The following is a 41109-nucleotide window of genomic DNA, read 5'->3' on the forward strand; positions in this document are numbered from 1 at the left end:
ACACCGAACCAGCCCACATAGAGGCGGTTGTTGGTGGAGGTGACCCAGTCGCAAAACTGGTTCCACGCAGAAGCGCCTTGGCGCTGCTGAATAGTGGTTGTCATGAGAACGAGAAGAGGGTGTTCCAGAGGAACGGGTATGGAAGGTGGCAAGCCACCAGACGGAATCCCGTCGAGCGCAAAAACTTGCGTAACAGGACTGTAACGGAAGATTGCGGGATTAGTGAGAAGGCTGACCGGGAGGCGCCAAAGCCCTGCTGATGAATCCCATAAGTAACGCTTATGTTGGGGTGCGGCGGATCACCTGGAGCCCCAGCGTCACCCTCGTACCCACCCGCTTCTGTTTCAACTCCTGCGGCTACTGCACCTTTCGGCGCCCCCCAGATGGCCTAGATCCCTTAGCAGATGGGCTCAGTGATGCCCAGGCGCAAGCGGTATTGAGGCTGCGCCCTTGGGCTGCGGAGGTGCTGTTGCTAAGCGGCGAGGTGCCGCCCGGCTCCCCCCAGCGCCGCGCCTGGTTCAGTCGTTTGCTGGCTCTTAGTCGTCTGGCCTGGATAGAAGGCCGGCTGCCGCACACAAACGCGGGCCCCCTCTCCATCGCTGAGATGGCCTCCCTAGGCCGGCTTAATGGCTCCATGGGGTTGATGCTGGAAGGGCTCGGCCCGGCCTACGACGCCCTGCATCGCCTGTCTCCGAGCAAGAGCTTGGCGGTGCGATTCGGCCAGTTGGAGCAGGCTGGTCGTTTAGGGATCCCCTTCACCACGGGGCTTTTGCTGGGCGTGGGGGAGTCCGAGGCCGACAGGCTCGCGGCCCTGGAGTTGCTGGCCCAGCTGCAGCGCCGCTGGGGTCACTTGCAGGAGGTGATCCTCCAGCCCTTTCGCCCCGATGCCACTTCTGCACTGTTGCTCAATGCCACTGAGCAGGTCGACCTGCTTGGCACCATTGCCGCTGCCCGGTCAATCCTGCCGCAGGAAGTTCATCTGCAGTTGCCACCAAATCTTTGGCCCTTGCAAGAGCTACCTGCTGCCCTGGCGGCGGGCATCGATGATCTCGGCGGCATCGATAGCAGTGACGTGATCAACCGCGCCTATCCCCAGCCCACGCCAAGCCAGTTAGCAGAAGTGCTTGCCCAGGCTGGCTACGAGCTGACTCCCCGGCTGTGCGTGCATCAAGCCTGGCGGCGCTGTTTGCCTCTGGCGATGCGGCACCAGGCTCTCCGCGCCGAATCAAGGTTGTTAGCGTCAAAATCTTCCGGACTCAGGAGTCCATGGCCGTGAGCGCCGCGAGCGACCAACGGGTGCTGCTGGTGCGGCTTCCCTGCAATCCAATTTTTCCGATCGGCCCGATCTACCTGGCTGATCACCTCCATAAGCAGTTCCCGCAGCTGCCTCAGCAGATTCTTGATCTGGCGGCAGTGCCCCTGCTTGATGTGGAGCAGGTGCTGCTGCGGGCAGTTGAGGCATTTAGGCCCACCCTGCTTGTGTTCTCCTGGCGCGACATCCAGATTTATGCGCCCGTGGATGGGCGTGGCGGCAATCCCCTGCAGAACTCCTTTGAGGTCTTTTATGCCCGCAATCCGCTGCGGCGCCTGCGCGGTGCCTTGGGTGGCCTGGGGTTGATGGCTTCCTTTTACGGTGAGTTATGGCGCAATCTGCGGCTGGTGCGTCGCGGCCTGGGCCGGGCCCGCCGCTTTGAGCCCGAGGCCACCGCTGTGCTGGGAGGGGGTGCGGTGAGTGTGTTTTATGAGCAGCTGGGCCGCAAGCTGCCCAAGGGCACCGTGGTGTCGGTGGGAGAAGGGGAGCCCCTGCTGGAGAAGCTGATCCGCGGTGAATCCCTGGCTGAGGAGCGCTGCTTTTTGGCGGGTGAGGCACCCCGGCTCGGGCTGATCCACGAGCAGCCGGCTGGCATGGATAAAACCGCCTGCAACTACGCCTACATCGCCGAGATTTGGCCCCAGCTCGACTGGTATCTCGACGGCGGTGACTTCTACGTGGGCGTCCAGACCAAGCGCGGCTGCCCCCACAACTGCTGCTACTGCGTTTACACCGTGGTGGAGGGCAAGGCGGTGCGCGTCAATCCTGTGGAGGAGGTGATCGCTGAGATGGGCCAGCTCTACGCCAAGGGCGTGCGAGGTTTTTGGTTCACCGATGCCCAGTTCATCCCGGCCCGGCGCTACATCGACGACGCCAAGCAGTTGTTGCGGGCGATTCAGGCCCAGGGTTGGAGCGATATCCGCTGGGCCGCCTACATCCGCGCCGACAACCTCGACGCCGAGCTGGCTGAGCTGATGGTGGCCACCGGCATGGATTACTTCGAGATCGGCATCACCTCGGGCTCCCAGGAGCTCGTGCGCAAGATGCGCATGGGTTACAACCTGCGCACCGTGCTCGAGAACTGCCGCCTGCTGGCTCGGGCCGGCTTCCGCGAGCACGTGTCGGTGAATTACTCGTTCAACGTGATCGACGAGCGGCCAGAGACGATCCGCCAGACCGTGGCCTATCACCGCGAGCTGGAGCGCATCTTCGGTGCCGACAAAGTCGAGCCGGCGATCTTTTTCATCGGCCTGCAGCCCCACACCCACCTGGAGCAATACGGCTTTGATCAGGGTCTGATCAAGCCTGGCTACAACCCGATGAGCATGCTGCCTTGGACTGCTCGCCAGCTGCTCTGGAACCCTGAGCCGATGGGCAGTACCTTCGGCCGCATCTGCCTCGAGGCCTTCGAGCGCAACCCCGGTGACTTCGGCCGCACCGTGATGGACCTGCTTGAGCGTGATTACGGCCTCGCCCCACTGGAAGAAGCCCTACACGCCCCAGTGGAGGGGCGCAAAGCCCTGGCTACGGCGACCCGCTAGCCCCGTCTTTGCTCCACCAGCGGCGGCGAATCCAGAGCAGGGCGCCTAGGCCTATCCAGCCAATCAGTCCGCCGATCGGGTTGATGTCGGCGCCACCGGGCCCCACCAGCCAGCCAGGAGCTGCTGGGGAAATCTGCAGCAGGCCCTTCTGCACTAGAAACCAACCCCCCACCAGGCCGCCATGCAGGCCAATTGCTCCCCATAGGGAGCCTGCGTCGGCTCGCCGCTGCAGAGCCAGCACCAGACCCAACAGAATTAGACCCCCCAGCAGCCCCAAGGCCTCGAGCCCAGGGGCCCGATACCAGGGGTGCAGCAGGGCAAAGATCAGCGCCTGCACCACCAGCGCCCGGCGTGCCCCCAGCTGGAGCTCCAGTTCACCCCATAGCCAGCCGCGAAATAGCAGCTCTTCTGCAAATCCCACCCCCGCCAGCAGCAGCAGGCCGTTGAGCAGCAGGGCTCCATTGAGCTCCCCAAGCCATTGGGCTTGGCCCGCGATCACTAACCCCGCGGCAACTAGGGCGAGTAAGAGCAGTGCCTTCAGCAGCCCCCGCACACCGCTGCGTAGGGCAAGGGCACCTGGCACAGCCAATCCCAGGCGCAGCCAGGGATTGGGCTCCTGCCAAACCCGCCTCAGCCTCAAAGGCAGGCTGGCCAGCAACAAAAGCAGGGCCACCACCAGTCCCGCCAGATCCACCTGGTCGGAGCGCCAGTTGGGGGCTAGGAGGGCAAGAGGCCGGGCCACCAGCCAACCCATTAGGTAGAGCAAGGGCACGTACAACAAGGTGCCCCACCAGTGCGGTCGCACTGCCGCGTTAGCTGCCGCAGCAGGCGGCTCCATCAGCTTTCGGGCTCGAGGCTGCTGCTCAGGCCCTTGCCCTTAAGGGTTTCGCAATAAAACTCAGCGGGCTCTAGATCGCAGACGATCACCAGTCCTACGCCGGTGTTGTGGGCCTCCAGCATTACGGCAATCGCGTCCTGCTCACTGAGCGATGGCACCACTTGGCGCAGGGTGGTCACCACGTATTCCATCGAGTTGACGGGATCGTTGTGCAGCAGCACCTTGTAGCGGGGCGATGGCTTGCGCACCCGCTCCGGGGCCTTCTCCATCACGGCTGCCCCGCCGCTCTCGCGGCTGGGACTCTGGGTGGCGATTGGCATAGGAGTCATGGCAACAGACATGACGTTTCGCCCTATTAAAGGGCCCGGATGCGCCCCATGGCTTCCTGCACGTTCTCCCGGCTGTTGAAGGCCGAAAGGCGGAAGTAGCCCTCTCCTGCGGCGCCGAAGCCGCTGCCGGGGGTGCCCACTACGTGGGCTTTGCCGAGCAGGTGGTCGAAGAAGCCCCAGGAATCCATGTTTTCGGGGGTTTTCAGCCACACGTAGGGGGCCTGCTCGCCGCCATACACCTGGATACCGGCGGCCGTTAGCTCGCGGCGGATGATCGCCGCGTTTTGCATGTAAAAGGCAACCAGAGCCTGAACTTGGGCTTGCCCCTCGACCGAATACACCGCCTCGGCGCCGCGCTGCACGATGTAGCTGACGCCGTTGAATTTGGTGCACTGGCGCCTGTTCCACAGGGCCCAAAGCTCCACCCGTTCGCCATTGGCGGCAGTGCCCATCAGGCCGCGGGGCACCACGGTGAGAGCGCAGCGGGTGCCGGTGAAGCCGGCGTTCTTGGAAAAGGAGCGAAACTCAATGGCGCACTCGCGGGCGCCTTCGATCTCGTAGATCGAGTGGGGTAGTTCGGGGTCCTGGATGAAGGCCTCGTAGGCGGCGTCAAACAGGATCAGGGCATCGTTGGCGCGGGCGTAATCGACCCAGGCCTGCAGCTGCGCCTTGGTGGCCACAGCGCCAGTGGGGTTATTGGGAAAGCACAGGTAAATCAGATCCACCTTTTCAGTGGGGATCTCGGCGGTGAAGCCGTTGGCAGCGGTGATCGGCAGGTAGGTGAGGCCGCCATAGCGCCCCGCATCGTCGGCGTCGCCGGTGCGCCCTGCCATCACATTGCTGTCCACATAAACCGGGTAAACCGGGTCTGTCACGGCGATGCGGTTGCCCTCGCCGAGGATGTCGAGGATGTTGCTGCTGTCGCATTTCGAGCCGTCGGAGACGAAGATCTCCTCGGCGCTCACCTGGCAGCCGCGGGCCTGGAAATCGCTGGCGGCGATTTTTTCCCGCAGCCATAGGTAGCCCTGCTCAGGGCCGTAGCCATGGAAGCCCTCACGGCTGCCCATCTCGTCGATGGCGCCCTTCATGGCGGTGCGGCAGGCCTCAGGGAGCGGCTCGGTGACGTCGCCGATGCCTAGGCGGATGATCGGCGCCTCGGGATTGGCCTCACTGAAGGCCTTCACCCGCCGTCCGATCTCAGGGAAGAGGTAGCCCGCCTTGAGCTTGAGATAATTGCCGTTGACCTGAGCCATGGTGCGCGGGGTGGGCCGCCGCCGGGCCCGGTGAGTGATGGGGGGATTGTCCTATGCGGCAGATTTGGCTTACGCTGGTAAGCAGGCCTGTGGATGCTCGGATGGATGCTCTGCTCACCCTCTCCTCCAAGGGCCAGCTGGTGATTCCAGCCCGGCTGCGCCAGTTGCTCGGGCTACGCGCCGGCGATCGCCTGGCTCTGAACCTTGAGCCCGATGGCCTGCATCTGGCCCCCCAGGGGGCGGCCAATGCGGCCAGTGCTCATGCACTGATTGGTGCGGCTCACTATGAGGGTGAGCCTGTGCCGCTTGAGCGGATGGACCCGGCGCTCTATGTCTCCAAGGGAACGCCATGACCTTGCCGGTGGCCCTTGACACCAACCTGCTGGTGCGCTTACTCACCAATGACGACCCGGAGCAGGCCCGCCGCGTGGCCGATCTGATCGACGACAGCTCAGCCTGTTTCGTGCCGATCACCGTGGTGCTGGAGCTGGAATGGGTCCTGCGCGGCGCTTATCAATTGCCCCGGGAGGCGATCATTCGGGCCTTCCGAGCCTTGAACGCGATCCGCCAACTGCATCTGGAGCAGGAGGAGCAGGTGTTGCAGGCCCTCGAGGCCTATGCCAAGGGCCTGGATTTCGCCGATGCCCTGCATCTGCTGCGCAGTGAGGGCTGCGCGGCTCTGGTCAGCCTCGATAGAGCTTTCGTGCGCAAGGCTGGCGAGCTGGCGCTCACGCCGGCGGTGCAGCAGCTCTGAGCCCGGTGCTGCATACGATCAACTCAGCTTCCAGCCGCCGTGCCCGTGACCGTTGCCAACCCGGTCGACTTTGACGCCCTGATTGATCTGGGCATCAGCAAGCCCGCCCGCTACCTGGGCAATGAGCTGGGGGTGAAGCCGCGCGACTGGGAGGCCGATTGGCAGGCGGTAGGGGTGCGTTGGGCGCTCACCTACCCCGAGGTCTACGAGGTGGGGGCAAGCAACAGCGGCCACATCATTCTCTATTCAATCCTCAACGCCGTTCCCGGCCAGCTGTGCGATCGCAGCTACCTGCCTGCGCCTGATCTGGCGGCACGCCTGCGCGAGCGCGGTGCCCCCCTCTTTGCAGTGGAGAGCCGGCGGCCCCTAGCCGCCTTCGACATCCTGGGCTTCTCGCTCAGCTACGAGCTGGGCGGTACCAACATCCTCGAGATGCTGGAGCTGGCTGGCATTCCGATCCGGGCGGCTGAGCGGGGCGACCTACCCCTGGATCACCCGGATGCGCCACCGCTGATCTTTGCCGGCGGCCCCACCGCCACCAGCAACCCGGAGCCCTTTGCTGCCTTCTTCGACTTCGTGGCCCTCGGCGATGGCGAGGAGCTGCTGCCTGAGATCGGCCTGGTGGTGGCTGAGGCTCGCGCCGCCGGCCATACGCGCCGGCAGCTGCTGCGCGATCTGGCTCAGGTGCCTGGCGTGTACGTGCCCTCGTTATATGGCCCCGGCGTCGATGGGGTGAGCATCGAGCCGCTCGAACCAGGCGTTCCTGCTCGGGTTCAGCGGCGAACGGCCACGCCGATGCCCCACTACGCCATGGGGTTGGTGCCCCATATCGAAACCGTGCACGACAGGCTCACGGTGGAAATTCGCCGCGGCTGCACCCGCGGTTGCCGCTTCTGTCAGCCGGGGATGCTGACTCGGCCTGCCCGCGATGTGGAGCCAGAAGCGGTCATTGAAGCCGTTGAGGAGGGCATGGGCCGCACCGGCTACAGCGATTTCTCGCTGCTTTCGCTGAGCTGCTCGGATTATCTGGCTCTGCCTGCGGTGGGGGTGGAGCTGCGCAATCGCCTGGCTGACAAAAACGTCAGCCTCACCCTGCCTAGCCAGCGAGTGGATCGTTTTGATCAAAACATCGCCCACATCCTGGGCGGTACCCGCAAGGCAGGCCTCACCTTTGCGCCGGAGGCTGGCAGCCAGCGTCTGCGCGACATCGTCAATAAGGGGCTCACCGACGCAGAGCTGCTGGCCGGCGTGCGTACGGCGATGGAGAACGGCTATCGCAAGTTGAAGCTCTATTTCATGATCGGTCTGCCGGGTGAAACTGACGCCGACGTGCTCGGCATCGCCGATACCTGCCAGGCCCTGCAAGGGCAGTGCTCCGATCTCGGCCGGCTGGAGCTCAACCTCACGATCAGTAATTTCACGCCCAAGCCCCACACGCCATTCCAGTGGCACAGCGTCAGCACCGATGAATTTCGGCGGCGTCAGGAGCTGTTGCGCCGAGCCCTGCGCCAGTTGCGGGGCCTCAAAACTAATTTCAGTGATGTGCGCCTTTCCGCGGTGGAGGACTTTGTCGGCCGCGGCGACCGTCGCCTCTCAGCGGTGATTGAGGCGGCCTGGCGTGCCGGGGCGGGATTGGATGCCTGGTTTGAGTCGGCCGAGCGCAGCTACGCCGCCTGGACCGGCGCGATCGAGGCGGCGGGACTGGGTGGCCGCTACCGTCAGCTGGAGCTAGGCGCCTGGAGTGCGGCTGAGGCTATGGAGACTGCGGATTTGGAGGCCTTCTGCCGCCAGAGCCTGCCTTGGGACCATATCGATTCTGGCCTAGATAAGCGCTGGCTGGCCGAGGACCTGCAGCGCGCCTTGGCCGCCACTGTGGTGCCCGATTGCTCCTTTGAAGGCTGCAGTAGCTGTGGCGTGTGCGGCCCGGAGCTTGGCCACAACGTGGTGATTCCGCCGCCTGCCATTCCGGCGGCTCTTCCCCAGCGGGCCCCTGCCAGCGACCGGGTCGACCGGCTCCGCATTGGCTTTGCCAAAACTGGCTCCCTGGCTTTGATTAGCCATCTAGACACCTTGCGGATGCTGGAGCGGGCCCTGCGCCGCTCCGGCTTGCCGGTGAGTTTCACCGGTGGCTTCCATCCTCTGCCTCGCCTGCAGCTAGCCCTGCCGCTGCCATTAGGGGTAGAGGGCAGCGGCGAGTGGCTGGATTTGGAGTTCACCGAACAGGTGGATCCAGGCCTGGTGCGCTCTCGGTTGCAGCGTGAGCTTCCACCTGGCTTCCAGCTGCTCTCGGCTATTCGGGTTGAGGTGTTTGGCGTCAGCCTTTCCCAAGAGCTGGCCTCAGCCCATTGGCAGTTTGTTTTGCAGCCCCAAGCCGGGGCACCGCCTACCTCGGAGCAATGGCAGCAGGCCCGCGCCAGCCTGCTCGCCGCCGACACGCTGATGTGGAACGACACAGATAAAAAGGGTCGCCCCCGCAGCCGGGATTGCCGGCCGTTTCTGCTCGATTTGCAATGGGCGGAGCCGCAGTCGGATGGTTCCTTGCTGTGCACCCTTTGGGCTGCGATCGATGCTGCTGGCCGCAGTCTCCGCCCTGAGCAGGTGCAGCACTGGCTCGCTGAACGGCTCGGTCAATCCCTTGCCCTGAGTGACTTGCGGCGGAAGGATTTGGTGCTCAAGCCGTGCTAATTTTCCACGAAGGCGAATAGCCGATTGGACCCGGTTTATTGATCGAGTTCCAGCGGTTGCCGGTAGCTAGATTCGCTGGTCTAACCGCCCCAGGACACCTCTGTCCCAGTCTTCGCCCCACCGCTTTCAGGAAGCTCGATTCTTGAAGGCTGTTTCGCGGCACTCGATGCGCGAAAGATTCAGAACAGCATTTTTTGCAGTATTGCCGCTAGAGCGATCCGGATTTACCGGCGCTCCGAACGTTTTTTGGGCTTCCGATAGTCCAACTTTTTTGGCTTGTTGATGTTTTTCTGGCCTGGCCCCGTAGGGCTTGAACCAGGTTTCAGCCTTCAAGTCCGCCCATATCCGTCGTTTTATCCCTGGCCGGGCCCGTCGGGCCCATCTCATTCCCCATGCCCCAGCAGATCGTCATAGCCGAGCAACTGCGAATCGCCGCAGTTCTCAACGACGAACGTGTTGATGAATTGGTTGTGGCTCAAGGCCGCTATCAGATCGGAGACGTCTATCTAGGCACCGTTGAAAATGTGCTGCCTGGCATCGACGCCGCTTTTGTAAATATCGGCGAAAGCGAAAAGAACGGCTTTATTCACGTCACTGATCTGGGCCCCTTGCGGCTGCGCAAGGGAGCTGCCGGCATTACCGAGCTACTGGAGCCGCGCCAAAAGGTGTTGGTGCAGGTGATGAAGGAGCCCACCGGTACCAAGGGCCCCCGCCTCACCGGCAACCTCGCCTTGCCAGGGCGGTTTTTGGTGCTGCAGCCCCACGGCCAGGGAGTGAACATCTCCCGCCGCATCAACGGTGAGAACGAGCGCAACCGGCTGCGGGCCCTCGGTGTGCTGATCAAGCCACCAGGCGCAGGCCTGTTGATCCGCACCGAGGCAGAAGCTGTTAGCGAAGAGCTGCTAATCGACGACCTTGAAGCCCTGCTGCGCCAGTGGGAGGGCATCCAAACCGCCGCCGAAACCGCCAGCCCACCGGTGCTGCTCAACCGCGACGAAGACTTTGTGCATCGCGTGTTGCGCGATCTCTACAGCCCAGAGCTAGTGCGGGTGGTGGTTGATACCCCGGAGGCTGTTGCCCGGGCCAATGCCTTTCTGGGCTCTGATCACACCACGGTGCTGGTGGAAGCCCACACCGAATCGGCGGAGATTCTTGAGCACTTCAAGGTCAATGCCGCCATTCGCGATGCCTTGAAGCCGCGAGTTGATCTGCCTTCCGGCGGCTACGTGATTATCGAGCCCACCGAGGCGCTCACTGTCATTGATGTCAACTCCGGCTCCTTCACCCGCTCGGCCAACTCTCGCGAGACGGTGCTCTGGACCAACTGCGAAGCGGCGGTGGAGATCGGCCGCCAGCTGAAGCTGCGCAACATCGGTGGCGTCGTGATCATCGACTTCATTGATATGGAGTCCCGTCGTGATCAGCTGCAGCTGCTCGAACATTTCACCCAGGCGGTGCGCGACGATGCCGCCCGTCCTCAAATAGCCCAGCTCACCGAGCTCGGCCTAGTGGAGCTCACCCGCAAGCGCCAGGGGCAGAACATCTACGAACTGTTTGGACGAGCTTGTCCCAGCTGTGGGGGCTTGGGTCATGTGGCCGTGCTGCCAGGCAAAGACACGCTTCAGCCCCTGGCAACCCTCACCGGCCTGGTGCGCTCCGCCGCATCGGCTCGCGCTGAGGTGCTCAGCCCCGGCATCCCCGAGGCCGCTACCGGTCGCCGCCGCCGAGGTGGGCGAGGCGGGCGTAATGGCAGTGAGTTCCTCGATGCGCCTGGCACGCAGGCCGCTGATGGGGTCGAGATCGTCCCGATCGAGGCACCTGTCTCAGGCAGTGGCGCCAGCATGGAGCTGGCCCCCCGCCGCTTTGATCAGGAGCTGGTGGCCGTGCCGATGGATGCGGACCAGGAGTTGGTGTTTGGTTGGATGGGCCTCAATCCAGCCCTGCTGCTCGAGCAGCCCCCCAGCAACGACAACGTCGTGGTCAGGGTGGTTCGCCCCGGCATGGAGGCGGAAGAAGTGCTGGAGCAAGCCAAGCAGCAGCTGGCAGTTGCTGGTTCCCGTCGCCGCCGCGGACGAGGTGGTCGCGGCGGTAATGGGGCCGCCGCTGACGGTCAGTACGGCGCTGGAGAGATGCCGGCCTCAGGCGTAGAGACTCTGGTTATGCCGGCCCCGGTGGAAATTACGCCCCTGCCAGAGCTCAGCGAGCCCGAGACAGTGGTCACGGTGTCGGTGCCGACCACTGCCAGCATCGCTCCTCCTGAAGTCGAGATTCCAGCTCGCCGCGGTCGCACCCGCAGTTCTGCCGCCAAAACCCCAGCAGCGAAAACCCAAACCTCCCAAGCCGGCACCGCCCAAGTAGACACCGCGTTGGCAGTCGCTGAGCCGGAGCTTGATGAGTCAGGCGAACCACGTCGCCGCCGCCGGCGCTCCTCTGCCTCTAGCTGAGTGGGCCCGCCGGAGTCGGATCCCTGGCAGGGCCGGGATCCGGGCGACTGCGCCGGCGTTGATGAGGTCGGTCGCGGTTGTCTGTTCGGCCCTGTTTTTGCTGCTGCGGTAGTGCTGCCGGCCGCAGCGCTAAAGCCCTTGGCTGGTCTGGGGCTCACCGACAGCAAAAAGCTCACCGCCCGGCGGCGAGCTGCCCTGGTGCCCGTTATCCAGCGCCTGGCGGCTTCCTGGGCCCTCGGCCAGGCCTCGGCGGCAGAAATCGATCGCGGGGGCATCCGGCTAGCAACAGAGCTGGCCATGGCCCGCGCCCTGCAAAAACTGTCGTGTCCGTTTGAGCTGCTGCTGGTGGATGGGGTGCTGCCCCTGCGGGGCTGGCACGGCGACCAGCGCACCATGGTGCGAGGCGATAGCCACTGCCTGGCGATTGCGGCCGCCAGCGTGCTGGCCAAGGAGGCCCGGGACGCCTTGATCACCGCCCTGGCGGAGCGCTATCCAGGCTATGGGCTGGAGCGTCATGCCGGGTATGGCACCGCCTTGCATCGCGCCGCCCTCCAAAACCTCGGCACAACGCCGCTGCATCGTCATAGTTTTTTGGGGCGGCTGGAGCTCAGTGCTCCTGGCACCAGAGGCGATAGTCGCTGAGTAGCTGCTGCCCCACCCGGCCCTTGATGCCCAGCAGGATGCCTGCCAGCAGAGAGCGGCCGGTGGCTTCCAGCACCTTGGCGGGAATCAGTTTGAGCAGCGAGGGCTGGCTCACCGTCACGGCCAAGCTGGCTTCCCCTTCCAGCCCGTTGGCACCCGCTGCCAACCAGGATCCCAGGGTGAGCTGGAAATCATCCACTAGCCCCAAACCCTCCAGTTCACACTCGGTGGCTTCCAGCACCAGTCGGTCTTGGGCCAGATGGATGCGCAGATCCACCACTGGCTGAATCTGCAGTTGAAATACCTGCAGATGGGTCACCGCGTAGCGATAGCGACCTGGGCCGAGGGGCTCGAGCTGGTTGGGATCCAGCAGGGCTTTGACCACCCGATCCTGATCGCTCAAGTAGGCGGCCAGCCTTTCGGGCTGGTGGCTCACGTCAAGTTGCAGTTGCTGACTGGCGCTGAAGGCCAGGGGCATGGCCTGCGGGCCGGCGCGGCATGATCCTATCGGTCACCACACGATGGCCTCTCCTCGGTTTCGGAAACGATGCGTTTTGCCTTCCTCGGGCCGGCCGGCACCTACGGCGAGCAGGCAACCCGGCAACTGGCCGAGTTGGAAGGCGTCGCCAACCCTGAATTGGTGCCTCAGCTAGGTATCCGGGCCGTTGTTCAGGCCCTAGCCCAGGGCACCTGTGATGCGGCAGTCGTGCCTGTCGAGAATTCAGTGGAGGGGGGGGTGACGGCCTGCCTGGACGCGCTCTGGGAGCATCCGGATCTCAGCGTCGCGCGGGCCCTGGTGCTGCCGATCCGCCATGCCCTGCTTGGCAGCGGCCCGATTACGGGCGTGAGTGAGGTGTTGTCCCATCCCCAGGCCCTGGCCCAGTGCAGCCAGTGGCTGTCGGAACACCTACCCCAGGCCCTGCAGTTGCCCACCAGCTCCACGGCGGAGGCGGCCCGCATGGTGGCGGGCAGTCGCTTCCGTGCGGCGATCGCCTCCCAGCAGGCCGGCACGGAGCATGGCCTGCTGGAGCTGGCCTACCCGATCAATGATGTGGCGGGCAACTGCACCCGCTTCCTGTTGCTGCGGCGGGGACCCCGCTCCTCGCAGGGCCCGATGGCAAGCCTCGCCTTCTCCCTGCACTCCAACCAGCCAGGGGCCCTGCTAGAAGCCCTGGGCTGCTTTGCCCAGCGCGGGCTCAACATGGGCCGGATCGAGTCGCGCCCATCAAAGCGGGAGATGGGTGAGTACATATTTTTCGTTGATCTGGAGCTTCCCAATGGATCGACCCCTCTGGAGGCAGCCCTTGCTGAGCTAGCGCCCCTTTGCGAGCACCTAGCCCTATTTGGGGCCTACCCAGTCACCAACCTCGCTTAGGCCTGGCTGGGCTTGCGACCGCGAAAGACGCCAAATTGCATCAGTCCGGTGGCGAAGGCCCAACGCATCAGCAGGATCGTGGGGGTTTCGCGCAGGCCTTGCAAAACTGCGGCGGGACCCAGGCCCAGGATGGCGCCTGGCCGGCGTACGCCCTCAAAGATCGATTCGATCCAGGAGGGCAGGGTGGCGCTTGTCCAGTCGCCGGTTTCGATTGTTATGCCACCAGCCTGCTGACTTTGCTCGAGGTGCTTTTGCAGTCCGCGGATACTGGCGAATTCAGGGTGGGCCCACTGTTCAAGCAACTGACGCATCACCCAGCGCTCTCGCCGATCCATGACGCCATCGGCCGGATCGCGCCGGTTCCAGTCAGCTACAGCCAGCAGGCCGCCAGGTTTGAGCACCCGCAACAGCTCATCGGCGTAGCGCTGCTTGTCGGGCATGTGGGGACAGGCCTCCACACTCCAGACGGCATCAACGCTGGCGTCGGCAATTTCCAGGGCCAGGGCATCCATCACCGCAAAGCGGCAGCTGAGGCCGGCTGGAGTTAGGGCTGTGGCCCGGGCGATCTGGGCCGGGCTGATGCTGATACCCAGGACGTTCAGTCCATAGTCCCTCGCCAGGATGCGGGCGCTGCCGCCAATGCCGCAGCCCACATCCAGCACGGTGGAGCCGCGGGGCAGTTGGTCGAGGCCGCTCCAGCGCGCCAGTTCATGGACGAAGGTTTCTTTGGCAACTCGGAAATCCTGGTGGCGCGACCTGCCGCTACCACTTTGGCGGTAGTAGCCCAGGTGGATATGGTCCCCCCAGAGCCGCTCCAGCAGCTGGTCATTGGTCCAGCGGTCGTAGGCGTCTGCCACGCTTGCAGATGATTCATAACGCCGCCGGCGTTTCAACCAGAGGCGCGCTGCTAGGGCAACGGCAAGGCAGCCAAGGGCTCCTGCCCCGATGGAGGCGGCCAGGGGCCAGCTCAGGACGGTCATGGCAGGAGTTATTGGGGCTGGAAGGTGTCTTTGAGCACGGTGCGTGCCGCCAACTGCCTCCTGGTCTGGTCCAGCAGTTCGTATTCCTGGCGCAGGCGCTCGCTGGTGTCAGTGATCTCCAGCAGGGCCTGCTGGTGGTCGGCCACGGGGCCGCCTAGGTGGGCTCCGATCCAGAACGACAGCTCCCGGGGCAGGTCGGGCAGGTCGTTGGGCAGGCTGGCCGGTTTGCCAATCAGCTTGCCGGTGAGTTCCACCACATCCCGCAAGGCCTGGCCGACATCGCCCGCTAACGCAGCTAGCTCCGCATGGCTCGTCTCTGGTTCATCCTCAATCCAGCTAACCATTCCCACCCGAAAGGGCGCCTCACGCACGATGTCGAGTACGCGAAAACGCTGTTGCCCCATGGTCACAATGTTGCTGTGGTCGTCGTCCTGGGTCTGGCAGTGCAGGATCTCGGCGCAGCAGCCCACATCGGCCATGGTCTGGTTTTGGGGGTCCCAACGCACAACTCCGAAGCGCTGGTCTCCGGCCATCACGGTGCGCAGCAGCATCCGGTAACGGGGCTCAAAAATATGAAGTGGCAGTACTTCCTGGGGGAAGAGCACCACGTCAGGCAAGGGAAACAGCGGCAGCTCCCTTACGGCCAGCTCGCCCATGGCTTTAACAGGAGATACAGGAGCATCCTAGAAAAAATGCCCCTGCCACGCGTTGGCGTGACAGGGGGCGGCTGCAGTCAGCGACTGCTCAGGCAGGATTACCCGAGATTGGGCTCAGAGCTTGACTTCAATATCAACGCCGCTGGGCAGGTCAAGCTTCATCAGGGCGTCGATGGTCTTTGCCGAAGGGCTGTAGATATCGATGATGCGCCGATGGGTGCGGGTTTCGAAGTGCTCGCGGGAGTCTTTGTCGACGTGGGGCGAGCGCAGCACGCAGTAGATCTTGCGCTTGGTTGGCAGCGGAATGGGGCCGATCGCCGTTGCGGCGGTGTGGTCGGCAGTTTCGATGATTTTTTCGCAGGAGAGATCAAGCATCCGGCGATCAAACGCCTTGAGGCGAATGCGGATCTTCTGCTGGGCAATGGCTGTGGACATGTCAGATCAGGCGTCAGGAAGCTCCTAGGCGGAACGCCCGGGTGGTTGGTGGAGCTGGATTGTCGAGGAGCGGCAGGTGGGGTGGAGACCCATAGAAGTCCCACCCCAAAAACCTACCTCAGGATCAGGCGATGATCTTGGAAACCACGCCTGCACCGATGGTGCGGCCGCCTTCGCGGATGGCGAAGCGCATGCCTTGCTCGATGGCAACGGGGCAGATGAGCTCGCCGGTCATCTTGATGCGGTCACCGGGCATCACCATTTCGACGTTGGCGCCGTCGTCAGAGGTGAAGGCCGTGATCTGGCCTGTCACGTCAGTTGTACGGATGTAGAACTGAGGGCGATAGCCAGCAAAGAAGGGGGTGTGGCGGCCGCCTTCTTCCTTCTTCAGCACGTAGACCTCACCTTCGAATTTGGTGTGGGGCTTGATGGAGTTGGGCTTCACCAGCACCATGCCGCGCTCGATGTCCTCTTTCTGGATGCCGCGCAGGAGTAGTCCACAGTTGTCGCCAGCCAAACCCTCTTCGAGCAGCTTGCGGAACATTTCCACACCCGTGACAGTGGTCTCACGGGTGTCGCGGATGCCGACGATTTGAACGGTTTCGCCAACCTTGACCTTGCCGCGTTCGATACGTCCAGTTGCCACGGTGCCACGACCGGTGATCGAGAAAACGTCCTCGATTGCCATCAGGAAGGGCTTGTCGACTTCGCGCTCGGGCTCGGGAATCGACTCGTCGACGGCGTCCATTAGGTCGAGAATCTTGTCAACCCACTCATTCGCACCGCGCTCGGCCTTGTTGCCAGCTTGGATAAATTCGAGGGCCTTCAGGGCTGAACCTGCCACCACTGGGATGTCATCGCCTGGGAAGTCGTAGCTGCTGAGCAGCTCGCGCATTTCCAGTTCGACAAGCTCGAGGATTTCCTCGTCGTCGACCATGTCCTTCTTGTTGAGGAACACCACTAGGGCGGGAACGCCCACCTGCTTGGCAAGCAGGATGTGTTCTTTGGTCTGGGCCATCGGCCCGTCGGTCGCGGCTACAACCAGGATCGCGCCGTCCATCTGGGCGGCACCGGTGATCATGTTCTTGACGTAGTCCGCGTGGCCGGGGCAGTCCACGTGAGCGTAGTGACGATTTGTGGTCTCGTACTCGACGTGCGCAGTGTTGATAGTGATGCCCCGCTCTTTCTCCTCAGGAGCACCGTCGATCTCGTCGTAGGCCTGGGCCTTGGCCATGCCCTGGGACGCCAACACGTTGGTGATGGCAGCCGTGAGGGTGGTTTTGCCGTGGTCAACGTGGCCGATGGTGCCAATGTTGACGTGGGGTTTGTTCCTTTCGAACTTCTCGCGTGCCATGAGTAGAAAGAATCGGGGGGGTTAGTGGGTAAAGGAGAGATCAGGAATTGCCCTGATTCTTGGAGATGATGGCCTCAGCCACATTGCGAGGAACTTCCTCGTAATGGCTGAACTCCATCGAGAAAATACCCCGACCCTGGGTCATGGATCGGAGCTGGGTGGCGTAGCCGAACATTTCGGCCAGAGGCACTTTTGTTTGGACCTTGGACTGCCCATTATCAATGGACTGTCCTTCGACCTGGCCTCGACGGGATGAGAGGTCGCCGATGACCGACCCAAGGAAATCCTCGGGGATCTCGACTTCCACCTTCATCATTGGCTCAAGGAGTACGGGGTTGCACTTCTTGACTGCGTCTTTGAAGGCCATGGATCCGGCGATTTTAAACGCCATCTCCGAGGAGTCGACGTCGTGGTAAGAGCCGTCAACCATGGTTGCCCTGACGTCGATCATGGGGAAACCAGCAATCACACCGGATTGGCAGGTCTCCTTCATGCCGGCTTCTGCGGGACCGATGTACTCCTTGGGAACGATGCCGCCAATAATTTTGTTGACGAATTCGAATCCTGTGCCTGGTTCGCCGGGCTCCATTTCGATCACTACGTGACCGTATTGACCTTTGCCACCGGTCTGACGGGCAAATTTGCCTTCGCCCTTGGAGCTGCTGCGAATGGTTTCGCGATACGACACTTGGGGAGCGCCGATGTTCGCTTCAACCTTGAACTCGCGCAGCATCCGATCCACCAGGATTTCAAGGTGGAGTTCTCCCATGCCAGCAATAACTGTCTGGCTGGTTTCAGGATCGGTGGAGACCCGGAAAGTGGGGTCTTCTTCAGCAAGTGACTGAAGAGCTTTGGAAAGCTTCTCCATGTCACCCTTGGTTTTTGGCTCAACAGCCACCGAGATCACGGGCTCGGGGATGAAGAGCGATTCCAGAATGATCGGGTCAGAATCGACGCAAAGCGTGTCACCCGTGGTGGTGTCCTTGAGGCCCAAGACTGCCCCAAGATCACCGGCACGCAGCTCATCGACCTCTTCACGGTCAATGGCTTTGAGGAGGATTAAGCGAGAAATGCGCTCCTTCTTATCTTTGGTGGAGTTGAGTACATAGCTGCCTTTGTTGAGTACCCCGGAGTAGATGCGTACAAAAGTAAGCTTCCCGTAGGGGTCAGCCATTACTTTGAAGGCCAAGGCGCTGAAGGGCGCGCTGTCGTCGCAAGGGCGGGTTGCCTCGCTGCCGTCAGCCAGTAGGCCAGTGATGGGAGGTAGATCAACTGGTGCTGGTAGGTAGTCAACCACTGCATCTAGCACCAGTTGGACGCCCTTATTTTTAAAGGCTGAGCCACAAACAATTGGCACTAAGCCATGATGGATGGTGGCCTTGCGGATGCCTTTGATCAACTGCTCTTCGGTGAGCTCGCCATTTTCCAGGAAGGGATCGATTAAGTCTTCGTCGGACTCAGCCACCGTTTCCATCAACTTGAGGCGCCACTTTTTGGCCTCTTCAATCATGTCTTCAGGGATTTCACCTTCAATGATGTCAGTGCCGAGATCATTGGTGTAAATAATCGCCTTGTTGCGCACAAGGTCAATAATTCCCTTCAGATCGCCCTCGGCTCCGATCGGCAGCTGGATCGGCGCGGCATTGGCTTTGAGCCGATCCTTGATTTGGTCGTAGACCTTCAGGAAGTCGGCACCCGTCCGGTCCATCTTGTTGACGAACACGAGCCGAGGCACGTTGTAGCGGTCAGCCTGACGCCAGACGGTCTCTGACTGGGGCTGTACGCCACCAACGGCGCAGAAGACAGCGACCACGCCGTCCAGGACCCGCATCGAACGTTCCACCTCGATGGTGAAGTCGACGTGCCCGGGGGTGTCGATGATGTTGATGCGGTTGTCTTTCCAAGTGGTGGAAATGGCAGCTGCGGTGATCGTGATACCACGTTCACGCTCCTGATCCATCCAGTCGGTCACAGCCGCACCGTCGTGCACCTCGCCCATCTTGTGGACGACGCCTGAATAGAACAGAATCCGTTCAGTCGTCGTGGTCTTGCCCGCATCGATGTGGGCGGCAATACCAATATTTCTAACGCGTTCCAGTGGAAAGGCGCGGGCCACGGGGGAGGTCTCCGAAAGGTCAACAAAACGTGGGCGTAACTCTACAGACCGGGTCTGTTGAGGCTGAAGTCGCCCTGGACTTCAGCTGTTCAGGCGGGATCAGTAGCGGTAGTGGGCGAAAGCCTTGTTGGCTTCAGCCATCTTGTGGGTCTCTTCCCGCTTGCGAACCGCGCTACCGGCTTCGTTGGCTGCATCCATTAGCTCACCAGCCAATTTCTGGGCCATGCTGCGACCGTTGCGGGCGCGGGAGAAATTCACCAGCCAGCGCAGAGCCATGGCTGTACCGCGCTCCTGGCGAACTTCCATCGGCACCTGGTAAGTGGCACCGCCAACCCGGCGGGCACGAACCTCAACCAGAGGGGTGGCATTGCGTACAGCTGTCTCAAACAGCTCAAGGGGATCAGTACCGGTGCGGTCGTTGATCAGGGAGAAGGCATCCGAAAGGATGCGCTGCGCCGTGGACTTTTTGCCGTGCTTCATGAGCCGGGCCACGATCATGGAGGCCAGGCGGCTGTTGAATTGGGGGTCGGGAAGCACTGGGCGCTTCTCGGCGGCATTGCGGCGAGACATGGTCGACCGGAGCGGGGAGAACTAGGGGAAGGGAATGGAGCGGGCATCGGTGACGCCCTTTGCTGAAGTTGCTGCTCAGCGGCTGGTCACGCTGAGCTAGGCGGTTTCAGCTCTTTGGCGTCTTGGCGCCGTACTTGGAACGGGACTGGCGACGGTCCTTGACGCCCGCGGTGTCCAAGGTGCCGCGGATGATGTGATAGCGGACGCCAGGCAGATCCTTGACGCGTCCACCCCGGATCAGAACCACAGAGTGCTCCTGAAGGTTGTGTCCAATGCCGGGGATGTAGGCGGTCACCTCAAAGCCAGAGGTGAGACGCACCCGAGCGACCTTGCGCAGGGCCGAATTCGGCTTCTTGGGGGTGGAGGTGTACACGCGTGTGCACACACCGCGGCGCTCGGGACAAGCGCGCAAGGCGGGCGACTTGGTCTTCCGAGAAAGACTCTGGCGCTCAGTACGGATTAGCTGCTGGATGGTGGGCATCGAGGACCGGGGTCTGGTCGGAGAATATTGGTCGGACGTCCGACCGATTTCGACAATCCGCCACCTTACTGGGTCGCCTGTCGCCCTCCTCCTAAGCGGCTGAATGCAGTGCCGCAGGCGCAACTCACCGTGCCTTCGCCTGGACGTACCAAAAAGCCGCCGCCGCTGATGTCACCCCGGTAGTCCAGGCTCAGGCCGCTCAGCAGGTTCAGTTGCTCTGCTGGCGCATAAAGAGTGATGCCATCGGCACGAGCAACCGGCGTGCCCGCCAGGTGGCCGGGGCGCAATCGAATCGCCCAGCGCTCACAGCGCCCATCAACTAAATCCAGATGCATCATCCCGGGGGTGCCCGCCACAGCCGCGTGGCGGCCCAGCTCGGCGGCGGCGGCGGCGGTCACGCGCAGGCTGTGCGCCTTGGCCATGGGGGTCTGCATATCTGAACTCATTTTGGCAGCCTTCTCACGGCACTAGGCCGACACCGTTGTGAACTGATCCGGCCACACCCCGACCTTTCACCTGCAGGGAACCCCCCAGCACCAGCCCGGTGGAGCTGCCGCCATCGAGATTTAGGGCATCTTGCAGGCCTAGCTGTTGCAGCAGCGCGGCGGTTTCCCCCAGGGAGGGGCCGCTGTCCTGGATCCCCTCCAGGGTGATCAGCCAAATCTGGCGGTCGTCTCTGGCCAGCACGGTGCGGGGTGCTCCTTGGCTGAGGAAGGCGGAACTGAAGTTTTCGGCGGCGCCATTGAGCACGATGCGGCCTGCCTGCAACAGCAATGGCCCCCCGCCAATCACGTGTGTTGCGAGGCCGAGGTTGCTGCTGGGGCGGCTTTCGATCTGGAGCCGATCGTCTAAGCCCCAGGGCAGCTCCGCTCCGCCCCTTCCCACCAGCAGCAGGTCATCGCCCCGTAGCGCCACACCCGCATCCAATTCGGAGGGGCCAAGCTGCTGTCGCACCAGGCCCCCTTGGATTAACAAGCCAGTCTCAGAGCCACTCAGGGCTCGGTAGTTGGGCCCCCAGTCGGCGGTATAGCGGCTGATACCTCGCTGCACGTAGCCACTGTTGACAACGGCGACCGGTAGACGCAGAGCTCCGGGGCCCACAACCCACTCTGAAAGCTGTAGCCGGCCAAAGCGGGGCATGGTTCGCCCGTCCCAGGCGGCGACTCCCCGGTTCAAAATTGGCCCGGAAAGCCAGCGGCCGTCTTGTTTTAGAGCCCCCAAGGGCAGGCGCCTTACCCGGTTGAAGTAACCCCCATTGATCGCTACCCAGGCCTGCTGCTGGTTGGCGAGCTGCACCAGGGAGCTGAGGCCCTCCATGCCTCCAGGTCTGGCCAGGGGCCGCAGCTGCAGTGAGGCCTTAAGTGGATCAATGCGGATCGCATTGATGCGCACCCCCTGGCGCACCAGGCGATCCCACTGAAGTTCTTTGCCAAGTAGGGCCTGCAGGCGCGGATCGATCGGGGCTGGACTGTCAGTGCGGCTAGCGGCCCCCTGATCCGGCCACTCGATCACCACCCGGTTGGGTTCGCCCAGGCTGAATACCCGCGTCAATTTGGCTGCGGAGGGTTTGAGCCTCAGCCCAGCGCTGTCCTGCCGGGCCTGGAGGCCCAGGCTCCCCAGCAGGGTTTGTTGGTCACTGCGGCTGAGCAGGTCAACCACCAGTCCGGCGTCGTCTCTACCAATGGCGGCCGGGCCGCCCAGGTCGAGCACGATGCGCTTGACGGGGCCAGGGTTTGAGCTGCGCACCTGGAGCAGCTGGGGCCTGGCCAGCTCCAGGCTGAGCAGGCTGCCCTCGTGGCGTAGGCCCACGCCGACGCGGCCAAACAGGCTGCTCACGTCTACCGCTACTTCGTCTTCGAGGCTGCGCTGGGCGCTGGCGGGCACCTTGAGTTCCTGGCCAAACCACTCCAGCTCCAGCGCGCCATCGCTGCGGCTGCGGCTGGTGACTCCGAGCTGGTTCTCGAGCACCTCTAGGGGGATCCACAGTTGTTGGGGCGTGTCGCCTAATCCCCTAACCCAGATCCAGCGGGCGCTCTGGAGCCGGCCGTTAATGCGGATACTGCTGCCCTGGCGCTCAGTTGCGGCGGCCGCACCGATTGGAACAAGAGGCGGCGGAGGTGGCGGCGTAATCGGCATGGCCTGGCCAACCCCTGGCAGGCACAGAACCAGGAGCCAGCCAGCCAGGAATGCAGTAGAGGCCATGGGCCAGCCTGGCCGACAGCCTTGAAAGCTAGCCCTCTTTAAGGGTTTGGGTGCCAGGGTTTGGGCGCCATGGTTTGGGGATGTGCATCCCTAGGATCAGCTGCTCTGCTGCTGCCAGCACCTATGGGTGTTAGCGGCGCTGCCCTGACAGATCACCTGCCGGACCGTCTCGGGTTATGCCTCACTTCTCTCGCCCTGTTTGGCCCCATTGCGATAGCGCTGCGCCTGCCGCTGTCGCTGGCGAAAAGGACGCCTGTGGTGTGGGCTTTTTGGCCAATCTTCAGGGCGAAGCCAGCCACTGGGTGCTGCAGCAGGCCCTGCGCGGCCTCGACTGCATGGAGCACCGCGGCGGTTGCGGTGGCGATGGTGATTCCGGCGATGGGGCAGGGGTGCTCTGCGGCATCCCCTGGAGCTATCTAGAAGATGTATGGCCTGAGGCGGCGGCAGCAAAGGGAGCGGCTCGCGGGCTGGGCATGGTTTTCCTGCCAGCCGATGCTGCAAAGCGCGAGCAGGCAAAACTTTTCTGTGAAGATGAGGCCGCCAAGCTGGGCTTAGGCAGCCTGGGTTGGCGTGCAGTCCCTCTGGATGCATCTGTTCTCGGCTCCCTGGCCCGCCAGACCGCTCCTGCAATTGAGCAGTGGCTAATTGCCGCAGACCAAGCCGGTGATGATCTGGAAGCGTTGCTATTCAGGCTGCGCCGCCGTTGCGGTGATCGGGCCCGCGCCGTTTGGGGGCCAGGGCCTGGTGAGCTCTATTTCGCTTCCCTGAGCAGCCGAACTGTTGTGTACAAGGGCATGGTGCGTTCGGCGGTGCTGTCCGCTTTCTATGGCGACCTGCGCGATGCACGCTTTGCCGTGAGCTTTGCGGTGTACCACCGCCGTTTCAGCACCAACACCCTGCCCCGCTGGCCCCTAGCCCAGCCCATGCGGCTGCTGGGTCACAACGGCGAGATCAATACTTTGTTGGGCAACCTCAACTGGGCAAGGGCTTCGGAAGCAAATCTCGATGCGGTCTGGGGGGAGGCGGCTGCAGAACTGAAGCCAGTGGTGAACCCCGCCTTCAGCGATTCCGCCAACCTCGACGCCACCCTTGAGCTGCTGGTGCGCAGCGGCCGGCCGATCACCGAGAGCCTGCTCACCCTGGTGCCAGAAGCTTTCCGCGACCAGCCCGAGCTGGCAGATAAGCCCGATATCCAGTCGTTTTACGAGTATTCCGCCTGCACCCAGGAGCCCTGGGATGGTCCGGCCCTGCTGGTGTTCGCCGATGGCCGCTGCGTGGGAGCCACCCTCGATCGCAACGGCCTGCGCCCCGCCCGCTACTGCATCACCAGCGACGGTTTTGTGGTGATGGGCTCAGAAACCGGTGTGGTCGAGCTTGAGGAGAGCCGGATCATCGAAAAGGGTCGCCTCGGCCCTGGCCAGATGCTGGCAGTGGACCTGGAGCAGGGCCGCCTGCTGCGCAATTGGGAGGTGAAGGCAGAGGTTGCCGCCCGCCATCCCTACGGTGACTGGTTGGCGCAGCATCGTCGCAACCTCGTTCCCCAGCCCTGGACCAAGGAGCGTCAGCTGGGAGATCTGGAGCTGCTGCAACAGCAAACGGCCTTTGGCTTCACCGCCGAAGACTTCGAGCTGGTGATCGAGGACATGGCCGGCGCGGCTAAAGAGCCCACCTATTGCATGGGCGACGACATTCCCTTGGCGGTGCTTTCAGGCAAGCCCCACCTCCTCTACGACTACTTCAAGCAGCGCTTCGCCCAGGTCACCAACCCGCCGATCGATCCCCTGCGGGAAAAGCTGGTGATGAGCCTGGAGATGCATCTGGGCAGGCGGGGCTCGCCGCTGCGCCCCGAAGCTGCCTCGGCGGCGGTGCTGCACCTGGCCAGTCCGATCCTCAATGAGGCGGAGCTTGTGGAGGTTGGCCGGCAGGGCCTGCCCACCTCCACCCTTTCCACGCTGATGGCCGTCACCGACGGCCCCGGAGGTCTCGAGCTTGCGGTGCAGCGCCTGCGCAGCTCTGCCGAGGCGGCCGTGCGCGCCGGCAGCCAGATCCTGGTGCTGAGCGATCGGGGCGGCGAGGCTGGTGGGATCAATGCCACCACGGCCACCATTCCACCGCTGCTGGCTGTGGGCGCGGTGCATCACCACCTGCTCAACCTGGGCTTGCGCCTGCAGGCTTCCCTGGTGGTGGAAACGGCCCAGTGCTGGAGCACTCACCACCTGGCCTGCCTGATCGGTTATGGCGCCAGTGCCGTTTGCCCCTGGCTTACCTGGGAAACCAGCCGCCACTGGCTAGCCCACCCCCGGGTGCAGAAGCTGATCGAAACCGGCAAGTTGCCGGCGCTCAGCCCCGATCAGGTGCAGGCAAATGTGCGCAAGGCCCTAGAAGACGGCCTGCGCAAGATTCTCTCCAAGATCGGCATTTCCCTGCTGGCCAGCTATCACGGCGCCCAGATCTTCGAAGCCATCGGCCTTGGCGCCGATCTGATCCAGCTTGCCTTCAGTGGCACTACCAGCCGGGTGGCTGGCCTCAGCTTGGGCGAGCTGGCCAGCGAAACCCTCAGCTTCCATGCCAAGGCCTTCCCCGAGCTCAACCGCACCAAGCTCGAGTTCATGGGCTTCGTGCAGTACCGCACTGGCGGCGAGTATCACCTCAATAGCCCGGAGATGGCCAAAGCCCTGCATGCGGCGGTGAAGGCGGGCCCCGGCTACGACCACTTCTCCACCTACAAAACCCTGCTGGAGCACCGGCCAGTCACGGCCCTGCGGGACCTGCTGGAACTCAAGCCCGCTATCGCCCCGCTGCCGATCGAGCAGGTGGAGAGCTTGGAGAGCATCTGCAGTCGCTTTTGCACCGGCGGCATGAGCTTGGGGGCCCTCTCGCGCGAGGCCCACGAGGTGTTAGCCATCGCCATGAACCGCATCGGCGGCAAGAGCAACAGCGGTGAGGGCGGCGAGGATCCGGCCCGCTTCGGGTTGCTCAGCGATGTGGACGGCGACGGTCATTCGCCGACCTTGCCCAGCATCAATGGCCTGCGCAACGGTGATACCGCCTGCTCCGCCATTAAGCAGATCGCCTCAGGGCGCTTCGGTGTGACCCCCGAATATCTGCGCAGTGGCCGCCAGCTGGAGATCAAGGTGGCCCAGGGGGCCAAGCCGGGTGAGGGCGGCCAGCTGCCTGGTCCGAAGGTTGATCCCTACATCGCCTGGCTGCGCAACAGCAAGGCCGGTGTGGCCCTGATTTCGCCGCCTCCCCATCACGACATCTATTCAATCGAGGATCTGGCCCAGCTGATCCACGACCTGCACCAGGTGCACCCTGCAGCCAAGGTGAGCGTGAAGCTGGTGGCCGAGATCGGCATCGGCACCATCGCTGCTGGTGTGGCCAAGGCCAACGCCGATGTGATTCAGATCTCCGGCCACGACGGTGGCACGGGCGCTTCACCGCTCAGCTCGATCAAACATGCCGGCAGCCCCTGGGAGCTAGGCCTCACTGAGGTGCACCGGTCGCTGCTGGAGAATGGCTTGCGCGATCGGGTGCTGCTGCGGGCCGATGGCGGCCTCAAAACCGGCTGGGACGTGATCATCGCGGCCCTGCTGGGCGCTGAGGAATACGGCTTCGGCTCGGTGGCGATGATTGCCGAAGGCTGCATCATGGCCCGCGTTTGCCACACCAATAACTGCCCGGTGGGCGTGGCTACCCAGAAAGAAAACCTGCGCAAGCGCTTCCCCGGCGTGCCCGAGCACGTGGTGAATTTCTTCCTGTTTGTGGCTGAAGAGGTGCGTCAGCTGCTGAGCGTGCTTGGCGTGGCCCGGCTCGAAGAGCTGATCGGCCGCAGTGAATTGCTGCAGCCCCGGGCCGTGGCTCTCGCCAAAACCAGCGCCCTTGATCTCTCTTGCCTGATTGACCCGATCCCCGCCGCTGCTGATCGCAGCTGGCTTAAGCACGACGCCCAGGCCCATGGCAATGGACAAATCCTGGAAGATCAGCTGCTGGCCGATGCCGAGGTGCTGGCGGCTATCGAGGGCCACGGCCGCGTGGCCCGCACCCTGGCGATCGTGAACACAGATCGCAGCGTGGGCGCCCGCCTATCCGGCGAGATCGCCGCCCGCCATGGCAATACCGGCTTCCAAGGCCAGCTCGATCTCACTTATGAAGGTGCCGCGGGTCAGAGCTTCGGGGCCTTCGTGCTACAGGGCATGAACGTGCGCCTGGTGGGTGAAGCCAACGACTATGTGGGCAAGGGCCTCAATGGCGGACGCCTCACCGTGGTGCCCCCTGCCGGCGTCAACGACCCTGGTAACCAGGTGATCCTGGGCAACACCTGTCTCTATGGCGCCACAGGTGGAGAGCTCTTCGCCCTAGGCCGCGCCGGTGAGCGCTTTGGCGTGCGCAACAGCGGGGCGAAAACCGTGGTCGAGGGCGCCGGCGATCACTGCTGCGAATACATGACCGGTGGGGTGGTGGTGGTGCTGGGCAGCACCGGTCGCAATGTGGCCGCCGGCATGACCGGTGGTGTGGCCTTCATCCTTGATGAGAGCGGTGGTTTGGCGGAGCGGGTGAACCCGGAGATCGTGGCTATCGCTGAGCTCACCACCCCCGAGCAGGAGGTCCTGCTCAAGCCCCTGCTGCAGGCCCATCTCGAAGCCACCGGCAGCGCCAAGGCAGCTGAGATCTTGGCGGATTGGTCCACCTGGAAGGCCCAGTTCAAGCTGCTGGTTCCCCCCAGCGAGAAGGCCACCGTGGGCCTGGCGGAGCGGGAGGCTGTGGTGGCTTAGCGCGGATACTCCCGCATCAGCCGCTGCACCTCGCCGGCGTGATAGCTGCTGCGGGTGAGCGGGCTGCTCACCACCTGCAGGAAGCCGAGCTCCTGCTCACCGTGCTGCTTGAACGCCGCAAATTGCTCTGGGGTCACGAAGCGATCCACCGGCAGATGTTTGGGGCCCGGCGAGAGGTACTGGCCGATGGTGACGATGTCCACCTGGTGGCGGCGTAGATCGGCCATCACCTCTTTCACCTCAACGTCGCTCTCACCCAGGCCAGTCATCAGGCCTGATTTGGTGTAAGTGCGCGGCCAGCCCTGGCGCACCCGCTGCAGCAGCTCCAGGGAGCGCTCGTAGATGCCTTGGGGCCTGGCTTTTTTGTAGAGCCTTGGCACCGTTTCAATGTTGTGATTGAGCACCTCAGGGGAGCCTTCCATCACTGCGGCCAGAGCGTTCCAGTTGCCGCAGAAATCGGGGATCAGTAGCTCGATCGTGGTGAGTGGTGAGCGCTGGCGCACCTGCGCGATGCAGGCCACAAACTGGCTGGCGCCGCCATCGGCCAGATCATCGCGGTTCACCGAGGTGATCACCACGTGGCTCAGGCCCAGGCGTGCCACCGCTTCGCCGAGTCGTTCAGGTTCGCTGGGATCGAGCTCCCGCACGCTCTTGTCGAAGTCGATGTCGCAGTAGGGGCAGGCCCGGGTGCAGCCGGGCCCCATGATCAAAAAGGTGGCCGTGCCGCCGGAGAAGCACTCGCCGATGTTGGGGCAGCTGGCCTCCTGGCAGACGGTGTTGAGCTTGAGATCTTGCAGCAGGTCAGCCACCTCGCCGATGCGCTCCCGCTGGGGGGCCTTGACGCGCAGCCAGTCGGGTTTGAGCAAGGCGCCAGTAGGGCCACGGAGGCCAGAAGAAGGGCTGATCCCAATTTTAGGAAGCCACCGGCAGGCCAAGGTCTACAGCCGAGTTGATCCCCTAAACTCGCCTCATCGGGATGTGGCGCAGCTTGGTAGCGCACTTCGTTCGGGACGAAGGGGCCGCAGGTTCGAATCCTGTCATCCCGATTTTTTCAGCTGAGCTCGGCTCCTGGGTAACCCCTTGGGGTCACCATGCGTCCGTCTTTGGCGTAGCTGCTGCTGTTGCCAATCAGCACCAGAGTCAGCATGTCCACTTGCTCCACCGGTAATTCGCCCAGGCTGTACAGGCTGACGGCCTCATCGGCTCGCCCCAGTTGGCGGGCCAGGGCTACTGGTGTTGAGGCCGGCCGGCCCTCCAGCAGCAGCTCCCTGGCTCGGGCTAGTTGCCAGTCGCGGCCCAGGGAGCGGGGGTTGTAGAGGGCTACTACAAAGTCCCCCGCAGCCGCTGCTTGCAGCCGCTTTTCGATCACTTGCCAAGGGGTGAGTCGGTCGCTGAGGCTGATGGTGCAGAAATCGTGCATCAAGGGAGCTCCGGCCCTGGCCGCGGCGAGTTGCAGAGCCGAGATGCCCGGATGCACGCTGAAGCTGGGCCGGCCATCGGCTGGGCTGGCCAGCCAAAGCTCCAGGGCCAGGCCGGCCATGGCGTAGATGCCGCTGTCGCCAGAGGAGACCAGGGCCACATTCAGCCCCTGGCTCGCTAGCTCCAGAGCCAGGGCGCAGCGGGCCCGCTCCTCCGTGAGTTGGCCGTTCCAGCGCAGCTGATCAGGTCGCCGCAGCGGTTCAAGCAGGTCGAGGTAGAGGCCGTAGCCCACCCACACCGTGGCTTCCGCCAGGGCGCGGCGCGCATCCGCAGTGAGCAGCTCCAGGCTGCCCGGGCCACTGCCCACCAGGTGCAGCTGGCCCTGCTCGGGAGCCCATTGACTCTCGGCCAGAGCCACCGCCAGGGTGGCTGCCCCGAGCTCGCCTGGGTTGGCATGCTCGATGAGCTTGGTTTGCAGCAATTGGGCGGCGGGGCCAGCTGCCAGCAGGGCTGCGGCCTCGGCCACGCTGGCGGTGCCCATCTCCCGGGCCACGGCCGCCGATGGGGTGGGCACCGGCACTGCCGCTAGGGAATCGGCCCCAAACCAACGCACTGGCCAGCCTCGTTTAGCCGCTAGAGCAAGCAGGGCCGGTTCATCGGCCTTGCGGTCGATGCTCGCTAAACCAGCTACGGATTCAGGTGCCAATTGCTGGTCGCCCAGGGTCTGTTCCAGCAAGCGCTCCAGCAGGCTCAGGCTGGTGTTGCGTTCACAGCCCATACCTAGCCACAGGCTCGGCGGATGCCAGCGGCAGCCAGCGCCGGTGTGGATATCTACGACCAGATCTGCCTCTGGGTTCTCTCCAGAGCCACCAGCTCGCTCCAGTAGGCAGGTGGCGGCCTCGAGCTCTAGCCAGCGGCGGCTGCCGTGGTGAGCTTCCAGCCGCAGCGGTTGATCCAGATGGGCTGCCTTACGCATCAGGGCGCTCCAATCGCCCTGCCCCCGCTGCCAACCCCAGTCTTTGCCGAAGCTGTCGAGGCTCAGTAAGCCTGCTGCAGCCGTTGCCCCGGTGAGCACAGCCTGGCCGCCTAGGCAGGCGGCAATCTGGTGGCTCAGTCGCTCGGCCCCGGCCGCGTGCCCCCCCAGCAGGGGAATGGCGAACCGACCCTGGGGATCCACCACCACCACTGCGGGATCGCGCTCTTTATTCACGAGCAGCGGCGCAATCAGCCTGGTCACCAGGCCACAGGCACCAACGATCACAAAGCCGCTGGCCGTTGACCACTGTTCAACTAAGCAGTCCCCAGCGGCGGGCTGGTCGTCAGTCCCCACCTGGGAGTCGATCAGGCCGGCCTGAAGGAGCTGGTCCAGCACGGGGGCGCTGGCAGGGCTGAAGCCCAGGCCCCAGCGGCGGGCGCGCGGCGCGGCCTGCTCGGGGCGGTTGTTTGGTGAATTCACGTACCTAGCTTCTGACGCAGCCCGGCCATGGGACCCGGCGCCTTGGGCTTGAGCAGGGAACCATCTGGATTCAGCTGGCTGCGGGCCGATCCCCCCAGGTTGGTGGAGGCGCTGAGCCGATCAGTGGGGGCCCTAGTGGTGGGGGCCGGAGTAGGGGCGGGGATCGCTTGTGGGGCATCTTGCTTCGAAGATTCGGTTAACTCAGCTTCAACAGTGGGCTCCAGCTCAAGCAGTTGTTCTGGGTCAAGTTGTCCTGGTTCCGGCAGGGGTTCCGTTTCCGGCGAAGCCTCGGGCTCAAGTGGGGATTGGGGCTCAGTTGCGGGCAACGGTTCAGCCACGGTTTGGGGCTCGCTGGCCGTCGGCGGATTGATTTCTATGGCTGCTGCTGGTTCTTCTGGGACTGGTTTAGGTTCTGGTTCTGGAGCCGCCGGGGTTGCAGGCTCCTCTCCCAGTAGCTGGGCTAACTCGCTGGCATCCAGGCGCCCCCGCTGCCAACTGGGCGTGGGCGAGGAACCATTAATTGTCACCTCGCTCACCAAGGTGTTGAAAGGGGGGTTGAGGGGAGCGCCGCGGCCATCAACCAGCTCCATCAGCACACTGTTGCTGCCGCTGTGCCAGCCCTTGAGCCACAGAGGCGAGTTCTGATCTACCAAAAAACTGTCCCCGTTGACCGTCACCCGCAGGCGCCAGCTGCCGTCGTTGTCGCGCAGGCCCTGGAGGGGAGCATCTAGTAACAGCCAGTCGAGCAGCACCGGTTCGCGACCGGCCAGATCTGCTGTGCTGACGCCGATCAACTGGGGTGTGCCCAGCTGGGGAGTGGCCAGGGGATTGGCGGCCACCCGGTTCACCCGCACCTGGTCCCAGGCGCCTGGACTTTTCACCACTTCCCCCCAGGGTTTGGCCGCATAGGCGGTAAGGCGATGGCTGCCCGGGCCCAGGGGCGGTAGTTCGGCGTCCAGGCGAGTTGGGAATTGCCCAGATAGTGAGGTGGTGAGGCGTTGGGGCGGTAGGTCATCAACTTGCACCACGAGGTGAGGCCCCAACCCGAGCACTCCCGCATCAACTAACGGCCAATCACGAACCTGCACTTGCAACTTGACCGGCCCGCCTGGCAGGTCGCTTCCATCTAGCGGGATCTGGATCGATACCTGGGGCTGGCGTTCGGCCAGGGCCGCTTGAACTTGTTGTACGGCGGCAGGTGGCGCGACTTCCTGCAAGCGGCCACTTGGCCCCTGGACTGGAAGAGGCGCTGGGGCTGGGCCGCTGCTGCGGCTAGCGGCTACTCGATTGCAGCCAGCCAACAACATCAACGCTGCCAATAGCAGGACCGCTAGCAGTCGCTGCCGCCATCGCACGGGGCGAGACGGGAGAGCCGGATGGGTTGCGCTGCCTGCGCCCACGCTGGGTTGCTCAGCTTGTAGTGGAAGCATTCTGCTGGCCGGTGCCACCCTAGGGGAAACGGATGCGGCAGACGGCTGTTTTTGATGCGCTCTAAGTAATAAAAAACTGCCCGCAAGATGGTTGAAGTTGATGATTCTTTCTGTTCTGTAAAGCCCTGTGCTGGCCTGGGAAGCGCCGGGATTGAACCTTTGTAACTGCAAGCCAAAACCTCTCGGAAACGACCCCTATACTTCGGCGAGCGGTCCCCTAATTGGGGCCCAAAGCTCCAGTTGTGGCAAGTGGTTTCGCGTTTTCGCGGACCCCCTTCCCGGCTGGTGCCCATGAACGCTTGGAGGCCTCGGTCGCCGGTCGTTCATGGGGCCCAACTGCAGGCTCTCCGGCCTGCTGCAGGGGTGGACCCACCACCTCGATCCCGTCCCTCGAGGAACGTCTCGATGACCATCAGCCCACCAGAGCGTGGGGAAAAGGCGAAGGCCATGGTCGACCGGAACCCAGTTCCGGCCACCTTCGAACTGTTCGGCAAGCCCGGCCATTTCGATCGCAGCCTTGCCAAAGGTCCCAAAACCACCACCTGGGTTTGGAACCTCCACGCCAATGCTCACGATTTCGACAGTCACACGAGTGACCTTGAAGAGGTCTCTCGCAAGATCTTTTCAGCTCACTTCGGCCATTTGGCCGTCATCTTTATCTGGCTGAGTGGCGCCTTCTTCCATGGAGCGCGCTTCTCCAACTACACCGGTTGGTTGACCGATCCCCTGCACGTCAAGCCTTCGGCGCAGGTGGTGTGGCCCATTTTCGGCCAGGAAATTCTCAATGGAGACATGGGTGCCGGCTTCCACGGCATTCAGATCACCTCCGGCCTCTTCCATGTGTGGAGGGCCTGGGGCATCACCAATGAAACCCAGCTGATGGCCCTGGCCATCGGTGCGTTGGTGATGGCCGGCTTGATGCTCAATGCCGGCGTCTTCCATTACCACAAGGCGGCTCCCAAGCTCGAGTGGTTCCAGAACGTTGAGTCGATGCTCAACCACCATCTGGCCGGCCTGCTCGGTCTGGGATCTCTCTCCTGGACAGGACACCTGCTGCATGTGTCCCTGCCCACCACCGCGCTGATGGACGCCATCGACGCCGGCCAGCCGCTGGCGCTCAATGGCAAAACCATCGCCACCTACGCCGACATTCCCCTGCCCCACGAGTTCCTGAACCAGGACGTGATCGCCCAGATATTCCCCGGTTTCGGGGCTGGCGTTTCAGCCTTCTTCACGGGCAATTGGGCCGCTTACAGCGATTTCCTCACCTTTAAAGGTGGGTTGAATCCTGTGACCGGCAGCCTCTGGATGACCGACATCGCCCATCACCACTTGGCGATCGCCGTGTTGTTCATCGTGGCTGGCCACATGTATCGCACCAACTGGGGCATTGGTCACAGCATCAAGGAGATTCTCCAGGGCCAGAAGGGCGATCCCCTGCTGTTCCCCGCTCCCAATGGTCATGACGGACTCTTCGAGTTCATGACCACCAGCTGGCACGCCCAACTGGCTGTGAACCTGGCGATGCTCGGCTCGCTGAGCATCATCGTGGCCCAGCACATGTATGCGATGCCTCCTTATCCCTACATCGGGATTGATTACCCCACCCAACTGTCGATCTTCACCCATCACATGTGGATCGGTGGTTTCTTAGTTGTGGGTGCTGGTGCGCACGCCGCTATCGCGATGATTCGCGATTACGACCCCGCCAAGCACGTCGATAACGTGCTGGACCGGGTGCTCAAAGCTCGTGATGCCCTGATCAGCCACCTCAACTGGGTGTGCATCTGGCTTGGCTTCCACAGCTTTGGCCTTTATATCCACAACGACACCATGCGTGCCTTGGGGCGTCCCCAAGACATGTTCAGCGACTCCGCCATTGCCTTGAAGCCTGTCTTCGCGCAGTGGATTCAGGGTCTTCACGCTGCCGCTGCAGGTAGCACTGCGCCCAACGCCCTCGCGGGTGTGAGCGAAGTGTTCAACGGCACCGTTGTAGCGGTGGGCGGCAAGGTGGCCGCCGGTCCGATTCCTTTGGGAACGGCCGACTTCATGGTCCACCACATTCACGCCTTCACGATCCACGTCACCGTGCTGATCCTGTTGAAGGGTGTGTTGTATGCGCGTAGCTCCCGCCTAGTCCCTGATAAGGCGAATCTGGGCTTCCGCTTCCCCTGCGACGGCCCTGGCCGTGGCGGTACCTGCCAGGTGTCGGCTTGGGACCATGTGTTCCTTGGCCTGTTCTGGATGTACAACTCCCTGTCGATCGTCATTTTCCACTTCTCCTGGAAGATGCAGAGCGACGTGTGGGGCACCGTCAACGCTGATGGCAGCGTCCAGCACATCACCAACGGCAACTTTGCCCAAAGCGCCATCACCATTAATGGTTGGCTGCGGGACTTCCTCTGGGCCCAAGCTGCACAGGTGATCAACAGCTACGGCTCGAGTTCCAGTGCCTACGGCTTGATGTTCCTAGGAGCCCACTTCATCTGGGCCTTCAGCCTGATGTTCCTGTTCAGTGGCCGTGGCTACTGGCAAGAGCTAATCGAGTCCATCGTCTGGGCTCACAACAAGCTGAGGGTTGCACCCGCCATCCAACCGCGGGCGCTTTCCATTACCCAGGGCCGTGCTGTCGGTGTCGCTCACTATTTGCTGGGCGGTATTGCAACAACCTGGGCATTCTTCCTGGCCCGCATCGTCGCGGTCGGCTGACCTTTTCTGACCTCTCCCAATGGCAACGAAATTTCCTTCGTTCAGCCAGGGTCTGGCTCAGGACCCGACAACCCGCCGGATTTGGTACGGCATCGCCACGGCTCACGATTTCGAGAGCCACGACGGCATGACCGAGGAGCGGCTTTACCAAAAGCTGTTCTCCACCCATTTCGGACACCTGGCCATCATTGGCCTCTGGGTTTCGGGCAACCTGTTCCATATCGCCTGGCAGGGCAACTTTGAGCAGTGGGTCGCCGATCCTCTGCATGTACGTCCCATCGCTCACGCGATCTGGGATCCCCACTTCGGCCAGGGAGCTATCGCCGCCTTTACCCAGGCTGGTGCTACCTCCCCTGTGAACATTGCTTATTCCGGCCTGTACCACTGGTGGTACACGATCGGGATGAAAACCAACGCTGAGCTTTATCAGGGTTCCATCTTCATGATGATCCTGTCGGCTTGGGCCCTGTTCGCAGGCTGGCTCCACCTTCAGCCCAAGTTCCGGCCTTCCCTGGCCTGGTTCAAGAACGCTGAATCCCGCCTAAACCACCACTTGGCGGTTCTGTTTGGTTTCAGCTCGATCGCTTGGACCGGTCACCTGGTTCACGTGGCTATCCCTGAGGCCCGTGGTCAGCACGTTGGGTGGGACAACTTCCTCTCAGTGCTGCCTCACCCCGCTGGTTTGGCTCCGTTCTTCACCGGCAACTGGGGTGTTTATGCCCAGAACCCAGACACCGTCTATCAGCAGTTCGGAACTGCTGAGGGTTCTGGCACCGCGATCCTTACCTTCCTGGGTGGCTTCCACCCCCAAACGGAAGCCCTTTGGCTCACGGACATTGCCCACCACCACCTGGCGATCGGTTGCATCTTTGTGATCGCTGGCCACATGTACCGGACAAACTTCGGTATCGGCCACTCGATTCGCGAGATTCTTGAAGCCCACAACCCACCCAAGGGCACCCCTGGTGACCTCGGTGCTGGCCACAAGGGCCTCTACGACACGATCAACAACTCGCTCCACTTCCAGCTTGGTCTGGCTTTGGCATCTCTGGGTGTGGTCACCAGCCTGGTGGCCCAGCACATGTATGCGATGCCGTCCTACGCGTTTATCGCTAAGGACTACACAACGCAGGCTGCGCTGTATACCCACCACCAATACATCGCCATCTTCCTGATGTGCGGTGCGTTCGCCCACGGTGCGATCTTCTTCATCCGCGATTACGACCCGGAAGCCAACAAAGACAACGTGTTGGCCCGGATGCTCGAGCACAAGGAAGCCATAATCAGCCACCTGAGCTGGGTCTCCCTGTTCCTCGGCTTCCACACCCTGGGTCTCTACGTCCACAACGACGTGGTCGTGGCCTTTGGTACTCCTGAGAAGCAGATCTTGGTGGAGCCCGTCTTTGCCCAATTCGTCCAGGCTGCTTCCGGCAAGGCGATGTATGGCATGGATGTGCTGCTATCCAATTCCGCATCCGCAGCTAGCAATGCCAGTGCGGTTTATCTGCCCGGTTGGATCGACGCCATCAATGGTGGCAACGACCTCTTCCTGCAGATCGGTCCTGGTGATTTCCTTGTTCACCACGCCATTGCGCTTGGTCTGCACACCACGACTCTGATCCTGGTGAAGGGTGCTCTGGATGCCCGGGGTTCCAAGCTGATGCCTGACAAAAAGGACTTCGGCTATTCCTTCCCCTGCGACGGCCCGGGCCGTGGTGGTACCTGCGACATCAGTGCCTGGGACTCTTTCTATCTGAGCGTCTTCTGGGCCCTGAATACCGTCGGTTGGGTCACCTTCTACTGGCACTGGAAGCACCTCGCCATCTGGCAGGGCAACGTGGCTCAGTTCAACGAATCCAGCACCTATCTAATGGGTTGGTTCCGTGACTACCTGTGGCTTAACTCCTCCCAGCTGATCAACGGTTACAACCCGTTTGGCAGCAACAACCTGGCCGTCTGGTCTTGGATGTTCCTGTTCGGTCACCTGGTTTGGGCCACCGGCTTCATGTTCCTGATCTCCTGGCGCGGCTACTGGCAGGAACTCATCGAGACCATCGTCTGGGCGCATCAGCGGACCCCGCTTGCCAACCTTGTTGGCTGGCGCGATAAGCCTGTAGCTCTTTCGATCGTCCAGGCTCGTGTTGTGGGTCTTGCTCACTTCACTATTGGCTACATACTCACGTATGCCGCCTTCCTGATTGCTTCTACCTCTGGCAAGTTCGGCTAACTGCGGCCTACTTCCTCCCTCGAGGGACGAATTAACCCCGGCGCAAGCTGGGGTTTTTTATTGTCCATTGTTTGTTGGCTAACTTGCCCCTCACCGCACCCCCCGGCTCTTTCCCCCAAGGGAATAGTTCTGGTCCCGAAGGCTTGGCTTGTGGCCCACAGCCACTGTCTATCGGGCTGCCCCCAAGACAAGATCAGCCCAATCAAAGGCCCAATTAGGAGCCCAATAAAGGTTCAATAAAAACGCCCAGTAAAAACGCCTAGTAAAAACAGCCAATAAAAAAGCCCCGCCTTGGCGGAGCTTTCAGGGGATTGGAAAACCGCTTGGGATTCAGTTGACGCTCCAGACGCCGCCAGCGATATTGACCAGCGGGGCAACGATCGCAGTGCCGGCTAGGAACCAGGCAAAGGCGGCGCCACCGCAGCCACCCAGCCAGAAACCACTGGCGAATTCTGCCCAGCCAGCCTTGGTGAACAGGTCTGCGGGCGGGTTGTCGATGGTGGCGTCAGCCGGCTGGATGTTGGGTCCGTTGCCAGCGGTGCCGTAGATCGAGAGACATACGGTCAAGATCGACACCAGTCCAATGGCGGCGAGTAAACCAGCGGTGCTGGCGTACTCGGTGAGCCGCAGGGGACCACAGACGGCGAAGGGTCCGTAGAGAAAGAAGCCATGGGCCATGCCCACTTCCAAACCACGACGGTTCGGAGATAGGGAGGGGCGGTAGGCGGGCAGGGCATTGATGAAGGCCCGGCTGAAATAGCTGCTGTTGACGGGGGTTGCCAGATTGCCGACGCAGGGGTCGGCCACGGGGGTCACGGTCATGGTGGCGGGGGTAGGCGGTGAGGCTGAGCGACGGCTTGGGTCGGGCTCAGTCGCGGGCTTCGATTACGTTGAAAAGCAAGGCCATGGCCACGGCTGGGCCGAGGATTCCAACAAGTGGGACTAACACCGAGGGCAACCAAGCGGCAGCAAATTCTCCAGTCATGGCGCGGGCCAATAGCAACCGTTAATACTGTACGAAGCCCACCCGTGGCAGCTTGCGGGCCCGGCTAGGGCGACATAAAAATTCAATCCCTTTGCCCCGCCTCTCAGCTGTCGGATCCGCGCACGATGCCGCGCACCCGGTAGATCGGTCGTCCCTGACTTTCGTGGTATGTGCGCATCTGCAGTTCGGCCAGCAGGCCAAAGCAGAAGAGCTGCACCCCCGTCAGAAAACTCAGTAGGGCCATCAGCAGCAGGGGGCGATCGCCGATGTCTGCGCCAAGCAGTAGTTTCTCGCCTACAAGCCAGATGCCGATTAGCAGCCCTGCTCCCATGGCGGCCAGGCCGCCGAAGCCGAAGACGTGCATCGGTCTGGTCAGAAAGCGCTTCATGAACCAGACCGTCAGCAGGTCCATCAATACCCGGAAGGTGCGGTCGAGTCCGTATTTGCTTTCCCCATAACGCCGGGGATGGTGGTTTACTTTCACCTCGCTGATCCGGGCACCTTCGATGAAGGCCAGGGCAGGCAGGAAGCGGTGTAGTTCGCCGTAGAGGTTGAGGTCACTCACCACCTCGCGCCGATAAGCCTTGAGGGAGCAGCCGTAGTCGTGGAGTCGCACCCCAGTTACCCGGGCAATCAGGCTGTTGGCGATGCGGCTGGGCAGCAGCCGTTGCATGGCCGCATCCTGGCGCTGGTGGCGCCAGCCGCTTACCAGGTCGAAGCCTTGGTCGAGCTCAGCTAGCAGTAGGGGGATATCGGCGGGGGCGTTTTGCCGATCGCCATCGAGGGGCACGATCACCGCCCCCCCGCCGGCGTCAAAGCCGGCCGCCATTGCCGCCGTCTGGCCGTAGTTGCGGCGCAGCAGCACGGCCACCAGCTCCGGAACCGTGGCGGCCAGCTGGCTGAGCACCTTCGCTGTGTCGTCCCTGGATCCGTCGTCTACCAGCACCAACTCAAAGCCCAGCTGCAGCGGTCGCAGTGCCGCCAGCAACTGCTCCACCAACTGGGGCAGGCTCTCCTCCTCGTTGTAGAGGGGCACCACTACGGAAAGCTCGGCCTGGCCTTCCCTCGTTTGCTGCATGTCTTTGTCAGCCTTTGGGGTCGACCCTAGGTGGGTAGGGGACTGCCGTTATGGCTGTGCATTACCCGCCCCGCTCCCCGCAGTTCCAGTCGGTAGTGGCGCGCCACCGGGTCGGGGTTTTGGGGCGCCAGGTCGTCGATGCCGATGCCGTTGCGGCCGTGGGTGACGCCGGAGCTGTGTAAATAGCGGCCGCCACCTAGGTGCAGCCCCACGTGGCTGCAGCGCTGGGGTGTGCCAAAAAAGATCAGGTCGCCAGGCCCCAGTAACTGCACCTGGCCCGGCTGCACCGCCACAGGCTGACAGAACCGCTCCTGCAGGTAGGCATCGCGCGGAATCCAGATGCCAGCGCTGGCATAGGCCCGCTGCATCAGACCGGAGCAGTCGTAGTTGGGGCCCAGGCTGCCGCCCCACAGGTAGGTGTTGGCTACGCGCTGGGCGGCCTGCGTGAAGCTCAGCACCTGCTCCATCCGCTGGACAATGCTGCACCGTTGCAGGAGTTGCGGCTGGGGCGGCGAGCACGCCACTGCTCGCCCTAGCAGAGCATCGGGTTCAAGCCAGCCAGGGTAGCCATCGTCGAGCAGTCGTACCCGCAGGCGCATTCCTGGCCCTGTAGCTGCCGGACTGGTCAGGATTTGCAAGTGGCGGCCAGTCCAGGCCTGGCTGGCTAGCCCCTCACCGCGGGCCTGGCTGTAGAGGTCGACGCTGCCAGTGAGCTGCCAGTTCGTGCCTGGAATGAGCCATTCCGGCGCGGCTGGGGTGCCGGCAGCCAGCTGGGCAGGGTTGATGGTGTCTACTGTCAGCACAGCTAATCTCGCCACAACGTTGGCCGGCGGTGATGGCTTTTTACAGCCCCGATCCAGCCATGGCTCAGATCCTGGCCGATCTGGTGCGGGCTCTTGAGCTGGAGGGGCGGCCTGGCTTAGCCCAGCACCTCTCCATTACCTGGCTTCGCTACGACCAGCCCTTGCTTGGCCGAGCTGCCGATCTGGATCCCGATCTGTTCTGGGCCCAGCCGGTGCAGGGGGCGAGCTGGGCTGGGGATCGTCCTCGCTACCCAGCCAGCGTGGTGAAGCTGGTGTACCTGGTGGCGGCCGAGGCTTGGCGCCAGGCTGACTTGCTTGCGGATACGCCCGAGCTGCGGCGTGCCCTTTCAGACATGATTCGCGACTCCAGCAACGACGCCACCTCCTTAGTGGTGGATTTGCTTACTGGCACCACCAGCGGCCCTTCTCTGCCCCCCGAGCGCATGGCCCACTGGGTGGAGCAGCGTCAGCTTGTCAATGGCTGGCTGAGCGAGCTTGGCTGGCCGGAGCTGCAGGGCTGTAATGCTTGCCAAAAAACCTGGGGTGATGGCCCCTACGGGCGCGAGCGGGTCTATTACGGCACCGAGCTGGAAAACCGCAATCGCCTCAGTACCGACGCTGTAGCCCGTCTGTTGCAGGCCGTGCTGGCGTCGGCCCTGGTCTCGCCGCCGGCTTGTGCCCGGATGGCAGCTCTGCTGGCGCGCAGCCTGGATCCGGCCTTGAGGCTTGCGGATCCGGAAAATCAAGTGGATGGCTTCATTGGTGAGGGTTTGCCCCTTGGTTCTCGCCTCTGGAGCAAGGCGGGCTGGATGAGCCAGGCCCGGCACGATGCTGCCTACGTGGAGCCGTCAGCTGAGGGTTCTATGCCAAAAGCTGCGCCTTTCTTGCTGGTGATTTTTTCTGAGGGCCAGGCCTGCGCCCAAGATCACAAGCTCCTACCCGAGATAGCTACCCGGCTGGCCGCAGCCAGCCGTAAATAAGCATTCGGGCTTAACAACGGAGAGGGAGGCCCTCGTTGTGACTCTCAGAGCGAAGTGGTGACACGGGAAGAGACGACGCTTCCCACTGGTGGAGGCGGAATCCAATGCCATTTCCAACACCAATTCCAATACTATTTCCAACACCACATAGAACATGCAAATTCAGGGCGCTGGCCGCAGGTCAATACCAGCGCTGAGCCCTTGTAGTCGTCATGGCGCCCTCTCCTCATCTTGCCTGGGCAGCTTTGCTTCAACTGGTCTGTGGATTGCTCCCAGGACTGACCAGCGCAGTAGCGCATCTCTACCGTGTTATCGCTAGGATATGGGTGCTTTCTGCTATTGGCGGCTGTCATGGCGGCAAGGGACTCAATGAGCTCCTGGACTCTGCAATTCCACGTCTTGGTGTTGCTGATGCAAATAAGTTCGCTTTGTCCAGCCACAATCTTTGCCAAGGATTAAATTGCTGCCTTTCCACTCAAATACTTTTTTCAACCTTAGGTTGAATGGGTTTTCAGTCGGGTCAAGGGTCCTGTAGTCACCTGTCTTTATTTCTCTGTTATTTACGGGCGCAAATGGACGCCGCAACTTTAGAAGAATTTTCCCGAATGCGGATACGCATGGAATGTCATTGGTGATTAATGCATATTTAAAGTTTGGAAGAATTGATAAAATATTTTGAACTTCCTTCGTGCTTAAATGCATTAGTACGTCTTTGCAGACTAACAGTTCGGCGGAGGGAAGTTCATTGTAATCCTCTGGAAGATTGGCAAAGGAAACCCCTGGCCGCGAAAATGACCGCTGATTATTTGTGATTACATTTTTGGATGCATCGATGCCAATATATGTTGCGCTGCCAAAGTCGATAAATTGAGAAAACTGCCAGTCGCCGCAACCAAGGTCAACGACTGATTTAATATTATGTTGACGAATAAACTCTTCTAGGAATACCTTGTAGGGTTGAGTTGCTTCAGGGGAGCTTCCGCCCCCTGACCCCTTGCCCCAGTATGAATTCTCATAAATCTTATCAAAAATATCTGGATCGCCAAATTCAAAACTCATAAAAATCGGTAAATTCTGAATTTCTAATTTAGCACTTATGAAGATTTTGTGGTTGTAAATTATAACACTTACAGGACTATATCGCAAAAGTTTACTTGATTAGGTAGCTAGCTCCGCACTCCTCAAGATGCGTTCCGGCCGAGCGTCGCAGCTGCAGATGGCATGAACCACTCGCTCAGTAATTATTGACAAGTTGAAGCGTCTGTTGAAGCGGTAATTAA

The 41109-nt window shown here is 62.4% G+C and carries 34 protein-coding genes, 1 tRNA gene and 1 pseudogene; 13 read left to right on the forward strand and 23 right to left on the reverse strand.

What is annotated here, in order from left to right:
• Nucleotides 1–259 precede the first annotated feature (259 nt).
• Together cofG and KBY83_RS11500 are read left to right on the forward strand one after the other, a co-directional pair.
• Entirely contained in the window at nucleotides 260–1276 is a 1017-nt protein-coding gene (cofG, locus tag KBY83_RS11495) for a 7,8-didemethyl-8-hydroxy-5-deazariboflavin synthase subunit CofG (RefSeq protein WP_255019646.1), read from the forward strand.
• The gene (locus tag KBY83_RS11500) at nucleotides 1273–2853 is read left to right on the forward strand and encodes a photosystem II high light acclimation radical SAM protein (RefSeq protein ID WP_396093910.1); all 1581 of its coding nucleotides are present in this window, start codon (nucleotides 1273–1275) and stop codon (nucleotides 2851–2853) included. Before cofG ends, KBY83_RS11500 begins: the two co-directional genes overlap by 4 nt.
• On the opposite strand, the gene KBY83_RS11505 is transcribed toward KBY83_RS11500, so the two are convergent.
• The 3 genes from KBY83_RS11505 to KBY83_RS11515 are packed head-to-tail and all read right to left on the reverse strand — an operon-like array spanning nucleotide 2837 to nucleotide 5273.
• Nucleotides 2837–3691, reverse strand: coding sequence for a CPBP family intramembrane glutamic endopeptidase (locus tag KBY83_RS11505; RefSeq protein WP_255019648.1), 855 nt, complete (start codon nucleotides 3689–3691; stop codon nucleotides 2837–2839). The genes KBY83_RS11500 and KBY83_RS11505 overlap by 17 nt on opposite strands.
• Complete coding sequence (clpS, locus tag KBY83_RS11510) at nucleotides 3691–4020, reverse strand: ATP-dependent Clp protease adapter ClpS (RefSeq protein ID WP_396093912.1); 330 nt, start codon at nucleotides 4018–4020, stop codon at nucleotides 3691–3693. Before clpS ends, KBY83_RS11505 begins: the two co-directional genes overlap by 1 nt.
• A gap of 26 nt (nucleotides 4021–4046) precedes the next feature.
• Nucleotides 4047–5273, reverse strand: a complete 1227-nt coding sequence (locus KBY83_RS11515) for an LL-diaminopimelate aminotransferase (protein ID WP_255019649.1) — start codon at nucleotides 5271–5273, stop codon at nucleotides 4047–4049.
• Nucleotides 5274–5374: 101 nt separating this feature from the next.
• On the opposite strand from KBY83_RS11515, the gene KBY83_RS11520 reads away from it, so the two are divergent.
• The 3 genes from KBY83_RS11520 to KBY83_RS11530 are packed head-to-tail and all read left to right on the forward strand — an operon-like array spanning nucleotide 5375 to nucleotide 8712.
• Nucleotides 5375–5626 (forward strand): AbrB/MazE/SpoVT family DNA-binding domain-containing protein, encoded by a 252-nt coding sequence (locus KBY83_RS11520; RefSeq protein ID WP_161956154.1) that lies wholly within the window; start codon nucleotides 5375–5377, stop codon nucleotides 5624–5626.
• Nucleotides 5623–6027 carry a type II toxin-antitoxin system VapC family toxin gene (locus tag KBY83_RS11525; RefSeq protein WP_255019650.1) on the forward strand — a complete coding sequence of 135 codons (405 nt, stop codon included), beginning with the start codon at nucleotides 5623–5625 and terminating at the stop codon, nucleotides 6025–6027. Before KBY83_RS11520 ends, KBY83_RS11525 begins: the two co-directional genes overlap by 4 nt.
• Before the next feature lie 39 nt (nucleotides 6028–6066).
• Nucleotides 6067–8712, forward strand: a complete 2646-nt coding sequence (locus KBY83_RS11530) for a TIGR03960 family B12-binding radical SAM protein (RefSeq protein ID WP_255019651.1) — start codon at nucleotides 6067–6069, stop codon at nucleotides 8710–8712.
• 126 nt (nucleotides 8713–8838) lie between these two features.
• Here KBY83_RS11530 and KBY83_RS11535 read toward each other — a convergent pair whose 3' ends face one another.
• Complete coding sequence (locus KBY83_RS11535; RefSeq protein ID WP_255019652.1) at nucleotides 8839–9045, reverse strand: hypothetical protein; 207 nt, start codon at nucleotides 9043–9045, stop codon at nucleotides 8839–8841.
• 59 nt (nucleotides 9046–9104) lie between these two features.
• On the opposite strand from KBY83_RS11535, the gene KBY83_RS11540 reads away from it, so the two are divergent.
• Nucleotides 9105–11156 carry an Rne/Rng family ribonuclease gene (locus KBY83_RS11540; protein ID WP_255019653.1) on the forward strand — a complete coding sequence of 684 codons (2052 nt, stop codon included), beginning with the start codon at nucleotides 9105–9107 and terminating at the stop codon, nucleotides 11154–11156.
• On the forward strand, nucleotides 11157–11798 hold the full coding sequence (locus KBY83_RS11545; protein WP_106632425.1) for a ribonuclease HII: 642 nt from the start codon (nucleotides 11157–11159) through the stop codon (nucleotides 11796–11798). It begins immediately after the preceding gene.
• Here KBY83_RS11545 and KBY83_RS11550 read toward each other — a convergent pair.
• Entirely contained in the window at nucleotides 11764–12276 is a 513-nt protein-coding gene (locus KBY83_RS11550; protein WP_106632424.1) for a DUF1997 domain-containing protein, read from the reverse strand. The two genes, KBY83_RS11545 and KBY83_RS11550, sit on opposite strands and share 35 nt — an antisense overlap.
• Nucleotides 12277–12345: 69 nt before the next feature.
• On the opposite strand from KBY83_RS11550, the gene pheA reads away from it, so the two are divergent.
• On the forward strand, nucleotides 12346–13173 hold the full coding sequence (pheA, locus tag KBY83_RS11555; protein WP_106632423.1) for a prephenate dehydratase: 828 nt from the start codon (nucleotides 12346–12348) through the stop codon (nucleotides 13171–13173).
• Here pheA and KBY83_RS11560 read toward each other — a convergent pair.
• From KBY83_RS11560 to KBY83_RS11600, 9 genes are all read right to left on the reverse strand, one after another.
• Nucleotides 13170–14153, reverse strand: coding sequence for a methyltransferase domain-containing protein (locus tag KBY83_RS11560; protein ID WP_255019654.1), 984 nt, complete (start codon nucleotides 14151–14153; stop codon nucleotides 13170–13172). The genes pheA and KBY83_RS11560 overlap by 4 nt on opposite strands.
• 8 nt (nucleotides 14154–14161) lie before the next feature.
• A complete protein-coding gene (locus KBY83_RS11565) occupies nucleotides 14162–14809 on the reverse strand; it encodes an LON peptidase substrate-binding domain-containing protein (RefSeq protein WP_106632421.1) in 648 nt (215 codons plus the stop codon).
• Between the two features lie 114 nt (nucleotides 14810–14923).
• On the reverse strand, nucleotides 14924–15244 hold the full coding sequence (gene rpsJ, locus KBY83_RS11570) for a 30S ribosomal protein S10 (protein WP_006910513.1): 321 nt from the start codon (nucleotides 15242–15244) through the stop codon (nucleotides 14924–14926).
• A 124-nt stretch (nucleotides 15245–15368) separates the two neighbouring features.
• A complete protein-coding gene (tuf, locus tag KBY83_RS11575) occupies nucleotides 15369–16598 on the reverse strand; it encodes an elongation factor Tu (RefSeq protein ID WP_106632420.1) in 1230 nt (409 codons plus the stop codon).
• Nucleotides 16599–16638: 40 nt separating this feature from the next.
• Nucleotides 16639–18714 (reverse strand): elongation factor G, encoded by a 2076-nt coding sequence (fusA, locus tag KBY83_RS11580; RefSeq protein ID WP_106632419.1) that lies wholly within the window; start codon nucleotides 18712–18714, stop codon nucleotides 16639–16641.
• A gap of 99 nt (nucleotides 18715–18813) precedes the next feature.
• On the reverse strand, nucleotides 18814–19284 hold the full coding sequence (gene rpsG / locus KBY83_RS11585) for a 30S ribosomal protein S7 (protein WP_106632418.1): 471 nt from the start codon (nucleotides 19282–19284) through the stop codon (nucleotides 18814–18816).
• A 106-nt stretch (nucleotides 19285–19390) separates the two neighbouring features.
• Nucleotides 19391–19765 carry a 30S ribosomal protein S12 gene (gene rpsL, locus KBY83_RS11590; RefSeq protein ID WP_106632417.1) on the reverse strand — a complete coding sequence of 125 codons (375 nt, stop codon included), beginning with the start codon at nucleotides 19763–19765 and terminating at the stop codon, nucleotides 19391–19393.
• Nucleotides 19766–19830: 65 nt separating this feature from the next.
• The gene (locus KBY83_RS11595) at nucleotides 19831–20187 is read right to left on the reverse strand and encodes an AIR synthase (protein WP_254941763.1); all 357 of its coding nucleotides are present in this window, start codon (nucleotides 20185–20187) and stop codon (nucleotides 19831–19833) included.
• A gap of 37 nt (nucleotides 20188–20224) precedes the next feature.
• The gene (locus KBY83_RS11600) at nucleotides 20225–21967 is read right to left on the reverse strand and encodes a phosphodiester glycosidase family protein (RefSeq protein ID WP_255019655.1); all 1743 of its coding nucleotides are present in this window, start codon (nucleotides 21965–21967) and stop codon (nucleotides 20225–20227) included.
• A gap of 176 nt (nucleotides 21968–22143) precedes the next feature.
• Between KBY83_RS11600 and KBY83_RS11605 the strand changes: the two genes are divergently transcribed.
• Nucleotides 22144–26742, forward strand: coding sequence for a glutamate synthase-related protein (locus KBY83_RS11605; RefSeq protein ID WP_255019656.1), 4599 nt, complete (start codon nucleotides 22144–22146; stop codon nucleotides 26740–26742).
• Here KBY83_RS11605 and lipA read toward each other — a convergent pair.
• On the reverse strand, nucleotides 26739–27608 hold the full coding sequence (gene lipA / locus KBY83_RS11610; RefSeq protein WP_255019657.1) for a lipoyl synthase: 870 nt from the start codon (nucleotides 27606–27608) through the stop codon (nucleotides 26739–26741). The genes KBY83_RS11605 and lipA overlap by 4 nt on opposite strands.
• A gap of 106 nt (nucleotides 27609–27714) precedes the next feature.
• On the opposite strand from lipA, the gene KBY83_RS11615 reads away from it, so the two are divergent.
• A tRNA-Pro gene (locus tag KBY83_RS11615) sits at nucleotides 27715–27788 on the forward strand.
• A 5-nt stretch (nucleotides 27789–27793) separates the two neighbouring features.
• Here the strand turns inward: KBY83_RS11615 and cobJ are convergent.
• Together cobJ and KBY83_RS11625 are read right to left on the reverse strand one after the other, a co-directional pair.
• Nucleotides 27794–29617 carry a precorrin-3B C(17)-methyltransferase gene (gene cobJ / locus KBY83_RS11620; protein ID WP_255019658.1) on the reverse strand — a complete coding sequence of 608 codons (1824 nt, stop codon included), beginning with the start codon at nucleotides 29615–29617 and terminating at the stop codon, nucleotides 27794–27796.
• Nucleotides 29614–30972: a hypothetical protein gene (locus KBY83_RS11625; protein WP_255019659.1), complete on the reverse strand. Its 1359-nt coding sequence runs from the start codon at nucleotides 30970–30972 to the stop codon at nucleotides 29614–29616. Before KBY83_RS11625 ends, cobJ begins: the two co-directional genes overlap by 4 nt.
• Nucleotides 30973–31452: 480 nt before the next feature.
• On the opposite strand from KBY83_RS11625, the gene psaA reads away from it, so the two are divergent.
• Together psaA and psaB are read left to right on the forward strand one after the other, a co-directional pair.
• Nucleotides 31453–33756: a photosystem I core protein PsaA gene (gene psaA / locus KBY83_RS11630; protein WP_106632413.1), complete on the forward strand. Its 2304-nt coding sequence runs from the start codon at nucleotides 31453–31455 to the stop codon at nucleotides 33754–33756.
• A gap of 19 nt (nucleotides 33757–33775) precedes the next feature.
• Nucleotides 33776–35983 carry a photosystem I core protein PsaB gene (gene psaB, locus KBY83_RS11635; RefSeq protein ID WP_106632412.1) on the forward strand — a complete coding sequence of 736 codons (2208 nt, stop codon included), beginning with the start codon at nucleotides 33776–33778 and terminating at the stop codon, nucleotides 35981–35983.
• Nucleotides 35984–36313: 330 nt separating this feature from the next.
• On the opposite strand, the gene KBY83_RS11640 is transcribed toward psaB, so the two are convergent.
• From KBY83_RS11640 to KBY83_RS11655, 4 genes are all read right to left on the reverse strand, one after another.
• The gene (locus KBY83_RS11640; protein ID WP_106632411.1) at nucleotides 36314–36805 is read right to left on the reverse strand and encodes a photosystem I reaction center subunit XI; all 492 of its coding nucleotides are present in this window, start codon (nucleotides 36803–36805) and stop codon (nucleotides 36314–36316) included.
• A gap of 46 nt (nucleotides 36806–36851) precedes the next feature.
• Complete coding sequence (locus tag KBY83_RS11645) at nucleotides 36852–36968, reverse strand: photosystem I reaction center subunit VIII (RefSeq protein ID WP_106632445.1); 117 nt, start codon at nucleotides 36966–36968, stop codon at nucleotides 36852–36854.
• A 103-nt stretch (nucleotides 36969–37071) separates the two neighbouring features.
• Nucleotides 37072–38046, reverse strand: a complete 975-nt coding sequence (locus KBY83_RS11650) for a glycosyltransferase (protein WP_255019660.1) — start codon at nucleotides 38044–38046, stop codon at nucleotides 37072–37074.
• Between the two features lie 26 nt (nucleotides 38047–38072).
• Nucleotides 38073–38864 carry a C40 family peptidase gene (locus KBY83_RS11655; protein ID WP_255019661.1) on the reverse strand — a complete coding sequence of 264 codons (792 nt, stop codon included), beginning with the start codon at nucleotides 38862–38864 and terminating at the stop codon, nucleotides 38073–38075.
• Between the two features lie 17 nt (nucleotides 38865–38881).
• On the opposite strand from KBY83_RS11655, the gene KBY83_RS11660 reads away from it, so the two are divergent.
• Entirely contained in the window at nucleotides 38882–39829 is a 948-nt protein-coding gene (locus tag KBY83_RS11660; protein ID WP_255019662.1) for a serine hydrolase, read from the forward strand.
• A 366-nt stretch (nucleotides 39830–40195) separates the two neighbouring features.
• Here KBY83_RS11660 and KBY83_RS11665 read toward each other — a convergent pair whose 3' ends face one another.
• Both KBY83_RS11665 and KBY83_RS11670 read right to left on the reverse strand, forming a co-directional pair.
• A complete protein-coding gene (locus KBY83_RS11665) occupies nucleotides 40196–40888 on the reverse strand; it encodes a class I SAM-dependent methyltransferase (RefSeq protein ID WP_255019663.1) in 693 nt (230 codons plus the stop codon).
• Nucleotides 40889–40987: 99 nt separating this feature from the next.
• A pseudogene (locus KBY83_RS11670) lies at nucleotides 40988–41109 on the reverse strand (IS1595 family transposase); the annotation flags it as partial.

This window comes from Cyanobium sp. WKJ7-Wakatipu (assembly GCF_024345355.1).
GTDB lineage: Bacteria > Cyanobacteriota > Cyanobacteriia > PCC-6307 > Cyanobiaceae > Cyanobium_A > Cyanobium_A usitatum.

Excerpts from the sequence above, each read along its gene's own strand:
- cofG (WP_255019646.1), top strand. The coding sequence starts at position 260 with ATGAATCCCATAAGTAACGCTTATGTTGGGGTGCGGCGGATCACCTGG.
- KBY83_RS11505 (WP_255019648.1), bottom strand. The coding sequence starts at position 3,691 with ATGGAGCCGCCTGCTGCGGCAGCTAACGCGGCAGTGCGACCGCACTGG.
- clpS (WP_396093912.1), bottom strand. The coding sequence starts at position 4,020 with ATGACTCCTATGCCAATCGCCACCCAGAGTCCCAGCCGCGAGAGCGGC.
- KBY83_RS11515 (WP_255019649.1), bottom strand. The coding sequence starts at position 5,273 with ATGGCTCAGGTCAACGGCAATTATCTCAAGCTCAAGGCGGGCTACCTC.
- KBY83_RS11520 (WP_161956154.1), top strand. The coding sequence starts at position 5,375 with ATGGATGCTCTGCTCACCCTCTCCTCCAAGGGCCAGCTGGTGATTCCA.
- KBY83_RS11525 (WP_255019650.1), top strand. The coding sequence starts at position 5,623 with ATGACCTTGCCGGTGGCCCTTGACACCAACCTGCTGGTGCGCTTACTC.
- KBY83_RS11540 (WP_255019653.1), top strand. The coding sequence starts at position 9,105 with ATGCCCCAGCAGATCGTCATAGCCGAGCAACTGCGAATCGCCGCAGTT.
- KBY83_RS11550 (WP_106632424.1), bottom strand. The coding sequence starts at position 12,276 with ATGCCCCTGGCCTTCAGCGCCAGTCAGCAACTGCAACTTGACGTGAGC.
- pheA (WP_106632423.1), top strand. The coding sequence starts at position 12,346 with ATGCGTTTTGCCTTCCTCGGGCCGGCCGGCACCTACGGCGAGCAGGCA.
- KBY83_RS11560 (WP_255019654.1), bottom strand. The coding sequence starts at position 14,153 with ATGACCGTCCTGAGCTGGCCCCTGGCCGCCTCCATCGGGGCAGGAGCC.
- KBY83_RS11565 (WP_106632421.1), bottom strand. The coding sequence starts at position 14,809 with ATGGGCGAGCTGGCCGTAAGGGAGCTGCCGCTGTTTCCCTTGCCTGAC.
- rpsJ (WP_006910513.1), bottom strand. The coding sequence starts at position 15,244 with ATGTCCACAGCCATTGCCCAGCAGAAGATCCGCATTCGCCTCAAGGCG.
- tuf (WP_106632420.1), bottom strand. The coding sequence starts at position 16,598 with ATGGCACGCGAGAAGTTCGAAAGGAACAAACCCCACGTCAACATTGGC.
- rpsG (WP_106632418.1), bottom strand. The coding sequence starts at position 19,284 with ATGTCTCGCCGCAATGCCGCCGAGAAGCGCCCAGTGCTTCCCGACCCC.
- rpsL (WP_106632417.1), bottom strand. The coding sequence starts at position 19,765 with ATGCCCACCATCCAGCAGCTAATCCGTACTGAGCGCCAGAGTCTTTCT.
- KBY83_RS11595 (WP_254941763.1), bottom strand. The coding sequence starts at position 20,187 with ATGGCCAAGGCGCACAGCCTGCGCGTGACCGCCGCCGCCGCCGCCGAG.
- KBY83_RS11600 (WP_255019655.1), bottom strand. The coding sequence starts at position 21,967 with ATGGCCTCTACTGCATTCCTGGCTGGCTGGCTCCTGGTTCTGTGCCTG.
- KBY83_RS11605 (WP_255019656.1), top strand. The coding sequence starts at position 22,144 with ATGCCTCACTTCTCTCGCCCTGTTTGGCCCCATTGCGATAGCGCTGCG.
- psaA (WP_106632413.1), top strand. The coding sequence starts at position 31,453 with ATGACCATCAGCCCACCAGAGCGTGGGGAAAAGGCGAAGGCCATGGTC.
- psaB (WP_106632412.1), top strand. The coding sequence starts at position 33,776 with ATGGCAACGAAATTTCCTTCGTTCAGCCAGGGTCTGGCTCAGGACCCG.
- KBY83_RS11640 (WP_106632411.1), bottom strand. The coding sequence starts at position 36,805 with ATGACCGTGACCCCCGTGGCCGACCCCTGCGTCGGCAATCTGGCAACC.
- KBY83_RS11645 (WP_106632445.1), bottom strand. The coding sequence starts at position 36,968 with ATGACTGGAGAATTTGCTGCCGCTTGGTTGCCCTCGGTGTTAGTCCCA.
- KBY83_RS11650 (WP_255019660.1), bottom strand. The coding sequence starts at position 38,046 with ATGCAGCAAACGAGGGAAGGCCAGGCCGAGCTTTCCGTAGTGGTGCCC.
- KBY83_RS11660 (WP_255019662.1), top strand. The coding sequence starts at position 38,882 with ATGGCTTTTTACAGCCCCGATCCAGCCATGGCTCAGATCCTGGCCGAT.
- KBY83_RS11665 (WP_255019663.1), bottom strand. The coding sequence starts at position 40,888 with ATGAGTTTTGAATTTGGCGATCCAGATATTTTTGATAAGATTTATGAG.